The organism is Undibacterium sp. GW821-FHT07F11 (assembly GCF_059418665.1).
The window spans coordinates 115,344-173,014 of record NZ_JBWKQH010000004.1 but is presented as its reverse complement, the minus strand read 5'-3'; the positions used below and the strand labels follow the sequence as shown (position 1 = coordinate 173,014).

The window sequence follows — 57,671 nt, the reverse complement described above, 5'->3', positions numbered from 1 at the left end:
GCAGCGCTGCGCGAACTCTTGCATGATGGGGAAGAAGGCTTGCTTGCCTTCGATTGCATTTCACCACTCAAGGCGGTATTGGGTTCACCGTTCAAGGAAGTCAGCGACAGGTTGACAGATGCCATCATCAAACGCTATCAGCTCCCAGCCTGGGATGAGATGGATTACCGCCTGCATAAACTTGCAGATGAACTGATCGCCGCCTCAGAGGCCGTGCATTGTGCAGGCTGGCCACGCAATGAAGTGCTGGATGTGCTGGAAATCAAGCTCCCCATACTGGAAGAAGACCCACTTGCAGAAATCTATGATTGCCAACCATGGGAGCCTTGGCCATCAGATATCGCCTGCCAGCGTTTTCTGGAGAAGATGACCGCACTGGGCACAGCATCGACATAAGTCAGGATTCATCAAAAATTGCCGGATAAACCCGGCACTATCCCATCCCAGATCGCTTACTTAAGCTACGCGTTGTCATGCCATGCATGCATAACGACCCTTGTCGCACGTCCAAAATCATTTTTTCCACACTCATCCCCGTTGGCGGAATGAATTTCTAAAAATTGTGAATCCAGTTCTTTGTTTCCTGCGTATTAAGACTTAAACAAGATAAAAAGCAAGCTGCCTCGATGGGGCATAGCTGAAACAAGCGTATAGGTCTGTTTTTTGCTTGTACAAATATAAAGTATGGCGAATTCAATTTTCATCATACAGATCCAACAAATGAAATCAGCAAACAAGAATATGAATGGAGCAGCAATGCAAAAAACAAAGATGAACCGTGCACTACTTTCCTGCTTTGGCTTTTTGCTGCTGCAAACCTTCCAAATAGCACGGGCTGATGATTTAGAAAAAATCCCTACGGTGCAAGTCCTCGGTAATTACGATAATGCAGTCGGTACCAGCAATGCTGCCAGCCAGGGGTCGGTGACATCCAATCTTGTCAGCAACCGCCCTGCCCTGCGTACTGGCGAATTGCTGGAATTTGTACCCGGCATGATCGTTACCCAGCATAGCGGTGATGGCAAGGCCAACCAGTATTTTTTGCGCGGCTTTAATCTCGACCATGGCACTGACTTTGCCACGTTTGTTGATGGCATGCCGGTCAATATGCGTAGCCATGCGCATGGCCAGGGTTATTCGGATTTGAATTTCCTGATCCCTGAACTGGTACAGCGCATTGATTACAAGAAGGGGACTTATTTTGCCGATGAAGGTGATTTTGCCTCTGCTGGTGCAGCACATCTTCGCCTTACTGACAAACTAGCTGCCGGTATCGCCAGCCTGTCTTTGGGGAACTATGGCTATCAGCGGGCAGTGCTGGCAAATTCGGTGACACTGACGAACGGCAATTTGCTGTATGGCCTGGAGATCAACCGTAATAATGGCCCCTGGGTTAATCCTGAAAATGTGCGCAAGTACAGTGCCGTACTGCGCTATAGCCAGGGCAGCCATGACGATGGTTACAGCGTGACAGCCATAGCTTACAAGAATAACTGGAATTCCACGGACCAGGTACCCTTGCGTGCTGTGCAATCTGGCCAGATCAGCCGCTTTGGTGCGCTTGACCCTACGGATGGAGGACAAAGTTCACGTTACAGCCTGTCTTATGCCATGAAGAAGCGCAGTCAGGATGGCGTGTTCGAAATGGATGCCTATGCCGTGCAATCCAGTCTTGACCTGTTCAGCAACTTTACATATTTCCTGACCAACCCTGATACGGGTGACCAGTTCAGCCAAAGCGAGAAGCGGCAGATGCTGGGGATGAATATGAGCCAGACCTGGCCGCTGACTGTAGCTGATCTTGAAATGCGTAACAAGATAGGTGTACAACTGCGCTACGATAAACTGTCGCCAGCCGGCATTTATAACACCGTCGCACAGCAACGCATATCAACGATACGTGAAGACAGTGTCAAGGAAGCCAGTGCTGGTTTTTATGCAGAAAATTCCATACAGTGGCATCCAAAATTCCGCAGTATTGCCGGGTTGCGTTACGATGCCTATCGCTTTGATGTCAACAGCAGCATAGGCGGCAATTCAGGCAAGGCAAGTGACCATATCGTCTCGCCCAAGTTGTCATTGATCTTTGGCCCATGGAACAAGACAGAATACTTCATCAACTATGGCAGCGGCTTTCACAGCAATGATGCACGCGGCACTACGCAAGCCCGTTTGTCTGATGGCAGTGCCTCCACACCGGTAACACCACTGGTAAAAACCAGGGGAGCAGAACTGGGTATGCGTACAGAAATCATCCCCGGCCTGCAAAGCTCGCTGGCGCTGTGGCGGCTGGATATTGCCTCTGAGTTGCTATTCGTTGGTGATGCCGGTGAAACCGAACCCAGCCGTGCCAGCCGCCGCACCGGCATAGAATGGAACAACCACTATATCGCCAGACCATGGCTGCTGTTTGACCTTGACCTAGCAGCGTCACGGGCGCGTTATACGCAAAATGACGTGACGGGCAATTACATTCCCGGTTCCATCGACAAGGTGGCTTCTTTTGGCGTGACTGTGACTGACATGGGCCGCTGGCATGGTGGCTTTGAACTGCGTTACTTTGGCCCACGTCCTTTAGTTGAGGACAATAGCGTGCACTCTTCATCGACCACGCTGGCCTATGCCCGCTTGGGTTACAGGATCAATGCCAGTACCAAACTGACTATGGATGTGTTCAACCTGTTCAACAGGCAGGCCAGCGACATTGATTATTATTACCAGTCACGCCTGCCGCGTGAAAGCATGGAGGGTGCTAACGGCATTCATTTTCATCCGGTTGAGCCACGCTCTGTGAGGTTGACGCTGACACATAATTTCTGACGTCTGTAAAACTACCTTCCTCATTGCTGTATGACACTTCACCTTGAGAAAGATGTGACATGACTGGAACTCATTTCATAAACAGGGATGCGTTTGCCTCATAACATGGGCTGGCAAGGGTAAAGCAGGGAATTCGTGCAAGAAGCCGCCAGATTGACGCAGGCAATGCTGGCAGGACTCGAACTGCAGTTTTTTTGAAAACCAGCGGTGGTAAAGGCTTGCATGTCGCGGTGTAATCCTACAAGACCTGGTGATATAAACTGACTGCTCATCATCGCTACGCGCCTTATGATGATCACTTGAACGGTATTTCATGATTAAAAAAGATGAGCGTTTACGGTTTCAAACGCCTATATGCATGATTCATGGATGAAAAAGCATATGCTGCCACCAGCAAAAGTGTCGGCGACACTGCCAGACAATGACACAGACAATGATAATAAGGAATCAGTCCTGGCCAAGCTGAGGCCAGGTAGTAGTTAGTACTGTCATGCCGCATATCTCAATGAAAACTGAGTATCTGACGATGATCGTCGCTGTATTTGGCACCACCATCAGCCCTTAGCTTTTCTTCTGGCAAGTCTCACAGGAGGTGGAAGAATTGCGTGCCAGGCCAGAAGAAACCGCATTATTGCAAGCACCATTGCAGGTGAATTTGCCTTTCTGTTATTCAGCCTGGGTATTATTGGTACAAGGCAGCTGGCTGTTCCTGTGCTTGCCGGTTCTTCTGCCTACGCCATTGCAGGCAGTTTCAAATGGAAAAACAGCCTTGAGCACACTGCTATGCAGGCAAGGGAATTTTACGCTGTGATTGCGGTGTCAACCATCATCGGTGTCGTTCTCAGCCTCAGCAATATTGATCCTATCAAGGCGCTGTTCTGGAGTGCCGTCATCAATGGCATTATCTCTGTGCCAGTGATGATCGTCATGATGCTGATGGCAGCCAAACCTGCCGTGATGGGGCAATTTGTTATTTCCCGCAGATTAAAAATCCTGGGGTGGCTGGCAACAGCGATGATGGGGGCTGCAGTTACTGCCATGGCATTCACACTTTGAATACCATGATTTGTCTTGCGCATCCCCCTCAACTACAGCAGGCTCTTATCTTACAAGACCGGGGACCACAGTCCGATGGCGGTAAGGCGGTCAGGCGAGCAGGATGAATCATGCACATGACAATTGGAGGTCAAAGTGATTATTGTTAAAAACGTAGGAAAAGGCATTTTACGAGCTACAGTTCGTATGGAAACGACTGAATACGGAAATGGCTGGACAGTGGGTGTAGAAATCAATGGCATCATGGTGCATCACCCTGACAAGGATTTATATCCTACTGAACAGGATGCACTGACAGCCGGTGGTGAATTTGCTGATGCTGTCATGCCAAGCCTGCATTGACCAGTTGCATGGCGATAATGCATAACAGAACTTGTTCTGAGGATCAGGAACTCCTGATTTTTTCCGCGACCTTAGTGCCCTCATCATGAACTGGCACTGAGAACAGGTAGTAAAAATTTGAAGCAATAGCGTGATTGTCTTTTTCACTACCGGCAGTTATATTCTCATTATTGAATGTCTTTCGATGAACAAGATAGATGAATGGAGAATATCGTGAAACCTTCTGCACTATCATCCTGCATCACGACCAACCTGGTACAGGAATCGCGGGATTTTTACCTTAAATACTTTGGTGCCAAAGTTGCCTTCGATTGCGGCTGGTATGTCAGTGTAGAATTTGGCCAACGGGCAACTTCATTGCAATTCATGGCACCACAACCAGGGCAAAGCCTGTGCAATCCTGCAGGTTTAACCTATAACTTCTGCGTCCCGGATGTCGATGCAGAATACCAGGCTCTGACCGAAGCAGGAATAGAAGTGACTGTCCCGCTTGAAGATCATCCCTGGGGTGATCGCGGTTTCGCCATCAACGACCCCAATGGCATCGTGCTCTACATTTACTCTGATCGTGAACCCAGCGACGAGTTCAGGCAATATCTGAATCCATCAGCATCCGTCTGATTCAAGAAAAGAAAATTCTCGCAAAAAAACAGCATGCCTCTTTAACAGAAGCACGCTGCGAAAACCAGAACTTGTTCTGGGAGGGTGAAAATCTTAGTCGGCTTTTGCCACGATTGTTTTTCCATCTGCGCTGGTCAGAGCACCGGGCAATACTGCGGGTACAGAACCACGTGCCTCCCAGCCACCACCAATGGCACGTATCAGATTAACTGCGGATTTTGCACGTGCGCCGTCGAGTTGTGCAGCGATGCGCTGCTGCTGTAATACCGTGCGGTCAGCATCGATCACATTCAGGTAACTGACCGAGCCTTCGCGGTATTGCACATGCGAGAGTTTCGCTGCCCGCTCTGCCGCCTGCACCGCATTGTCTTGTGCCAGGGTCTGGTCACGCAAGATACGCAAGTCAGCCAGATTGTCTTCGACTTCCCTGAAGGCATTCAGCACGGTCTGGCGGTAGGTGGCCACATCTTCTTCATAGACTGCACCAGCCCTGTCCACACTGGCCTGGCGACGGCCGCCATCAAACAGAGGCATGGACAACAGAGGCCCCAGCAGGAAGGTGCGGCTGCTCCAGTTCAGCAAATCACCCAGGCTGGCTGATGCATAACCGGCAGAACCTGTGATATCCAGCCGTGGAAAGAAGGCTGAGCGGGCTACACCGATGCGGGCATTGGCGGCTGCCATGCTGCGCTCTGCTGCGGCGATATCCGGCCTGCGTTCCAGCAAGGCTGATGGCAAACCCGCCGGAATATTGACAGCAATGCGTGACAAGGGACGCGGCAGGAAATTGAATTCTGCCGGCGTCTTGCCCAGCAAGACGGCCAGTGCATGTTCTGCCACTGCACGGCTGCGTGCCAGGCCCAGCGATTCAGATTGCGCCGTTGCCAGTTCTGCCTTGGCGCGGGCCAGATCGAGTTCGCTGATATCGCCTTCATTAAAACGGGTTTGCACCAGCTTCAGGGTTTTTGAGCGCAACTCTACCGTGGCGGCATATAAAGCCTGTTCTGCATCCAGTTCGCGCAGCAAAAAGTAGGCTTGCGCCACGTCGGCTTGCAAGGCCAGTTGCACAGACTGGAACAGGGCTTCATTTTTTTGCGTATCTGCTGTTGCCGCATCTATGCTGGACGCCACGCGGCCAAACAAATCCAGCTCATACGATGCACCGAGTTGTGCATTGTAGGTCGTGGAAGTTGGCATCCTGGTATTGTCAGGCAAACCCTGGGACGCCGGTGCAGCACGCCCACGGCTGGCACCCAGGCCCGCATTCACTTGTGGGAACAGACCAGCACGCGCATCCTGGCGCAAGGCGCGGGATTGCTTCAGGCGGGCGGCAGCGGCTTTGAGGTTCTGGTTGGCCGCCATGGCCTGGCTTTCCATCTCGTTGAGACTATCGTCCGCAAAGATTTTCCACCAGTCGCCACGGGCGACTTCTTCTGAGGGCTGGGCTTCTTTCCAGTTGCTGTTTGCTTGCACTTCTTTATAGGCAGCGGGAGTTGTCACTTCCGCTTTCTGATAAGTTGGTGCGACTGAACAGCCAGCCAATACCAGCAATAACATCAACAGCGATGAAGCAGACTTCAGGGGTTTGATTGTATTCATCATCATGTTCTCTCAAACTTTAACAGTAGTGTGCTCATGATCGTGACCATGTGCAAGGTCGTGTGCAAGAGCGGGCGCTTCATGCACCACTGCAGAATGCAACTTGCGGCCACCTGCAAGAGTACGCAGCAATACATAAAACACCGGCGTCAGGAACAGGCCAAACAGGGTTACACCCAGCATGCCAAAAAACACCGCTACACCCATGGCATGACGCATCTCGGAACCAGGGCCGCTAGAAATCACCAGTGGCACCACACCCATAATGAAGGCGATGGAAGTCATCAGGATAGGGCGCAAGCGCAAGCGACTGGCATCTATCGCTGCCTGCAAAGGCGTGCTGCCCTGCAGTTCAAGCTCCCGCGCAAATTCCACAATAAGAATCGCATTCTTGGCCGATAGCCCCACCAGCACCATGAGACCGATCTGGGTGAAGATATTGTTATCACCACCTGTGAGCCAGACGCCAGTCAAAGCCGCCAGCAAACTCATGGGCACGATCATGATGACAGCCAGTGGCAAGGTCAGGCTTTCATACTGCGCTGCCAATACCAGGAAGACCAGCAAGACACTGATAGGGAATACCCAGACACCAGCATTGCCCGCCAGGATTTGCTGGTAAGTCAGGTCCGTCCATTCAAACTTGATACCAGCAGGCAGTGTTTTTGCAGCGATACGTTCTGCCGCAGCCTGCGCCTGATTCGATGAGTAACCAGGGGCAGGGCCACCGTTGATATCCGCCGCGGTATAGCCGTTATAACGCACCACCATCTCAGGACCAAAGCTAGGCGTCACCTTGACGAGGGAAGACAGGGGCACCATTTCACCAGCCGTATTGCGGGTTTTCAGTTGCAGGATATCTTCAGGCTTGGCACGGTAAGGCGCATCTGCCTGGGCACGTACCTGGTACACACGGCCAAAGCGGTTGAAGTCATTCACGTACAAGGAACCAAGATAAATCTGCATGGTGTCAAACACATCGGTCACAGGCACACCCAGTTGCTTGGCCTTGACGCGATCAAGGTTGACGTCCAACTGCGGCACATTGATCTGGTAGCTGGAGAACATAGGCCCCAGTTCTGGCGCTGTCTTGGCAGCGGCGATAAAGGCTTGTGCTGCGGCATCCAGTTCTGCATAGCCGAGCGCGCCCTTGTCTTCTATCTGCATCTTGAAACCACCGACAGTACCCAGGCCCATGACAGGTGGCGGTGGGAAAACGGCAATGAAACCATCCTTGATCGCTGAATATTTCTGGTTCAGCTTGCCAGCAATTGCATCGGCTGCCAGCTCTTTGCTGCGGCGTTCTTCAAAAGGCTTCAGCGTCACAAAAACAATACCGGCGCTGGAGCTATTGGTAAAACCATTGATGGACAAGCCAGGAAAGGCAACTGCACTCTCCACACCCGGTTCTTTCAAGGCAATGGCCGACATATCACGGATGACTTTTTCAGTCCTGTCCAGCGTCGCGCCATTAGGCAATTGCGTGAAGCTGATCAGGTATTGCTTGTCTTGCCCAGGCACAAAGCCACCCGGCACGATGTAAGAAATACCCACGGCTGCGGCCAGCAATACGACATACACCACCATGCTGGATGCCTTGCGCGATATGACGCCAGCCACACCCTTGGAATACTTTTCAGAACCACGATTGAACATGCGATTGAAGGCATCGAAGAAGCGGCCAAACAGGCGGTTCATGACTTTGGTCAGCCAGTCCGGTTTTTCATCATGGCCTTTGAGCAGGATGGCTGCCAGTGCTGGTGACAGAGTCAGCGAGTTGAAGGCCGAGATCACAGTCGAAATCGCAATCGTCATCGCAAACTGTTTGTAGAACTGCCCGGTCAGACCTGTCATGAAGGCCAGTGGTACGAATACCGCAACCAGTGTCAAAGCAATCGCGATGATAGGGCCGCTGACTTCGCGCATGGCGCGGTAAGTCGCTTCTTTCGGTGACAGGCCAGCAGATATATTCCTCTCCACATTCTCCACCACCACAATCGCATCATCGACCACGATACCTATGGCCAGCACCATGCCAAACAGTGACAAGGCATTGATGGAATAGCCAAAGCCCAGCATCAGCGAAAAAGTACCAACGATGGAAACCGGCACGGCCAGCAGCGGGATCAGCGAAGCACGCCAGGTTTGCAAAAACACGATGACCACCAGCACCACCAGCGCAATCGCTTCCAGCAAGGTCTCGACGACCGCGTGGATGCTGGAACGCACGAATTGCGTAGGGTCATACACGATCTTGTATTGCACCGAACTTGGGAAGTCTGCCGACAATTCCTTCATCGCCGCACGCACCTGGTCAGACACATCCAGCGCATTCGCGCCAGGTGCCTGGAAGATAGGTATGGCGACGGCCGGCTTATTGTCGAGCAAAGAACGCAAGCCATATTCAGAGGCATCGAGTTCTATACGCGCCACGTCGGCCAGGCGGGTGACTGCACCATCGACAGAGGTCTTGAGGATGATCTCGGCAAATTCTGCTTCTGATTTCAAACGGCCTTGCGCATTCACATTGAACTGCAAAGGCGTACCCGGCACATTTGGCGATGCGCCAATGACACCCGCCGCCACCTGCACGTTTTGTTCGCGTATGGAGTTCACCACGTCAGAGGCAGTCAGGCCACGCTGTGCAACTTTTTGCGGGTCCAGCCAGACGCGCATGGCGTAATTGCCAGAGCCAAACAAGCCCACTTCACCGACACCCTTGATACGCGCCAGACGGTCTTTGACATTCAGCACGGCATAGTTGCGCAGGTAAGTCATGTCATAGCGGTCATCTGGTGAAATCAGATGCACGACCATGGTCAGCGCAGGCGAACTCTTGATCGTCGTCACACCCAGGCGTTGCACATCAGCAGGCAGACGTGGCAAGGCTTGCGAGACACGGTTCTGCACCAGTTGCTGCGCCTTGTCAGGATCAACACCGAGCTTGAAGTTGACTGTCACTGTCAGGTTACCGTCACTATTGGCTTGTGACTGCATGTACAGCATATTCTCTACGCCATTGATGGATTCTTCCAAAGGAGAAGCCACGGTTTCTGCAATCACCTTGGGATTGGCACCGGGGTACTGCGCCCGCACCACGACAGAAGGTGGCACCACCTCGGGATATTCCGAGATAGGCAACTGGAACATGGCCAGCGCACCGGCCAGCAAGATAATTACCGACAGCACCCCGGCGAAGATGGGGCGGTCGATAAAGAATTTTGAGATATTCATGATATTTTTCTATCTGCGTCTATATTTATATATGTGACGATTAAGATTTGTTAGCTGGAGTAGCCTTGTCTTCCGCGCCTGCAACCGGGGTCGCTGATTCAGCAGATGCGGCAGTCGCTTTGCTCATCGCCACCATATTCGGCGTGATGGTGTCACCAGGGCGTGTACGTTGCAGACCATTGACGACGATGCGTTCACCAGCTTTGAGGCCAGATTCCACAATCAGCAAATCTTCCTGCCTGTTACCCAGGCGCACTTCGCGATAGGCTGTGTGGTTGTCTTTGTCGACTGCCAGCACGAAGCGTTTGCTCTGGTCTGTGCCCACGGCTTTTTCATCTATCATCAAGGCTGCATGCGGTGCACCACCACCCAGGCGCACACGGGCATACAGGCCGGGCAGCAGCAAGCCATCCTGGTTTTCAAACACGGCGCGCACGCGTATGGTTCCTGAAGAAGTGTCAACGCGGTTGTCGATGGAAACCACCTTGCCCTGGCGTGAATAACCTTCTTCATTCGCCAGACCCAGGAAGACTGGCACCTGGCTATTCTTGGCCTGTGCCGGGTTCACGTATTTCAAGAAGCTTTGTTCATCCACATCAAAGGATGCATACACCTGCGAGACAGATACCAGCGTACTCAAAGGCGGGGAGCTGGCACCGACTGCAATGACATTGCCGACCGTGACTTCGGCACGCGAGATGCGGCCAGCAACGGGGGCGGTGATCTGGGTATATTCAAGATTGAGTTTTGCCGCCTTCAATGCGGCCTGCGCTGCCATTACGTTGGCGGCTGCTTCACGCGATGCATTTTGTTTTTCTTCAAAGTCACGGCGGGCGATGGCGTTTTCACCCAGCAGTCTTTCACCGCGGGCCACGTCAGAACTGGTATAGGCTGCGCGTGCTTCGGCTGCTGCCAGTTGCGCCTGGAAGCGCGCCACTTCAGCCGCATACGGACGTGGGTCTATGGTGAACAGCAAATCACCTTTCTTGACCAGGCTGCCATCCTTGAAATGCACGGCAGTCAATGTACCGCCAACCAAGGGGCGTATCTCAACTCTATCGACGGCTTCGAGCTTGCCAGAATAATTTTGCCAGTCGACGATATTGCGGCTGACGACTTCTGCCACGTCGACTGTCGTTGCCGGTGGAGCACCTTTAGGTGCAGCATCGCTGGCTTCAACTTTGATGGCACCTATGGTGCCTGCGGCGGCGATCAACAGGACAATGGCAGTGCTGATGGCGATGGATTTGCGGCTTGGTGCTGTGGAGCTAGTAGATTCAGACATGATATTCCTCGTGGATGTAGTATGTAAATTACTGAGTTCTTGAGTGTCTTTTGCGTTGTCAGACATTTTGTTTTTCCTCCAGGGATACGAAAGCAGATGTGTTCAAATCAGATGAAGACGAGGCAGCAAGGCGGCGACGCAAAAAATCCGCCACTTCCACCAGCACAGGCTGATGCTCAGGCAATGAGGCATGCTTGATCCCGGCAAAGCGGGCTACCTGCACAGGCACACCAACCGTGATCAGGGCTGCTGCATATTTTTCTGCTTCCACATGCAGAACATCATGTTCAGCAGTAGCGATAAAGGCGGGCGACAAACCGCCCAGGCGGCTGGATTCCAGCGGTGCGGCATAGGGGTGCAGGCGCTGCAAAGAGCGCGGCAGGTATTGGCCGTAGCAATGCGCGCATTCTTGCGGGGTCAGGTCAGATTCCAGTTTCTTGGCGTCACCCAGACGTGTCATGCTGGGGTCCAGCATCGGGCCTATCAGCGCCTGCGCCAGTATCGGCGGGGCATTGCGGTCACGTGCTATCAGCGTCAGGCAAGTCGCCAGATTGCCACCGGCATCGTCACCCGCTACCGCCAGGCGGCTGGCGTCAGCCTTGATGCTGGCGGCGTTCTTGATGGCCCACAGCATGGCGGTGTAAGCATCTTCCGGTGCAGCAGGAAAAGGCTTGGCAGGTGCCAGTGAATAGCCCACGGACAAGACGATGACATTGCTGTTGCGTGCAATGAAGCGGGCCGGTACATCGGCATCATTCAAGGAACCGCTGATAAAACCACCACCGTGGAAATACAGCACCACCGGCAAAACTGCATTGCCCTGAGGGCGGTACAGGCGCACAGGAATGACCCCAAGTTGGCCAGGGATAAGGAAATTGTCTATCTGCAAAGATGGCTCAGCCGTCTTTGTGGTCTTTTTTCTTTTCTTGACGGCGTTGCCGGGGTTGCCAGAAACGCCAGGGTTGCCAAGAATTATTGCTGTTTCGTCCATCATATTGTCGCCAATCGCGCCAGAGCTTAGTGAATGGACCGAATAGTAGGCACTATGCGCTTGCGGATAAACGCCTATAATCGAACATGACTATTCCGCCAGGCCGACTAATCAGACATCAAATTAGGTTTATACTTCGTTCAGACGAATAGTCCTTGACTATGCCAACCAGTTATTCAGGAGTACCGCGATGGACCGCTTCCAGGCAATGCAAGTCTTTACCCGCGTGGTGGACAGCAATAGTTTTACCCGCGCCGCCGACAACCTCGGCTTGCCGCGTACCACCGTCACGACCATCATCCAGAACCTGGAAAGCCTGTTGCAGGTGCGCCTGCTGAACCGCACCACCCGCCGCCTGAGCCTGACGCCAGACGGCGCGGCCTACTATGAGCGCTGCGTGCGCATCCTGGCGGACGTGGACGAGACCGAAACTTCTTTCCAGAATGTGGCACGTGGCCCCAAAGGCCAGTTGCGCATTGATGTGCCAACCTCGATAGGCAGGCTGATACTGTTGCCGCAAGTCTGTGAGTTTTATTCGCGCTACCCTGACATCAAGCTGGTCATGGGCATGGGTGACCGCATGGTGGATATGGTGCAGGAAGCGGTTGATTGCGTGATACGGGTAGGTGAGTTGCAGGATTCCAGCATGGTCGCCCGCCGCATAGGCACTTTCCAGAGCATCACCTGCGCAGCGCCAGATTATCTCGATACGCATGGTGAGCCACAGACCCTGGAAGACTTGCAGCACCACCAGGCTGTGCACTATTTTTCCAGCCGCACTGGCCGCAACCTGGATTGGGATTTTGTCGTCGATGGCAAGACTGTGGATGTCACGGTCAATGGCAAGATATCCGTCAATGATTCTGAAGCCTACATAGAATGCGCCCTCAAGGGCTTTGGCCTGATACAGGCACCGCGCTTCATGCTGATGCCGCATCTGCAATCCGGCGCATTGCGCGAAGTATTGCCACAATGGACACCCGCCCCCATGCCCATCTCTGTGGTCTACCTGGCGAACCGCCATCTGTCACCGAAGGTGCGCGCCTTTGTTGACTGGGTCGCAGAACTGTTCCCGCGCTGCCCCCTGTTCAGCGGGCGCGATGCAGAATTACTCAATGGTATGAGTGAATGTGCTTTCGCTGGCAAACCTGAGCAACGCCCAGCCCACAATACCTTGCGCTCTGTCATCGAGCAAAAGAATATTGCTGAGAGTGTCTTCTAGCTACGCATCGCGCTTGCGAACCTGCGCAATCACTGCATCTACCAAAGGGTTCGGTCGTTTTGTATTCCATGCTATGGCTGTGGTTACCACATCCAACTTCTCCCTGAGAGGCCGGACCACCACATTCTCTGGTGCAAGCTTCTTCAATATCGTTGGCACCAGAGCTATACCTTGCCCACATCCTACGAAAGCAATCTGGGAAGCGACCGAACTGACTTCATGCACTATGCGTGGTGAAAAACCATGTGCCTGGCAAGAAGCGATCAGATTATCAAAATAGACTGGGCTGACTCTGCGAGCAAACATCACAAAGTCTTCTTCGGCTAGTGTTGCAAGACTGACGCGTGTTTTTTTTGCGTAAGGATGTGTATGTGGGAGCGCAACTGCGAGACGCTCCTGTATCAATGGTAATGTCCGCACGGTCTCGCCAAAGTAGCCTTCCAGCCGTGCAAAAGCCAGGTCAATCTCACCTGCAAGCAATGCCGGAACTGCATCTGCGCTATCAATTTCCCTGACTGAAACCGTGAGCTGTGGATGTGCGGACTTGATTTTTTCTATGATGACGGGAAGCACATCCAGCATTGCAGAAGTGATGGCACCGATAGCCAGCACCCCGGTTTGTCCAGCAACCGCCTCCCTTACTGCGAACTCCAGATGCCCCATCTGTTCAGCCAGTTTTTGTACTGCCGGGAGTATTGCAGCACCGACCGGAGTGAGCTGAGCGCCGCGTCTTGAGCGTTCAAACAAAGTCACCTTCAAAGACTGTTCAAGCACTTGAATTTGCTCGGTCAGAGGTGGCTGTGACATTCCCAGGCGAAGTGCAGCCTTCCTGAACGATTTTTCTTCTGCAACAACGAGAAAAAGCCATAAGTGACGCATCAGGCGAAAATTGATCATGGCAGTGATAGCTTTTATAGAATTAAATGATATTTAATTAGGAATTTACGTATCACATCTTATACCTCAGAGTAAGTCCTGTGCAACCACACAGAGGATATACACCATGACTCAAGAAAACCTGCTGGACCGTCTGGCGGCTCTTGATACCAACACGGTATCGGATGCCCTGGATTTTCTCAATCTCCCAGGCGCAACATTTGGCATTCGTCCTCTATGGGATTGCCAGAAAATCGTTGGCAGAGCCAGTACGATACAGTTGGGGCCAAAGACTGACTCAGCGCCCACAGTCCATTTGATCTCGCCTGTCATCGCAGAAATCACCTGCGATGATCGCATCCTCGTTATTGCAGGCGGTGTCGATGGCATTTCATGCTGGGGCGACATTCTTGCCAATGCTGCCCGGGCAAAGGGTATACGTGGTTCCGTTATCGATGGCAACAGTCGTGATATTGAGGGAAGCGAGTCAATTTCCTATCCCGTCTATGGCCGCGGCATCACGATGATCAGTGCCCGCAACCGTGTCGTACAAATATCATCGGGCCAAACAGTCAATATGGGGGGAGTCGTCGTCAAGGAAAACGACTACGTGATCGCCGACCGCTGCGGCACGGTCTTCATACCGGTTGACCGCATTGCCGAAGTCATTGAGCTTGGCGAGCGTATCGCGCAACGTCAGGATGGCATGGTTCAGGCGGTACGCTCAGGACACTCGGTTGCAGATGTCATGCACGACAAGAAATTTGAAGCCATCAAGTCAGGGAGCGCGAAATGAATCACGAAGACATGGAAATCACTGCCCTGTTCAAAGGCCTGGACACACCAGGTATTTCGGACGCGATGGACAAACTGGGCTTGCCGGGTCAATGCCTTGGTATCGCGCCTTTAGATAATTACAAGAATGTGGTTGTCGGCCCAGCTTTCACGGTCAAATATGTGTCGGCCAGCACGCCACCCGGAACGGTAGGTGATTTCATTGATGACGTTGCCGAGGGTGACGTGGTAGTGATCGACAATAATGGTCGCACTGACTGCACGGTATGGGGTGACATCATGACCCAGTATGCTGGCACCAGAAAAATTGCAGCAACCGTTATCGACGGTGTCTGTCGTGACGTCACTAAAGCACTGGGAGATGCCTACCCGATATTCAGCCGGGGACGCTTCATGCGCACCGGAAAAGACAGGGTACAGGTCGAAGCCACGAATGTAGCTGTGTCGGTTGGTACAGCGCGGGTTTGCCCACGCGACATTGTCATCGCTGATGCCAATGGCGTGGTAGTCGTTCCCCGGGCGTGTGCCAGGGAGGTTGCTGACACAGCGCGCAAAATCGAACAGGTGGAAGCAGATATCCGGGCGCAACTTGCGCAGGGAAAGACACTCAGGGAAGCCCGCGAAGTACTGGGCTATCACACATTACAAAGGAAAGTATCATGATCACCGTCACTGCAGACATTGCCGGGCGCTGCAAGCAACTTGGCAGCTCCACACTATATGAGGCATCCGGACTGGCTTGCTCGGTCGACCCTGATATCCGCAGCATCTGGCCCGGTGCCGCCATTGCTGCACTGGCGTTTCCCCTGATCTGTTCGCCCGGTGATAATCTATCCATACACCTCGCCATGGAGAGTGCTCCGCGTGGCAGCGTACTGGTGGTCGGTACGGGTAATTTCATTGCTGGATACTGGGGTGAGGTACTGACCGTCGCGGCGGAAGCAGCAGGCATAACAGGACTGATTATCGATGGTGGAGTGAGGGATGTGGCTGCTATGACCAAGCGCCAGTTTCCCGTATTTACACGAGGCGTGAGCGTGCGTGGAACAATCAAGGCTAGCAGCCCTTCCGTCGGGCAACCTATCTATTTTGGCGGCGTCCCTGTCCATGCAGGAGATCTGGTGGTTGCGGATGACGATGGTGTAATCATTATCCCCTCTGGCGATATGGAACGCACCATCGCAGCGGCAGAAGCGAGGGCCAGCAAAGAAGAAATCATGATGCAGCAATTAGCGCAAGGTGCAACTACTCTGGACTTGCTGGGCCTTACTGCCTGGAGGACACATTCGTGAATAGACCACTACAAGCTTTGAACATCAACCTGACCCAGGCCCAGCCCTCGGCCACTTACCGCATGATAGACCGCGTGGCGGCACGTCGTGCCTCGGGTGCGAAAATCATCTCCCTGAGCGCAGGCGAGCCGGATTTCGACACGCCTGCGCATGTCCGGGAGGCTGCCATTGCTGCAATTGAAGCCGGGCACACTCGCTATACACCGGTCGCAGGCATGCGGACATTACGTGAGGCTGTCGCGGATAAATTCCGCAATGAAAATGGCATAAACACCAGTTGGGAAGACACCATCATCTGCAGCGGTGGCAAACAGGTGATCCACAATGCACTGGCTGCGACGCTTAACGCTGACGATGAAGTCATCATTCCGGCACCTTACTGGGTCAGTTACCCTGAGATGGTGCAGCTTTGTGGGGCCACTTCCGTCATCATTCCTTGTGACCACACCAGCGGCTTCAAACTTACACCTGCCGCCCTGCAACAGGCAATCGGGCCCAGAACACGCTGGCTGATCCTCAACTCACCTTCCAATCCAACTGGTGCCGTCTACACGCGTAATGAGCTCGTCGCACTGGCCGAAATTTTACTCCAGCATCCCCACGTGCTTGTTCTGTCAGACGATATCTATGAGCACCTGATCTTTGATGGCGTTTCATTTCATACCATGGCTCAGGTTGAGCCGCGCTTGCGAGACAGAACCTTGACCATGAACGGAGTATCCAAGGCCTATGCCATGACGGGCTGGCGAATAGGTTTTGGCGCTGGCCCCCGCTGGTTGATTGATGCAATGGAGAAACTCCAGGGCCAGCAAACATCCGGGGCTTGTTCCATCTCACAATATGCAGCACTCGCCGCCCTTACCGGGCCGCAGGATTTTATTCAGGAATCGAGATCTGTATTTGAAGCGCGGCGCAATATGGTGGTACAAATGCTGAATGATACGCCGGGCTTGCGATGTGAAAACCCTGATGGCGCATTTTACGCATTCACCTCTGTTGCTGCATTGATAGGAAAGACCACGGCGGCAGGAGCCACGCTGTCAAGCGACGAGGATGTTGCCTATGCTTTGCTGGATGAAGCCGGTGTGGCCGCGGTACATGGCAGCGCGTTTGGCTTGGGACCTTACATCCGGATCGCTTATGCCCTGGACAATGCATCCCTGCGCCGGGCTTGCACCGCCATCAAACAGTTTTGTAAAGCACTACGATAGATGCCCAGACCAGGAGCAATACATGAATGCACAAAAAGAATTTCAAAAGACAAATCTGTCTTTTTGCATGGCAGGCACTGAACTCAACATTTCGGCGATCCATCGTCATGGCGAATTCTCCCCTATCGTGTTTCTGCACGGCTTTGGCTCTACCAAAGAAGACTATGCCGATATCCTGCGTCACACCAACTTTGCCGGTCATCCTTTCGTCGCCTATGATGCACCCGGATGCGGCGAAAGCACATGTGCGGATCTTACCCAGGTATCCATTCCTTTTCTGGTGAGTACGGCCTTGGCGGTACTCGAGCGCCTGGCTATCAAACACTTTCATCTGGTTGGTCATTCCATGGGTGGCTTGACTGCCCTGATACTGGCGTACCAAAATCCGGAACGTGTGCTCAGTTTTGTCAATATAGAAGGCAATATCGCGCCCGAAGATTGTTTTCTGAGCAGGCAAATCATTGATTATCCACAGCTTGATCCAGAGAGATTTTTCAAAGACTTCATTGCAAGGACCTTGTATTCTCCCGCCTATGCCAGTGCATTGTACGCAGCCAGCCTGCCTCACAAAGTCCGTGCTGCCGCAGTTCCTGGCATATTCAAGTCCATGGTTGAATTGTCTGACAATGGTGAATTAATGAGTAAGTTCTTAAATCTTGCTTGCCCGAAAATGTTCATGTATGGCGACCAAAACCGCTCACTCTCTTATTTACCTCACATCGCCAATCATGGTGTCCAGTTGGCTGAAATCCCACAATGCGGCCACTTTCCCATGTATTCCAATCCTGCGGTGATGTGGGAAGAGATTAGCAATTTTCAGATGGCAGCGGAGAAACTGCTTATCCTCAGTTAAGCCACCCTGATTCTTTACCATCAAGAAACGCAAGCGATATGGACGGCCGGGGTTTTAAGCACAAGCGTATTTTTCACAAGTTGGTTTACAGCAATAACAATTTAACAAAATTAAATTTACAACAAATAGTGTATTTCAATTAAATCATTTTCCGTTTGCCCGCTAAAGTCGTTAATAATTCATTACTAGCGAGCGTGCAAGATGATAAGCAACATTAAAGCTGATAATTATTCCCTCCGAAGCTTTGAGAAGCATGAGCCTGCTGCATCGCCCACCTCGTCGTCCACTGACACGGTGAATATGAATGTCTCACGCTCAAGCAGCAGGGACACAGCGGGCGGCACGACCTACTCGCAACGCAATCATTACCTGCATATGAAGTTGCAAAACGATTTGAAAAAATCGGGCGCACCAGCATTGCAACTGAACTTGCCCAAAGGTTCTTTGATCGCATCCTGGAATGGCTATCTGAAAGAGCAGGCTGCGGGAAATCCTGTCAAGGCAACTGGCACAGCAACATCTTCTCAGCGCAGCTCAGAGTCGCTGAATGACATATTCAAGCAAGGCATGCAGGAAGGACGCAGTCACTCTCCTGCCGATTCATTCACCAACTCGCAACACAAAGCAGATACAGACAAGCTGACACCCAATCCTGAGCAAAAAAACAGTTCTGAAAGCAAGCGACCTGCCAGCAGCAATTCCATGCAACAGCAATTGCTCTCCCAGCTCAAGAACAAGGAGCATGCCCCTACATCAAGCACACAAAAAGCCCAGGCTGTTCCGGGACCTGTAATTGATCCTGTGACAGGTGCAATCAACAGAGAAAACCTGGCAAAAACAGTGCGCACCCTGATACAGGAATTACCGCCAGTACCGGCCAGCCCGCTGGATTTACGCGAAAAAAGAAGAGCAAAGATAGTTGAGCAGCTTCATAGTGTCCTGGCTTTGGCCACCAGCAAAAATGGCTTGCCCGAAGATGAGCTGGGTTTAAAAATTCGCGAGAGCTTTTCACAAGCGTCAAGCGATTCAAGAAAGCTGGCGCGCAATCTGGCAGGCTCAACCATACAGCGCCCCCTGTTCAAGCCTGAGCCTGAACTGGCATTGACTTATAGCTGCATGGGTGCCCTGCTCACTGAATTGAAGCGCATACATCTGACTGCAGCAGCCCCGGCTATTTTGGACAAATACGCGGCGGCAGAAGCTAAAAACATGGAAAACGCCGCACCGACAATAGATAAAGGTATTCCTGGTGCCAGTCTGGTGGTATCAAAAAGCATAGGTGCCAAGCATTCCTTCTTTGGCCTTGGTAATCTCGGTGGCAACCTGCAAAAAACCAATGTCCTGAGCATTGATGAAGATGGTGATGCCAATTACTGGGAAATGCTGGGCGGACAAATCAAAGGTGGTTACGGCAATAAAATAAATGGCTGGGGTTACGATGCCAGCGGCAAGGTGAAAGCAGAATTTGGCACAAAATTCTTTGAAACAGCAAGCGCCGCCGAGATGGCAAAGCTGATCGCAAACATGCATGCGAACCAGTTACTGAGCCAGGGTTCGGCTGGACAAAGCGCTGAAGCACTGACCAAGGTCAAAGAAACTTACAATAAAATTGCCAAATTCGTGGTTGGCAGGCGCTATGAGAGTGACGCCACAGAACCAACTTATCTGAATGATGCCAAGCTCGGCAAAGGCTACAACACGGCAAAGCTGATGCATATCGCCGACGCGGCAGACGCCATGCTGGGACAAAAAAGGATAGCTGCATTGTTTGCAGCAGCCTACCCCAGTGCGGCGCAACTGGTGAATAAAAACCAGAGTGCCGGGGCTGCCGGGACTACTGATAAATTACGCTCACCCATCAATGCGTCTATCCCTGATTCAGTGGGGTATGCCAACAATAAAACCATGAGACCGGCGATCAATAGTGTGACTGCCACCCTGGCTGCTGATATTGGAAAAAAGCATAATGAGGGCCTATGGTCTGCAGCTAGTGGCAAGTTCGGAGGCGAGCTGACTGTCAAAAATCTGGCGATGCATATCAAAACAGCAGAGCCTGCACATCGCTTGCTGGATCCGGCACATCTGCATGACATGGCACAAACCATGGAAGTCCATCAGCGGCTTGAGAAACTGAATAATCCACGATTGCATTTGTACCACTCCCTGCGCGAAATCATGGAACAGGTTACACCTGGTGCTACGAATAAATTACCGTCAGAAGCCCAGCATTTTTATGGCAACACTGGTCAGGTTCCCAAACAATTCAGAACCACCATTACTACTCCAGATGTTGAGAAATTGGCCGGATTGACATCTGCACTTGAAGAAGTGCACAAGATGTATGGCAACTATCTTGAAAATGCCAATCTTGTGTTAGCCAAGCCGGACCGTTTCCTGCCACCTGCATTAAGAGATGAATTCCAGGCGAAAAGAGAAAAAGCTTACGATGCAATCAATACTGAAATCTGGCAAGGTAAAAATCCGCAAGGCGTGCAAAATGCATTGAAAGATCCAGAGAAATTTGTCGCTGAAAGCTATGATGGAATTTCCCTGGTACTGGCATCTGCCGGTACGCACCTGAGCTTGCTCAAGAGAGAAATCGCCAGGGAAGAGGCAAGTAATCCAATCACAGATCCAGCTGTGAGAGAACAAAAAATTGCAGTGATTAAAACGGCTGATCATGAGTACGCAAAATTACGTGAACTCATGGATAGCACCATGCTGCCTATTAAGCATGAGACCTTGTCAGAGCATATGCTGCTGAAAGAACGTGCGCTTTGGCAAAGACAGGACTACTCGGCAAAGCTGACGGGGTCTGGTGGTTCAAATTTCAATGTCTTAGATACCCTGCCTGCACAAACCGGCCAGACAAAAGAAGATGGCGCACATAATCCCAGCTTCACGACACAGGTCGGGAATATGTCCATCTCGGTTGAAGCGAGGGTACAAAATGCTTCTTCGCAAATCAATTCCGGGCGGTTGGGACAATTCATCGTCCTGACGATCAGCGCAAATGCAGGCCAGCCGATCACAGGCAAGCTGGCAGAAAAGGGGCTGATGCTGGCATTGGAGAAAATGTATCCCGGCACATCATCCCAGGATTTAAGGTCCATGACAGACGAAGCCTGCCAGCAATTGCGTAGTGTGCAAGGGGTAGTCGCAGATCAGGGAGCCGGTGCATCCATAGAATTGAAGCTGCACAGAATGCCGGAGGTAGGATCCAGAACGCGCTTTGAAATGCAGCGTATCCGTGGTCTGGCAAATACCGATAGCGGCATGAGCATTTCCGTCCCATTGATTGTGACCAAGGCAGGTGTGACTTCTTTAAGCCTGAGCAACAAAGATTCGACCACCTCGGTAGTGAATGAAATTATTGGCCCGGACCTGAGTTATCTGATGTTGCGTTTCTCTGACCTGAAACAAATGCTGGACCTTGGGAAGAAAGATGATGCATCGCTGTCAGAGATGTTTGGCGCGAATCCCCGGATAAAGAACCAGTATTTCAGCAACCCGGATTTATTCATCAAACTGATCGAAAAGCATCAGGAATATCAGTCAATCAGCAAGGCTGGATATGATATTTCCACCATGACCATGCCCAATGAATTCTTTTGGTATTTTGAGCAGGAGCCTTATAAACGTGCGGCGACGATGGCAAACGAAGTGGCGCATTTTGCACCGGGGTCAAGCAAGGACAATAGCGACCCTTTTGCCAGGCCACCTGAAAATCTGCTGACCCAGATACGCAGCATGCAACTGCCTGACGGCGTCGATTGGGAAAAGGAAAAAGCGGCAATCAGTCAATTGTCTTCTGTAGAACAACGTCTGGCTTATTTTGAGAGCCCCAATGGACGTCATATATTCAATCATTTCGTCAACATCATTGATGTCACCAAGCAGGTAAATAGTGCGGCTATGGTACATGCAGAACACCGCAGGGATGGCTTCAGCATCAAGACACCTCACGCTGAAATAGCAAAAGAGGTGACTGACACGATCACGCGCATGGATGCAAGGCGCTCAAGCGAGAAAGGTCTGTTTGGCGCGTTAAAGTCAGCTGTCGCAGATATCAAACGGCCTGAGAGAAAGACCCTGCGCGAACTTAAGCCCGTCGAGCTTGAGATCATTTCAAAGAATATGACAGTCTCTGACCGCATCAGGGTTGAGGCATTCAAGGAACTGGCTAAGCGCTCTGCCCTGATCAAGGCTACTCCATTGGAAAAAAAATCGGATGTGCAGGGCTCATTTAAGACTGGTGAAAAAACCAGCGAAGCCAGCAAGAGCATTTCCAGTTTACAGAAAAGCTTTATTAATGGCACCCAGCAGGTAAAAACTGAAAAGAATGCCAGCACTAGCGAATCTTTGAAATCCCCATTTGATGCAAAAGGGGCGACGATAGCAGCGAAGAAAATCACTGAGATGCAGGGAACTGCGTTCGACAATCCGGGTAATGATACCGACAAACTGGTCGCTGGCAGTATTTTACCGACACCCAGGTCACAGGCAGGTACAGCATCAGACAACAGAGCCACGCAGGCAATCGCTGAAGAACGCGAGCGCATGGCAAAACTGATGCCCAAAGTCGAAGGCTGGATGAAGGCCAGGAATATAGCGATAGTACCAAATAACGGGGATAGCCTGAATTGCCTGATCATTTCTTTACTGCAGCATGCCACCAAGGACTACACCTCACAACATACAGAGATGGCGACAAAATTACGCACTGCGTTACAGCAAAAATTTCCTGAAGTAGGTAGCCAGATGCTGTATTCAGACGACGTGCCTTTCCGGGCACTGGTGAACCATATTAATAAAAAATTTGATGTCAGTATGAATGTATTGATTGTCCAACCGCATGAAAGTGGCACACCGGTTGTATTACCCACCAATCAGACAGGGAAAAACGATGTCGTTATCATTCAAAAAGCTGCGCATTATGAAGCTGTCACCATGGCATCTGGCGCAAACCTGCAAAGCAAATCTGATCTTTTGAATATCCCCAGTGTGCCCAGCTCCAGATTAAGCCAGATATCTGACAGATTGACGGCAAAGACTGATCCGACACGAAAACTTTAATCTACAAGGAACGCATTTCATTGCAAAAAATGCGTTCCCATCAATGAGCTGAGTCAAAAAAGCCGGATTTATTTTTTTGGCTCGGCAATAACATTCCCTTCAAGCCCGGCTTTTTTGCCGGGCCCACCTTCTACCAGCACTGTCACTTGCGCTGGCCCTTCGACGGCGGGCAAGTCCACGCTTAGATCACCTGTGCCTACAGAAGTTTTAGCTCCCAGCAATTTGCCATTCAACCATACCTCGGCCTTGCCGTTGATGCGTGAGAAAAGCAGGCGAGCTTTACCGCTAGCCAGTTTTTTATCCAGTGTGAAATTACTGCGGAACAGGTGAAAGTGATTCGCCTTGCTATTAATCTCACTGGCATCAACTTCCAGCATGGGTGGCTGCCCCCAGCTCCAGGTATTCATGTCATTATCTGCCAATACCTGGTTCGGATCAGGTCGCGTAGCATATGCTGGTGAGATACGCCAGTTTTGCAGATACAGCGTGGGAGCATCGCTGACTGCGACAAAAGGAATGCCCGCAGTTTTATGTACAGGTATGCGCACACTGGCTGCTGTCAGACCAGGTGCGGTAGCGGTAACCAGCAGCTCGCCACTGCTGTCAAAATGACTTTGCACGATGAGTTGTGCCAGGCCGTTAAACAATTTGCGTGTCTTGCCTTTTTCATCTTCATGCGAATTCGGGTCACCATTACCATGACCTATGGATTGCCCCGCGCCGGAGACTTCAAAACTGACCTCGCTGTTATCGACAGGGAGGGCACGACCCTGTGCATCCAGCGCGCGCACGGTAATGGGCATGGCGTCACGACCATCACCTGCCAGTGATGCACGGTCAGGTAAAAGTTCCAATGCAACGGCCTTGCCCGTGGTTTCTACGTTGATGCGTACTACTTCCCTGCCGCCCTTGTAGCCCAGTGCTTCCAGCTTGCCGGGTTCATACGCGACCTGGAAAGTATTCATGCGGTAAGGATCGACTTGCTGCTCACCCAGCTCGCGGCCATTCAGCATGAGTTTGACGCGCTCTACATTGGCCATGACCATGACGCGAATTTCCTTGCCTTCCTTTCCTTGCCAGTTCCAGTGGGGTGCAATGTGGATCAGCGGTCTGTCCTTGATCCACTGTACCTGATGCATGTAGTAAGCTGTCTTGGGAAAACCATTCATATCCATGATGCCGAATACTGAACTCACTGAGGGCCACTCATGCGGCGTTGGCTCACCACGGTAATCAAAGCCAGTCCAGACAAAACCACCTGCCACATAGGGGCGGCTGTCTATGGCCTGCCAGGCATCACGGTGGCTATTACCCCATTTGGCAAAGTCATCATCATAACTGGCGACGATATTCCTGCTTTTATCGGTCGTAAATTCACCGCGTGTCATGAAGGCAGAGGTATCTTCTGCGCTGGTGAATGGCTTGTCGGGATTGGCCTTGTGATAGCGGTCATAGTCAGGCACCTGGTAATTGGCACCCAGTACGTCGACGGCATGTGAGACATTCAATGCAGTAAAAAAGCCACCATTCATCGCTGCAGTGACCGGGCGTGTATCATCCAGCGACTTGACTGCCGCTGTCATGCGGCGTGCCATTTCATAACCGACTTCTGTGCCCTGCACCGGTTCTTCATTAAACACTGACCACAGGATCACGCCAGGGTGGTGGCGATCACGCCGCACCATCCATTCAAGTTGCTTCATATACTCTGGAGAGGGATTGAAATTGCGGTTTTCATCCATCACCAGAAAGCCCATGCGGTCTACCATGTCCAGCACTTCAGGTGCCGGAGCATTGTGGGAAAAGCGTATGGCATTCACACCCAGTTCTTTCAGGCGACGCAGGCGGTATTCCCAGATGGAATCTGGCACGGCCACGCCGACACCGGCATGATCCTGATGCAGGCATACCCCCTGCAATTTCACATGCTGATCATTGAGGAAAAAACCTTGCCGGGCATCAAAGCGTATGCTGCGAAAGCCGGTTTTGAGGTTCACCTCATCGATTGCCTTGTCATCTTGTAGCACCACTGTTTTAACACGATACAGTGCTGGTTTATCCAGCGTCCAGCGCTGTGGCTGATTGATGGTTACTGGCAATTTGGCGATAGCCTGGCCAAGCACAGGCACACTGACAGACTGTATCTTGCTGGCGACCACCTTATCATCGGAACTAAGCACCGTGACTTCGACCTTGACATTGGCCACCTGCTTGCCGCTGTTGTCCAGCGTCACTGCTACCGGGATTTGCCATTGCCTGTCATTGATTTTTTTTGGTGTAGCATGCACACCGTCAGTCATGATGTGGACAGGATCAGATTTGAGTAACCATGCGTGGCGGTAAATGCCTGCGCCTTCATACCACCAGCCTTCCATTTGCTCTGCATCGACACGAATGGCGATGGTATTGCTGGCATCGCCATAGCGCAGATAGGGAGTGATATCGATATTGCTAGCATTGTAGCCAGACCAGTTGCGGTGCACGATATTGCCATTCACCCAGATGCTGGCATGGGTGGCAATGCCGTCAAACTGCAGTTCAAAATAGCGGCCACGCTCACTTTCATCCACCCGCAGATAACGGCGATACCAGGAAATGCCACGTGGCCTGTAGCCTTGCGAGATATTCGCTTTGGGATCGAAAGGACCTTCTACCGCCCAGTCATGCGGCAAGTCCAGCTTGCGCCAGCCACTGTCATTGTATTTTGTACCTGCCGCCCCCTGGGCGTTACCTGCCTTGGCATTACCATAGGTAGCACTATGGCCGACAATCTCCGGCATGGGGATATCACCCTGATGGAATAACCAGCCTCTGTCCAGCGACAGACGTTCACGCCCTGGTTCAGCAAAGGCTGGAGTCGCCGATAAAAGTGAGATCAGCATCAGGGAGCTGATGACACACAGCCGCCATCCCTGCCTGAGTGATTTGATGATAGTTAGCATATACCCGCACCCTTGATTAGTGCCGGATATTTTATGAGAGTATGCTTACCGCCGACGCCAGTCTGAGAAAGAATCAAGACATTGACTGATCTTCCATCAAAGTTCAGTTCTGATAAGCTTACAAATCACCACCACGCTGTGCAGCCGCTGGCAAGGTGAACCAGAACACGGTACGCACGCCGGGCTCAGATTCAAAGCCTATGCTGCCACCCATGGTTTCCACCAGATTCTTGGTGATATTCAAGCCCAGGCCAGCACCACCCAGATTCTTTTCGCCATGCTCTTCTGCCTGGGCGAATTTGCCAAAAATACGGGGGCGGAATTCTACCGGGATGCCAGCACCATGGTCTTCAACTTCTATCTTGAAAATATCATCGTGGTACTTGAGACGGATTTCTATTTGCTCATGTGCAGGAGAATACTTTGCGGCATTCGACAAAAGGTTGGCAAACACTTGCATGATGCGGTCCGTGTCACCCATGACCCAGGCGGACTTGGGATACTCAGTCAAAGAAAAGGAAGTCTGACGTTCTTGCGCATAGCTAGTATTTGCCTCGATAGCCTGCAGTGCCAGGGCAGTCAGGTCAACACGCTGGATTTCAAAACGCATGTTGCCAGAAGTAATTTTCTCCATATCGAGAATATCATTGACGAGGCCAGTCAGGCGCTTGCTGTTATTGTGGGCTATGCGCACCAGTTGGAGGGCTTTGGGTGAGAGTTCTGTCAACGTGCCGGATTCCAGCAAACCCAAGGCACCGCGTATGGATGTAATCGGAGTGCGCAATTCATGGCTGACGGTGGAAATGAAGGCAGCCTTCATATTGTCCATCTGCTTGCGCTGGGTGATGTCGCGCGCAATCGTTGACGCACCAATGACACTTTGTCCGCCATCATGTACTGGCGACATGGCGACGGAGAGCTGGATTTTTTCACCATTCTTGCGCAAGCCGGTGACTTCGAAGTGGCTGATGCGTTCGCCTTTGATGATGCTGTCCAGGCGTGCAGAACTGGCGATGACATCACCATCTGCATAGAGCAGTCTGGAAGACCGGTCCAGCACTTCGTCGGCACGATAGCCAAACAGCTTTTCTGCACCGGCATTCCAGCTGCTAATGATGCCGTCCAGCGATTCACCCATAATGGCATCTTCAGAGCTGTCGATGATCGCCGATAGCTGCGACAGCTTGGCTGCCGCTTGCAATTGCTTTTCAAATTGCCTGACGATGACCCGACCAAAAATGATCAAAATGATGATCAGGACGCCATTACCGATTACTTGCACGATGGCACTGGAACGCCAGCCCTGCAGCACTTCTTCCCTGGACAGAGCAGCAACGGCAATCAGCGGAAATTGTTCGAGACGGCTATAACCAACAATACGCTCTATACGATCAAGCTTGGAAGTGGAAGAGAATGTACCAGAATTGTTGGCAGCAATTTGTTCGCGAAAGATGGGGCTGTTAATGTATTTCTTGCCCAGGGCTCCGACAATCAGCGGCCTGCGCAATACCAGGGTGCCATCATCTGCCAGCATGGCAATGGAACCTTTTTTACCCAGATTGATGCTGTTGAAATATTTAAGCAGAAAATCAACATCGATGTGCGCCAGCACCATGCCGGTGTAATCACCATTTTTTTGATTCAGGCGGCGTGACATCAAAAAAACCCAACTGCCGTCCTGTATCACTTTGGCTGACTTGCTGATATACCAGCCAGTTTCTGTGTGAGTTTGATGATAGGTGAGATTATCGCGCTCCAGTTCGCTGATCTGGGTAAAGCCTGCGCTGCTTGATGCCATGACTTTGCCATCAGCACCTATCATAGTCATGAGTTTTAACTGTGGCAGCTTATCCATCTCACGCTTCAGGGATAGGGTCAGTTTGTCGCGCTGCTGCAGATAGCTGGCATCCTGCTCCAGCCTGTCCATGACAGAAATGATGGCAACATCAACTGCCTTGAGCGTATCACCAGAGTGCTGCGCCATCGCCTGTGCCAGATTCCCTGCGGCCACATCGCCGGCGCGCATCGCCATGTCATGGGTTTTCCACATCTGCCAGATGCTATTCCCTATCAAGACTATGCATACCAGAGCAATGAACATGTACATGGCTAACTTGATGGATGTTCGCTTTACTGGCATTAAGGTATTCATTCAAGATTGATAGAAAAGGAAATCTGGCCTGTGGGCAATATCATGACGCAGGCATATTGTAAGTTGTCTGCCTTGAATAGGCGAATGAATCGCCTGCCATGCTTGCAGCAGGGAAATAAAGTATCAGCTCACGTGCCTGCAATTGCTTCCACATTTAAAAACATTTAAGGAATATGTAAAAACTTCTTTGCCAAGCAACTATAATTCCATTATTATCGAAATATAGAATTAATTATAGGCCGCCAAAGAAAAGACGATGGAAACAAAAAAAGCACTATTAGCCCTGGCTGCCCTGGCACAAGAATCACGTCTGGCCCTGTTCCGCCTGCTGGTACAGGTTGGTCCTGCCGGGCTGGCGGCCAGCAAGATCAGTGAGCAACTGGGCATCCCTCCTTCGTCCCTGTCTTTCCATTTGAAAGAGTTATCACACGCTGATCTGGTGCAATCGCGCCAGGTAGGACGCTTTGTCATTTACTCTGCCAACATGGACACAATGAACCAGATGCTGGGCTTTTTGACTGAGAACTGCTGTGGCGGTAATCCATGCTCGCCAGTAGGCATACAAACATGTGTGGCAACTGAATAACTTATCTGCACTCTGCATCAGAATTTTTATGAACTCAGTACCAAGGCCGGACAAAATGAAACTCGCATGCACATATTTGAAGGTGAACTTGTCATGACAATGGCACGGCGTCTGGTTTCTGAAGGCTTGGGTACGGCGTTCCTTCTGGCCGTGGTGGTAGGTTCCGGCATCATGGCTGAACGGCTGGCAGGCGGCAATGCCGCTATCGCCTTGCTGGCAAATGCAATTGCCACTGGTACGGGCCTGGTCGCCCTGATCCTGATGTTTGGCAGCATATCTGGTGCGCATTTCAATCCTGCCGTCACACTGTCAGAAGCTTTCCAGAAGAATATGCCAGGCAAGGAAGTGCTGCCTTATATTCTGGCGCAAGTGCTGGGCGCTTTTGCCGGTGTCGCTGCTGCACATGGCATGTTTGAGAACCCGCTGTTCTTTGCATCTGAGCATGTGCGTACCGGCATGGCGCAGTGGTGGAGTGAATTTCTGGCGACCTTTGGTTTGATCGCCGTCATCATCAGTTGTACCCGCAGCCGTCCTGCGGTCACACCCTTTGCAGTGGCAGCATATATCACTGCTGCTTACTGGTTCACATCATCAACATCTTTTGCCAACCCGGCAGTAAGCCTGGCGCGCGCTGCCAGCAATACTTTTGCGGGAATACGTCCGGCAGATGCGCCAGGTTTCATTATTGCCCAGTTACTGGGAGCTGCTGTAGCAACGGCTGTATTTTGCTGGCTGTACCCACTGAAACAAAAAGACTCTGCAAGCAATTGATTTTTTTCTGGATAGCGATATGACGATTACCATTTATCACAACCCTGATTGCGGCACATCACGCAACACTCTGGCCCTGATACGCAACAGCGGTATCGAACCGGAAGTGATTGAATACCTGAAGCAACCGCCTGGTAAAACCAAATTGCAAGAATTGATCGCAGCGATGAACATGCCGGTACGCGAACTCTTACGCAAAAAAGGCACTCCTTATGAAGAACTAGGTCTGGATGACAGCAAATGGACCGATGATGAACTCATCAACTTCATGGTCGCACATCCGATACTGATGAACCGTCCTGTGGTAGTCACACCCCTTGGTACCAGGCTATGCCGCCCGTCAGAAGCAGTGCTGGATCTTCTGCCCTCACCACAGCTGGCTGAATTCATCAAGGAAGATGGCGAGCAAGTCATTGATGCGGAGGGCAAGCGTGTTCACAGCAAATGACTTACCCAGCCTGCAACCGGACTTGTTCAGACTACCGGAAGCCGAACAATTATTTGCACCTGAGCGTTCCAGCCATGTGCCGCGCATCCTACTACTGTACGGCTCTTTGCGCGAGCGTTCGTACAGCAAATTGCTGACGCAGGAAGCGGCCCGCCTACTACAGGCCATGGGTGCTGAAACCCGCATCTTTGATCCGCATGGATTGCCATTGCCGGATGAAGTACCTGACAGCCACCCCAAGGTACAGGAATTGCGTGAACTGGCCCAGTGGGCAGAGGGCATGGTCTGGACTTCGCCCGAACGCCACGGCGCAATGACGGGCATCATGAAGGCGCAGATAGACTGGATACCCTTGTCCGTTGGTGCAGTGCGCCCTACTCAGGGCAAGACATTGGCAGTAATGGAGGTATCTGGCGGTTCGCAATCATTTAATGCCGTCAATCAAATGCGGATACTGGGTCGGTGGATGCGCATGATCACGATACCGAATCAATCATCGGTGGCAAAAGCTTTTCTGGAATTTGATGAAGCTGGCCGCATGAAGCCATCTTCTTACTATGATCGCGTAGTTGACGTGATGGAAGAATTGATGAAGTTCACCCTGCTGACACGCGATGTCGCTCCTTATCTGGTGGATAGATATAGCGAACGCAAGGAAACCGCAGAGGAATTGACCAGACGGGTGAACCAAAGAGCCATTTAATCGTTAAGCATCATTTGCATCGATGCGGGAAAAACCAGATTGACGGTGCTACCGTGCGAAGTAAATTCCAGGTCCAGCTTGCCACCCAATTGCCTGGCTCTGGCTTGCATGGAAAGCACACCATTGCCAGCCCCTTTCCTGTCCGCAGGCAAGCACATGTCATCCACTTTGCCATTGTCGATAATGCGCAATTGCATTTGTTTTTCAGTATGGTCGTAGGCACTCCAGAATACGACTTCTGTTGCACGGCTATGCTTCATGATGTTGGTCATGGCTTCCTGCAATATCCGGTACAAATGCGATACCGCAGGTGCATCCAGAAGGATTTGGCCTTGATACATTTCTATATTCCAGAATATCGATATACCTGTACGTTTTTAAAAGGGTTCTAACCTTTCCCGGAAATTTTCAAGAGGTGTAGCGACATTCCAGAAGAAGTGCTGGCACATCCCATGCCTCGTCCAATTTCAGACTCCGCTTCTTTTGAATTTCATGATAGCCGATACGAGCCTGCACCATACCAATATTTTCCAGATCCTGGCAATTGCCCCCTGATGATAATGAGCGACTCACAATTTCCACCTCAGAGATTAATACGCGATATTTAATGTTTATTTTTATAATATTTCACTTAAGAAATATCAAGTCTCATACCTGCTATCACTCATTATTTTGACAGTGTGGTCATCAAGGGCGAGTTGTCCTGATGTTAGCGTTAAATCAGGGCTCAGGTGAAAGCATAAATAGAATCAGCCTATATGGAAAAGCGAGGGGATGAAAAAGCTTTTTCATGCTCAGCCCGTCTAAGTATTAAGTTTCCATCAAAATAAGATAGTAATAAATTGTTACGCATTTCACCCTTGACAAATATTAATAATAAATTAACCTTGAACTATTGACATGCAAATAAAGTAATAAGTATATGCAATAAATTCTCTCGCCTGCAAATCCCCTTCCTGAAGCATTCTTTTGAGTTATTGAGCCAGTGTCCAGCAAGCTCAAGGTGGGTTGTTGTCGCCGTTTTTTTGCACACTTATTTTTGCACGATAGTTCAGGTTTGCTTTAACACCCTGGTTTTGTTTTATCTGCGTCATCTTGCTGTAACAGAGGCGCATGTTGTGGCTGCATGGCAGGGGTCTGGCTTCTGTCTGCTGAGTTTTTATTGTTATCCAAAATTTTCTGAATCCGCAATCAGGCATCTGAAAAGCCCGATGCCTGGCCTGCGTTTCAGTTTCAACCAAATGGAGAACTGTGATGGCGAAAGACAAGTATTTTGTAGAAGTATTGGCTGCCGATCCGGCGAATATTCCCGAGGTGGTGTTACTCAATGGCTTTGTGGGTAATTCTGCACTTGAAGGCTATACGCGCCTGTATCTGAACGCGGTACTGAATGAATATTATGAAATCCCCAGCGAGGCAATTTTGCACACGGCCACAGCATCCGCCAACAGCAATAATCCACTGGAAACAGCCTATGTCTGGGTCAAGGCCGACGCCGAGCTGATTCGCAAAGGCAAGAGCGTGGCAGACACCAAGATGAGCTTTTTCAGCGGCCCCATACAAAGCGGGCAAGCAGCTACCGCTGCAGCCAATGCAGCCCAGGCTGCGGTTGCCAGTGGGCCTACAGGTGTCCTGAACTGCACGCAAGCCCCGGCTGTTTGCGGCAATACCGCATGGCAGGGTTGCCCGGATAAACCCAATTGAAATATTCGTGATGTGAAGGGTCGCTGATTTAACGGGCCTTTTTCTCATGCGAATGTGTGAAGAATGGCGCTAGCATTGCCTCGTCCTGAGGCAGGAAATGTTGCCATTAGTTTGTTCCCTTGTTGTCCCTATCGTTCATGAAATGTAGTGCCACTCTTAGGAGAGTTTGCTATGTCCACTCAATTACCGATTTGCCATATACAGACATTACCACCGCAATGCCTGCCTCATACTTTACCGGTCATTTGTCATCCAACACAACCGCCACAATGCCTGCCACATACTTTGCCGGTCATCTGCCATGTGACGCAACCACCGCAATGTTTCCCTCAAACATTGCCAGCCGTTTGTCACCTGACACAACCACAGCAGTGCTTCCCGCATACCAGCCCTGTGATATGCCATATCGTCACCCACAATAACCCGCTGTGCGGCATACAATGCCAGGCTGGTACGCATATTCCAGTGACCACAACCATCAACACGACCATAGTGCAAACCCAACCACCAGTATTTAATGGTGGCGTGGCTGCACCAGCACAAGCACAAAACTTTGCTGGCGCTGCTGCGCCTGCTCAGCAATTTGCGGCGCAGGCCAATGTGGGCCCGACTGGTGTACAACATTGCACAGCGGCTCCCCAATTTTGCGGTAACACTGCGTGGCAGCCTTGCCCACCTCTTGGTCCAACCGGCGTCCAGCATTGCACTGCCGCTCCACAATTTTGCGGTAACACTGCATGGCAGGGTTGCGCGCCACCACAAGCACAGCAGGCACAACAGGCTTTCTATCCAACTACAAATCCTACTGCCAGCACCCATTGCTTCATTTGCCCACCATTCACCATTGAGGCGCAGCAAGCGGCACCTCAACAAGCACAGGCAATGAATCCAACGAATGCTACACATTGCTTCGTTTGCCCTCCTCCTACACTGGAGGCACAACAACAGCAACAAGTCGGCCAGACTGGCGTTCACTTTTGCACGGCCGCGCCGCAATTTTGTGGTCATACCGCGTGGCATGGTTGCCAGCCACCGCTGTCGGCACCACCACATTGCCCAACCGTTGCTGCCGCTGTTTGCCACACTGCTGCCACGGTTTGCACACAAACGATAGCACCAACTCATCTGCTTGGTTGCACTTGCCTGCCTATGACAGTTGGCCCTGTTATTCCAACTCATAACATGCCGATTTGTGGTCACACTTGCCTGCCTATGACGGTGGGGCCTGTTATTCCTACGCATAACATGCCAATTTGCGGCAATGTCACTGCGCCCGGATTTTGCTAACAGGGAGCAAGTGAACCAAAGCAGCACAAAGTAGTTTGATCAGCCCTGGTAAAAAACGGTCGGGATATATTTCCGGCCGCGGGCTGACTCATTCTTCGCAAACCCCAAGTGCAATTATTTGCACCTGGGGTTTCGGCATGAAAGTGGACTGTAAGTCATTTTTCTTGCTTTAATCTAAGGAGTATCAGGGATGTTTTTAACCGCTTCCAATATGGCCCACTATCTGCTGGCGCGTGGCACGATCCCACCGGCAGTGGTCGTTGATGGTGATTTTATGGTGGTAGAGGCTGGCAGGCGCAATCGCAATTACAAGATCATACGGCGCGATGGTTCTGGCCTGTTCGTCAAGCAGATCAAGGAAATCGAACCGATGGCGATGTCGACCATGCAGCGCGAAGCTGCCTGCTACCGCATGTCGAAAAAAAATGGTTATGAAGCATTGGCAGGACTCATGCCCAGCTTTGTTGATCATGATGCAGCACGCCATTGCCTGACTATCAGTCTCTTGCCTGGCGGTGAAAACCTGACGGAATTTCATGCGCGCAAAAAAACATTCCCGGCCGAGATAGGCAAGTTGCTGGGAGCTGCGTTGGGCAGCTATCACCAGACCCTGCGTGGCAAAACTTTGCAGACAGAAGACTTGAGCAGCTTCCCGCGCATGGTGCCATGGATTTTAAGTTTTCATCAAAACAGCATGCAGGCAGGTAATACCCTGAGTGGTGGTGTGCAGCAGCTTGGAGCCCTGATCAGGCAATACCCTGATCTGCAACAAAACCTGGCGCGGCTGGCACAAGGCTGGCGCTACGACAGCATTATCCATGGTGATATGAAATGGGATAACTGCGTGGTGTATCCGGGTCCTGGTGGTGAAATAGCGATTCGCATCATAGATTGGGAACTGGTTGACTACGGCGATGCCAGCTGGGATACAGGTGCAGTGCTGCAAGCCTATCTGACCTCATGGATTTATTCCATGCCGCTATATCATGATTTCAATCCTACCAGCTTTGTTGACAAAGCCATTTACCCGCTGGAAGGGATGTATCCATCCATCCATGCCTTCTGGCGCAGCTATGTACAAACGGCGGGTATCGACAAATCCCAGGCGTATGCCTACCTGCTGCGCTGCATAGAATATGGTGCTGCCCGCATGGTGCAGACTGTTTTTGAATCACTCTACTACTCGCCCGTCATGACCAATCATGCGGCGACCTTATTGCAAGTCAGTCAGAATATTTTACGCAATCCACGCCAGGCTGCATCTGCCCTGTACGGATTTAGCGGGGAGCTGCCATCATGAGTGATGAATGCATGAACAATACAGCCATGATCGAAGAATTGAAAGGCATCTACGCAGCCTTGCAGATCCACAACCAGAATAGCTATGCATTTGGCAGTAGCGCAGCAATTCCTGTCGTCACGGCCACTGGTCAGACTAATCCTGCGCAAGACCTGATCGCCGCCATCAATAGCAGCCTGTATGGCATGTATTATGTACGTGATACTGTGGGTGAACCGATACAAGCTTCACAAAGCCTGGTACCCAACCTGAGCCAGGCCAACCAGACGCCAGACCGCTGGGATCCTGGCTGGAAAATTTATCAGCAAAGCCCCGACGGCCGCGTCATGATACAAAAAGGTGAACGCAGCCGTACTGCAGTCGTGGGTGAATATGCCGCCAACAAATGGCCGGGTATGGCACCTGTAGCGGGCGAGCTGGTTAACTTACGCGTCTATCCGGGTACTGCCGATATGCAGCAAGGGTTTTACTATGCCTTTGGCAGCAATCTGTCTGACCAGTTTGACGACTATGAACTCATCCGTTTTTACTTCAATGTACCAGCCAGTGCAGCGGCAGAATTGCTATATGGCCTGACGACGCAACTCAACCGCTATGCACTGCCCTTCCGCTATAAAACACTGGTTGACGCCAGCGCCTACCGGCGTGCAGATGCAGCCGTGCTGTATATCGCCAAACGCCATTACCCCATGGTGGCAGCACTGGTACAGGATTTGCATGCAAGCCTGGGCAGCAAACTACGCCCCCTCACGCCCATGTTCTGCAAAACCCTGATTGATGGCATAGGCGTGGCAGAAGAGCCAGGCACAGGTGAGAGCTTCGGCATGCATAGGTGCAGGCTGGTAGCCGAAGGTATGGTCGATGCGTGGCTGGCTGGCTCACAAAGCGTGGATGCGCGCGCAGATGCTGTACAAAAACGCTTCGCCGCGAATGGCATCGATATGCGTACCCCCTACCTGAATCGCAATTCAGTCAATTTATTTGAAACACCGGTATTTAACGGAGGCTTGCAACTATGAATGCACCTATAGACGGACCTATAAGCGCAGCAATAAATTCGTACAAGGAAGTCTATCTTGAGGTGGCTGACCGTATAGGCCGCAGCTTATGCCGTGATGCCGTCTGGGATGGCGCACGTTGCAACTGGCTGGGCTGGTCGATGGAAGCCGTGAATCAAGCCTGGGTGCCAGCTTACCGTTCCTTTGCCAGTGACCTGTATGGTGGTACCAGTGGCATCGCATTGTTCCTCGCGGAGTTGTACCAGTTCAGTGGAGACAAACAGCAAAAGCGGGTGCTGGAAGGTGCATTGAACCAGGCCCTGTCGCTGTCTGACAAAATGCAGGGCGCAGCACGTAGTGGTTTTTATGCAGGCAGCAGCGGCTTTGCCTATGTGCTGGTACGGATAGGCACATTGTTGAAGAACGAAGCCCTGGTAGCACGTGGCCTGCGCGAAATGGCCAGCCTCACAGAACAGGCACCCGATGCGATGTTCATTGACGTCATAGGCGGCAGTGCTGGTGCCATACCTGCCATGCTGAAACTGGGGCTGGAACACCAGCGCCCTGACTTCATCGCGCTGGCGCAAACTCATGGTGATTATTTGCTGGCACATGCGAGCAAAAGCGACGCAGGCTGGTCATGGGAAACCATGCACGTACCAGGACAAAAACATCTGACCGGGCACTCGCATGGCGTGGCGGGCATCGTCACTGCCTTGCTGGAACTGTATCGCGCCACGGGTGAAAAGCGTTACCTGGACGGGGCGAATGAAGGCTTGCGGTATGAGCGTGGCCTGTTCAGCGCCCAGCATAATAACTGGCCAGACTTACGCATCATGGATGCCAGCCAGGCTGATGCTCCGCCAGTCTATAACATGGCATGGTGTCATGGCGCACCCGGCATAGGTTTGTCACGCCTGCGCAATGTGGCCTTGATGCCGGATGATGCCATGCTCATGCAGGAATTGAATGCCGCCATACAAACCACCGCCAGTTCGCTGATGCCTGCCTGGGTACATGGCGTCGGTAATTTTTCACTATGCCATGGCGCATGCGGCAATGCTGAATTGATGATCATGGCGGGACAATATCTGAAACGCCCTGACCTGACCCAGGTCGCAGAAAAAATAGGGCAGGAAGGCTGGCAGCATTACGGCCAGTCCGACATGCCCTGGCCTTGCGGGGTGGCTGGTACGGGTGAAACGCCTAACCTGATGCTGGGGACGGCAGGGATAGGGCACTTTTATTTGCGCCTATATAATCCAGAGGCTGTGCCTTCGGTGTTGATTGTGACGCCGCCGGAGAAGGTGGTGAGTTGAGGTGTCACAATGATTGAGTTCGTAGGTTGGGCTGCGGTTTACCAACCCAACACTCGGCGTTTAAATAACGTATACGTTTGTTTAAGCCAAGTGTTGGGCTGATGAAGCGTAGCCCAACCTACGAGATAAACTGCCGTTTGTCTTTTTAGACCTTAAAACAAGCGACTGTAATAAGCCACTTGTGCTTTCAAACGCGCAATTTCAGCCTGGTCACCGCGTGTCACTGCATCTTGTATGGATACGCCATACAAAGCCTGTGGCGGCAAGCCCTTGGCTTTCATCGCAGCTTCCAGTGATGGCAAGAGACGCTCTATTTCTGATGCTGCAGCCAGGTAATCGAGTGCCTGATCGCGGATGGCAACGATCTTGCCGAGATCACCACTTGCAATAGCTTCATGGATGGGTACGCCGTACAAGGCGGCCATGGGTGCGGCGTGAGTTGGGGAAACCATATCTACTCCTTCAAGAAATGCAGACAGTTAATCGACAATGAGCGGGCCATGAGTAAGCAATGAATGCGATCAGTTAACTGCCTTGCGGATTAAGTAAAATATACTTCGACACCAAAACTATCCCGGCAAAAAAACAATGCCGGGCTTTGATCATCAGGCTGTGCTGGTCAGCACATGCAAACGATCAAGTACGCTCTTGAGTTCTGTCATGACGGCTTGCCGTCTGGCTTCTTCAATAGCATATTTTTGTGCTGCTGCGGCGACATCGGCATGACAGTGCGGGCACTCGGTTTCATCTGGCCAGATATATTCATTGCAGCCGCGGCACAGGTCCAGTTCAGGTAAAGGATTACTGCTGGTGCGTTCTGCTACCCTTGGTGCTGGCGCAGGTTCTTCTGGCAGCACTTGCCTTCCTGGAATCGCTTCTTCATACAATTCAAACCTGCCTATGGCAAAAGGCTTGTCAGGCGCTGGTGCCACTTTGCGGATTTTTTCATGTATACCGCGTTTCTCCAGCTTCAGTGCGCGGTAGTGGCAATAGGGATTATTGCCTGGCTTGCCGAACAGGGAATCTGAAGTCCAGGTGCAGCCACCACGGCAAACATCGGCGTAGTAGCAGGTCCGGCAATGGCCCCACAGCGAATCGATATTGCGCATGCGGCCAAAGTGCAGGGCTTCAGACGTGTTCCACAATTCTGCCACGGCAGTGTCACGGACATTGCCGCCACCATAGGTTTCCGTCGCCAGTGATGGGCAGCCCTTGATGGTGCCATCGGCTTCCAGGCCGATGACATTCTGGCCTGCAGCACAACCTGTCCAGTGCAGGGTTTCATCCCCCAGGCCACGCCAGTGATGCTCGAAGGGGCCGAAGTAACCGAGGTTGTTGCCAAAGGTCAGCAGCAAGCCGCGCTGCTGGCCTTCATGGTAAAGACGGTTCAACAAGGGCATGAGTTCCAGCACACGGTGTGGTTGCAACAAGAGGTGATCATTTTCTACCGCATTGCCCATGGCGACTGTGATTTGCAGTTGCCAGTGAGTGGCGCCGGCTTCGATGATGCGGTTGAACAGAGGCTCCAGTTGATCTATGGTCTCTGCCCCTATCTGGGTATTACAACTGACACCCAGGCCCAGGGACTTGGCGGTTTCCATGGCACGCAGGGCATCATTCCAGGAACCGACCACACCACGCACCCTGTCGTGATAATCTTTCATGCCATCGATGGACACGCCTATGCCAAACAAACCAGCCTGCTTGCCTGCTTCCAGCCTGGCAGTATTGAGGTTGCGGGCACCAGTTTGCATGCCTACCCGTATGCCGTGACCAGCGATACGCTCCACCATTTGCAGCCAGTCCTTGCGCAAGAAGGCTTCGCCACCTATCAAAGTGATTTCACGCGTGCCCAGAGCGGCTAGTTGATCAATCACGGAGAAGGCTTCTTCGGTGGAGAGTTCGCCCACTCTGCGCTTGCCTGCACGTGAACCGCAGTGGCTGCATTTCAAATTGCAGGCGAGAGTGATTTCCCACACGACGTGCACAGGGGTATGACCGTTGAGGTCTGACAAGGTGCGCGCCCTGGCAGGTTGGGAAGCTTGAGAAGCTTGAGATAAGAGAGGAGTTTGTTCCATACTTGGCTCCGGTGGCAAACGCCAGCAAGCTGGCATTTGCGATAAAGAGGTGACTGCTTATTTACCGGCGTTGAGTTGTGCCAGCAAACTTTGCGCGAGTTCTTTCAGGCGATCCACTTCGGCCTGATCACCGCGCGCCTGCGCGTCCTGAATTGCGACGCCGTAAGGTGTGACAGGATGAAATGCGGCGGCAGTATTGCTGACCCCTCCGAGCAGATTGCTGTAGGAAGCCAGTTCGGATTTAATGCGGGCAATTTCAACCTGATCGCCACGGGCGACGGCATCTTGTATCGTGACGGCATACAAAGGGCGGATAATACCGCCCTTGCTTTTGATCGCGCTTTCCAGCTCAGGCAAAAGACGGGCAACATCAGCCGCGGCTGCCAGGTGGCTAAACGCGGCATCACGTGCAGCGCTCATTTTTGCTGCATCGCCACTAGCAATTGCATCGCTCATTGCCACTGCATACAGAGGGATAAAACCGCCATAAGATTCTTTACTGGTAGTCATAAAATTACTCCTTGAGGTGAGTACGGGTTATGAAACTGGGGTGGGTATCTATGAAATTCTGGAAACCTGCCTGCTATCAATATGGCAAGCTTACTTAGTATATTTTCAATTATCGAAAAGTCAATGTCATTATTCTTTTTTTAAGTAAAGATATTCGAAGCAGTGATTTACAATCTTCATTTCCGGTAAAACACGATAGTCAGAACATGCATGTGAATAAAATCAGTGGCACCGAAGGCTATGCCGAGATGGCTGTTTGTCTGGTGCAGCAGTGGCAGGAAATTTCCTTTCAAGAACACCACGCCATGGTCTTGCACTTGTTACCAGCAGCGCCCTGTCATGTACTGGATATAGGTTCAGGCATAGGCAAGGATGCGGCGGTGTTTGCTGCCATGGGACATAGCGTAGTCGCGGTAGAGCCAACGCGGGAGTTGCGCTTGCCGGGCATAGCGCTGCATGATTCACCCCGCATTACGTGGCTGGATGACAGCCTGCCAGACTTGTCGAGGCTGTGCGCCATGAATCAGACTTTCGACCTCATCATGCTGAGTGCTGTGTGGATGCATCTTGATGCAGCACAACGCCAGCAGGCCATGCCCAGACTGGCAGCTTTGATGAATGCATCTGCGACCCTGATACTGTCGCTGCGTCACGGCCCTGTCCCTGCCGGGCGACGCTTGTTTGATGTCAGCGCAGCAGAGACCATAGAACTGGCTGCTCTGCAAAGCCTGGAACCCATCTTGAATGTACAGACGGCATCAATACAAAAACTGAACCAGCAAAACGGGGTGACCTGGACGCGACTGGCTTTTCGCCAGGCCTTGTCATAGTAGGAAAAATACATATCACATTGACCATATTTATCTTTTGTGAAACACTGTCCTGCATTGACAAGCCCCATTCAGATTCACTCCATGGCAAACCCGCCCCCCATCGTTCTACCGCAACTCATGATCCAGCAACGCTGCGCTTCCCGCATCATCTTGCGCGGGCTGAATAATCCACGCGGCATCAAGCTCAAGCAGGATGGCAGCCTGCTGCTGGTAGAAGCAGGCAGCGGCGATGCTGAACAAGTTTTTTCTGGCCGTCTATTGCAGTTCAAACAGGATGCAGAAGCTGAGTATGTGAAACGGGAAGTACTCGCTGATGGCTTTCGCTCCATGAATATGCAGTCACGCATGTGCAGGGATGAAATATTTGGCCTGGCGGATATCGCTTATGGTGGTGGTCGCTGGCTGCTGAGCCAGACAGACTATGTAGCCGGTTCACGCATCCTGGATTTGACTACCCTGCCACCGCAAGCTGTATTCCACAGTAGCGGCAACCTGAATGCGCTGTGCTATCACCCGCAAAGACAAAGTTGGCTGACCGTGAAGCCTGATACCAATCAGGCCATAGAGTTTGTAGATGACCAAGCAGAAGCTGTAGTTGGTGTGCTGCCAGATTTGTCTGGTGGTCAGCATGCTGTGCCGGTGACGGTGATTCTTGATCAAAGCTGGCGACCATCGAGTGGCAGCCAGCCAGTACTGATCTCCCTGTTCTCAGGCGAATTGCAGGACGATGCTGGCAAGACGGGTATTAACTTTGAGAAGGGTGTCAGTAAAATCGTCAGGCTCGATCTTGATACAGGTGAAGTCAGCACCGTAATCACAGGCCTGACACTGGCCACAGGTATGGCTTTTACTGAACAAGGGCAATTGCTGGTGCTGGAATTATGCGATGATTTTTTAGAGCCCATGCCAGTAGATGAAATACCGCAAACCGCCTGGCATGGTGGCTTCAAACGTTATTCTGGCCGCCTGCTTTGCTTTGATCTGGACAAGCGCACAGTGACTTGTCTTGCAAGGCACCTGGATACTCCATCGAATTTATGCGTGGCAGGCAATACAGTATTCATCAGCGAAGGCATGGGTCTACCCGGCCGCCCCATCACCAATGCGGATGGAGAAACCGTGGCACTGGAAGGCTATGTGCGTAAATTGATCCTGCCCGAAAACTAAATCAAGCCGCTTGCAGGCGCGCAGTCAGTTCAGCCAGCTTATCCGGGAAAGGTGCTTGTGCCACCCACTCTGCAGGGTCACCTTCTTTTTGCCAGGCAAAGCCGACCACCGCCATGACATCGCCTGCCTTGCTGAGCAAGGGAATAGCGATCGCCGCCTGGGCACCAACAGCCTTGGCACCGGGACGGATATTGCCGCTTTTATCGTCTTGCAGATTGCAGGTCTGCACAGGGGCTTTACTCAGCTGCGCCGCACCCGCCATGCCCTTGCCATGGCTGACATGGGCGACGATGGCGAGTACGGGTTCTGGTATGCGCAAGGCGGCACTCAGGTATAAATCTTCTCCGCGCTGTATATGGATAGTACCGGCGGCAGCGTCCAGATTGGCGATGCTGGCTTCCAGCCATTGCTGGTGTTCATTATTTTTTTCAAACATATTGAATCTCCTTTGTGTATTAATGTTGCACTTGCTGCGGCTCTTGCAACAGTTCTTGCCAGTTCAAGTCTTTCGCTGCCGTTATCAGATTCTGTTGCTGGCATAAATTGCGAATTTTGCTGTCATGTGCAGGCAGGCTCTTGGCGATAGCCAACCGCTCTGCCATGCTGCCTTGCTCCAGCGCGCGCAACAATTCAGCCTCACCTACAGCATCAAGTTGTGGTGCTACGCAACGCCATAGCTCGGGGCTGATGGCGCGCCCTGCAGCCCAGCGTTCATGCGCCAGGTCGATCAGGATGCGTGCCAGGGCTGGATTATTTCTTTGTTCCAGTCCTTGCACTGGCCACAAGGGACTATCGAGAAAAAAGCATTTGACGACCATCTGGTTCCAGGCTGCCTCATCAAATGCCTGCATGGGATAAGGATTACGATGCGCCATCGCTTCAAAGATAGGGCGCATGCTGGAGCGTATGGCTTCACGGGCCCGGTGTTCTATCGCACTGGCTGCGGGATACAAGGGAAAGCCGGAATACAGGGCAATCAATTCATTGATTTCAGCACTGTCAGCGATGCTGTCAAGCTGGCTGGCAAATTGCGCCTCATCACCGGCATAGCTGGCGAGTATGAAAGCAACCCTGGCAGCGATATCGGTACTCCAGCCTGAAGGATCGAAACCGGGACGCAGTAAATTCGCCGCCGCCAGTTCATCGTTGCTTAAATTCAAATCTAGTTTGCCCAGCTTGCGCGAAGCCATGCCCATGGCACGGTAGACATCACGCTCCTGCTTTGCCGTACTGATTTGCTGGCATTGCAGGCGAAACCACAGCAAGGCTTCGGGTGAGCTGCGCGCGGCGATCCAGATATCGAGTTGCGACAGGGCTGAGGCGGTTGGGGTAAGTGCCTGCATTTCTTCTAAGGATGGATGTCTCATGATGGCAGCCTTCAAATGATGGATCAGGTTCCGGGAATGACACGTTGCAAAACCCTGGTCATGACAAAGGCACACAGGCAAAACGTTACGGCAGCAACACCACCACCGGCGATGGCTATCACCAGCGCATCCAGCAAGGAAGTTGCCGCAATCAATTGCGCCACAGCCTTGGGTACCGCACCCGCGATATGACGGGTGATCAGCAAGCGCACAGCAATAATGTCAGCCATGATCAGGGCCAGCAACATCAATAAAGCCAGGCCACCATCAGCCCAACTGGTGACAGAGCGGCTGCCATACAAAAGTACGGGCAGGGCCAGTATCAGCAAGGGCCACAGACTGCCCAGGCGATTCAGGCTCTCTTGTTTTGCTGCATAAGTCAGCCCGACCACATGCGCCCAGATAGCGAGTGCCGCCAGCACCACGGTGGTATTCACCAGCACGGTATTTGTCAAAGGCAGGCTGCTGCCAGCATTAAGCAAATTATCATCGGCCACGTTACCGGTGATAACCATGGCACTGGCCGCGGCTGCAAAATACACGAGAGCGCGGCACAGACCCATGATCAGCGGACTAAGCGGATTCCCCTTGTGCCAGACGTTGTACAGCAAGATGGTGGCTGCCAGTGCGCAACCGCAAACGATGGCCCAGGTGCCGTAGTAACTGAGTATGGCAATGCCCGCAACCTGCAAGACAAAGCCGATGGCAAACACTGCCCTGGCGCTGATCTGGCCTGAAGGAATGGGTCGCCCTGGTCTTTCACGAGCATCGATTTCGCGGTCAAAGGCATCATTCAGATACATGCCCGCGCAGTAAAAAAAAGAAATCGCCAGCATGACCAATAAGGTATGCATAAGGGACAAGGAGCGGCCAGTAATGCTGCCAGCAACGATGGCACCCGCCAGCACATTGGTCCATACCGTAGGCAGGTTGGACACCCGGCCCAGCCGCAAATAAATACCCATGCGGCTGTTGTTCATCACTAAAGTATTCATGTCAGCAGTTCTTTCATGATAAAGCTCAGCTCACGCGCAATCGCGTGGGCTTTGGATTCAGTTTTTAAATGTGCGGGCAAGACATCCCAGGTATAGGTTTCGACTTCAAGATGACCGGAAAGATCTTGCCTGCGCAAAGCTTGCAGAGTCGCCAGCAAATCAGTCCTGGTTGAACCCAGTGTTGAACTCAATTGCTCTTCACTGTCCCAGAATATCGGTACATGGCAGTGCACACGCCATTCACCATCAGCCTGACCAGCCTGATAAGCAGCCAGCGCAGCAGGCAGGTCGGTATAGCGCTGCAAGCTATCCTGATTCTGGACCACGACCTGGTGCAAATACACGCCATCATCAAAACGCCGCAGTTCATTCACCATGTCAGCATGCATGACAGGGATGCGCAAGGCGCAGGACAACTGTATCTTGGGTATGCGTATGCCCAGATCGGTCAAAGTTTGCATTGCACTGACAGGATCTTCAAATTCGACAGCCGCATGGCAAACGTCATAGCAGACACCCAGATGACGGCGCATCAGACGGGCGGCTTGCGCTTCTGTACAGGTGCATAATTCTGCCAGCTTGCTTATACTGTCCTGTGCCCACAACTGGCCACAAAAAAAGGCCGTGGTCTCAGCCATGGTTTCAAGAAAGCAGCAAGGTTCTGGTTCCAATGCCAGGGCTATGCATTTTTCACTTTGTTGTTCCAACTGGGCCAGCATGGCAACCGCCTCTATGAGCTGATCGACAATTTGCTGCTGCGCATACTCTGTTTGCGTTTCAGATTTGAATGCACCGGGGACAGTGGAAATACTGCCCTCCATACCGTCAGGCAAGAGCTGGCTCAAAATCAATGCGCATTGCCTGGTATAGCGCAAGCGCTCTTCATCGCGCCAGTCAGGCAGATAGACTTGTTCTTTCACTCTGACCGTATGAAATGGTCCATAAGGAAAGGCGTTGATGGTGAATACATAGGCATCCAGCCTTTGCAGTTGCGCCTTGAATTCTTGCAAGACTACAGGCCTGGCCAGACTATCGGCAGCGATGGCTGACAGGCGCAAACCTATGCCAAAAGCTTGGCCATCAACAAGCTCCAATTTCTTCCTGAGTACTGGAATAGTTTCATCCAGGCTGACCACTACTTCATCCCAGCTTTCGCCCGCATGTATATTCGTGCAGTAAGTCAAATGCACGTTTTGCGGTGGCAGGGATAATTGCATGTCAGCCTCTTCTTCAACTCAACATGCCAGCCATGGCAGGCTGTAAATCTGCAGTCGAATTTACATGCAGATTTTGCAGCCAGTCTATCGCTGAGCGCACCCGTTCTGCATCCATTTCATGCACTTCAACACCACTGCCTATGGCCGCCAGCAGGGTGATGGTTAACTCCCCCCCAAGATGTTCACGGAATTCTTTGAGGCCCTGTAGAACCAGTAATTCACTTTGCGCATCTTGCGCCAGTAATTGTGGATGCCACAAATCAAAACCCAGTTGCGTCAGCAAATGATGGATGCGCGCGTCTTCACCGGCGGGCAACAAACCCGCCAGGCAGGAATAACGCGCATCCAGCGCCAGACCTATGGCAACCGCCTCGCCATGCGATAAAGCATGTGCAGTCAGACGCTCAAGCTTGTGAGCAACCCAGTGTCCATAATCCAGTGGCCGCGCCGAGCCGCTTTCAAAAGGGTCACCGCCATGCGCAATCTGGTGCATGTGCAGACTCGCGGATCGGGCAATGACGGCATTCAACACTACGCTGTCAAATGCCGCAAGCGCGGACAACTGCTTTTCCATCATCAGGAAAAATGCATGGTCACGTATCAGGGCAACCTTGACGGCCTCTGCCAGCCCCGCACGCTTTTCACGGGCGGGCAAGATATCAATAAAGCGCGCATCATTGACGACAGCCCAGGGCGGCGCAAAGGTGCCGATGAGATTTTTTTGTCCCTGCCAGTTAACCGCATTTTTGACACCCACACCACTATCATCCTGCGCCAGCACGGTAGTCGGGAAGCGTATATGCCGCACGCCGCGATGAAAGATCGCCGAGGCATAGCCCACCGCATCCAGCACGGCCCCACCGCCGATGGCAATGGAATAGGAATGCCGGTCTATCGCGCGTTCAGATAGCGCCTGCAATAGCCTTTCCACCAGGGCAGGATCATTCTTGCAGGCCTCGCCACCGGGCATCATGAAGATGTCACCGATCAATTCCATGGCTTCATGATGGAAGCGCATATAAGTCCTGATTTGCTCGGCAAGGCCGGGCATGGCCCTGGCTACACCTTCATCCAGGAAAATGGCAATGCGATGGCAGCGTTGCGGTTCACGCAACGTGATCACTGCACGAAAATCGGGATTGGCAATATCAAAGGCATCGCGGGTCGATACCACAGGGAAGGAATAATCGACGCGTACATGTTGCTGTTGCCAGGTACCACGCAAGGCTGCTGGTGCTGTCACCTCCAGATCGGGCAAGCTGTTCAGTTCAGCCAATTTCACGATAAATCCTCTCCATGGGTATCCATTTCCAGTTTGCTGTCGTGCCTGAATGCGCCTTGCTGAAAATGATTATAAAACTGATATGCATTTATTTGCAAATTTACAAATCCGCCAAACAACAAACTTGATTCCCCAATAGCAGATGTCACAGACTTAATTGCAATATACGAACGCAAATATTGAAACATTATTGCAAATTAATCAATGCTTATTTTGAAACAAATGCTTAAATACTCACCCTCAGTGAAATTAATTAAAAAGAAACATTTATTCATTAAACTGTGGTTGCAATTAACTGCAGGTTAAGATGATAATCAGGCAACAAGCTAATCTGGATCCCGCGGCTTCCACGTATGCGCCTTTGCACAAATCATGTTTTTCACTTTAGCGAATGACAAAAGACAGCCCCATGCAAGCCTTGCTGATATTGAATATAGTTGGACTGACACCGCGCCTGCTGGGGGCATATACTCCCAGGCTCAAAGCCTTTGTTGAGCAAGGCAAACTGCTGCCTTTACAAACGGTGACGCCCGCCGTCACCTGTACTGTGCAGGCAACACTGATGACGGGACTGGCACCACAGCAACATGGCATAGTCGGCAATGGCTGGCTGTTCCGCGACCTGGCAGAAATCTGGTTCTGGCGACAATCCAATAAGCTCGTGGCGGGAGAAAAAATCTGGGAAGCGGGCAAGGCGCGTGACCCCAAGTTCACTTGCGCGAATTTGTGCTGGTGGTACAACATGGCATCCAGCCATGATTACGGCATTACCCCTCGCCCTATCTACAAGGCGGATGGCCGCAAGCTGCCGGACTGCTATACGACTCCGCCAGACTGGCGCGCAGAACTGACAAAAAAACTGGGGGCTTTCCCCTTGTTCCAATTCTGGGGACCGGCTACTACGATCAAATCCAGCCGCTGGATAGCCGATGCCGCCAAACTGGCGATCAGCGATAAAGACCCAACCCTGACCATGGTGTACCTGCCGCATCTGGACTATGACTTGCAAAGGCACGGGCCAGACCTGACTAATACCGCAGTACAACAGTCGCTGCGTGAAATTGATGAAGTGGCTGGTGATCTCATTGCCCATGCGCAACAGGCTGGCCGTCGCGTCATGGTCTTGTCTGAATATGGCATTACTGCCGTTGACCAACCTGTGCACCTGAACCGCATCTTGCGCGAAGCAGGCTACCTGGTCGTGCGTGAAGAAGATGGTGCTGAATTGCTGGACCCTATCGCCTCCAGTGCTTATGCCGTGGCAGATCATCAGTTTGCCCATGTGTATATTTCCAGGCCGGAACTGATCGCCCCCGTGCGCAGGTTGCTCAGCAATGTCGCTGGCGTGGAAACAATCTGGGCTGGTAGCGATCGGGCAGAGATAGGACTGGATCATCCGCGTTCTGGTGAACTGGTGGTGATGGCAGACAAGCGCTCGTGGTTCACTTACTATTACTGGCAAGACGATGCACTCGCGCCCGATTTTGCACGCACGGTAGAAATACACCGCAAACCCGGCTATGACCCGGCTGAGCTGTTTGTCGATAAGAATATCCGCTTCCCCAAACTGGCAGTGGCATGGCGGCTGGGCAAGCGCATGCTGGGCTTCCGCAGCCTGATGAACGTCATTGGCCTCGATGCCAGCCTGGTCAAAGGCTCGCATGGCAGGCCGGTGGATGATGTGGCCGATGGTCCTTTGCTGATACTGGATAAGGTTGTGGCAGATGACAGGAATGATGTCCATGCAGCAGATATCAAGGACATCGCTTTAAAAATCATGTTTGAAGATCATGTTTGAAAATACGACTCAGGAGCAGGCAAATGAACGAGAATGGAACGAACCCAGGTAATTACCCAGGCAACTTCGTCGCCGACAGCACGATAGTCGATGAAATGTTTTCTGACCGTGCAGTGACCTGCCCCTGCTGCAATGGCACGATCACGCCCCAGATGCTGCAAAACCTGCTTGCCCAGGCCGGGCAACTGCAACAGGGGCAGGCAGCATTCCGTCAATTGCCCAGCGGTGGCAATGGCATGATGATAGACCCGCATGCACACATGATCGCCCGCACTACCGATGATTATGAAGCCATGGCCAGGGCCGGTATTGTCGCTGTCATAGAACCGGCTTTCTGGCTGGGGCAATTGCGTACCAATGTAGGCAGTTTCATCGATTATTTTTCTACCATCACCGGCTTTGAGCGTTTTCGCGCCGGGCAGTTTGGCATACGCCATTATTGCGCAATCGGCCTCAACCCCAAAGAAGCGAATAACCCGGCACTGGCAGAAGCGGTGCTCGACATCATGCCACGCTATCTCGGCAAGGAAGGTGTGGTGGCACTCGGTGAAATTGGCTACGACGAGCAGACCGAACTTGAAGACAAAGCCCTGCGTACACAAATCGCCATGGCGCTGGAATTTGAACTGCCCATCATGATACACACGCCACACCGTGACAAGAAACGCGGCACCACCCGAACCATGGATGTGCTAGAGGAATGTGGCTTTGATCCGGCCCGTTGCGTCATCGATCATAACAATGAAGAAACCGTGCAAGAGGTACTGGACCGCGGCTATTGGTGCGCCTTCACGATTTACCCATCCACCAAGATGGGTAATGAAAGGCTGTCTGACATCGTCAAGCAGTATGGCCCTGAACGCATCATCGTCAACTCTGCCTGTGACTGGGGCGTGTCTGACCCACTGGCTGTACCCAAATCAGCCCGCCTGATGGCCAGCCGTGGCATCTCTGCCGAAGTCATCCACAAAGTGGTGTATGCCAATGCCTTGTCCGTCTACGGTCTGAACCAGGAAATGCAGGAAGCCCACTGGTGCCAGCCAGCCAGGATAGACCAGCGCACCCTGTATAGTGGCAATTCAGTCTTGCGCGGACAAACACCGAGGGTAGATGAAGAGGTGTTGAATCCGGATATTATTCGCTGAGCAATCCGGGAGCTCGCCGTCTGCTTAATTCGATTTGCCGCCAGTAACGCTGATTACTGGTTAAAATACTTGAACTTGAGACCAACCAGACGACCAGCTCCCATGTTGAAATGGCTTAAAAACACTTTTTCAAAGTCAACAGAATCTTCCCAACAACAGCCTGTAGAAGCCGTTACTGAGCAACGTGCGCCGGCATCTGCGCCCGCACCCCCAACCGGACAAAACACCCCAGTTGCATCGACGACTACTGTCATGCTGGCAGACGAGCAGAATGCCATTGCTATTGCTTATCAAAAACTGGGACTGGATCCGGCAGAAAACCTGCCCGTCAATATCCTTGCTGACAGACTGTATGAGAGATTGCTCTTGCCAGATGCCGAAGCGCTGTACCGCCTGGTCTTGCAAGCCAGACCAGAGTCGCTGGAAACCTGGATCAATCTGGGCCTGACACTGGATGGCCAGTCACGCTTTGCCGAATCCGTGCAGTGTTACCAGCACGTTATTGCCCAGCAAGCGGACCATACCATTGCCTGCTTCAATCTTGCTGTCAGCCTCTCACTCATGGGCAAAAATTCCGAGGCAGAACAGGCGTACTCGCATGCGCTGGAAATCAACCCGAAATTGACGCATGCGCACTTCAATCTTGGCCTGCTATTGCAACAACGTGACGATCTTGCCGGGGCAGTACGACATTACGAAGAATTACTTAAACTGGACACCCAGCACTACTACGGCTATTGCAACCTGGGCATGATACATGCGAGCCAGGGACGCATGACAGAGGCAGAATCCTGTTTCCAAAAAGCGATTGCCGCGCAACCTGAATTGGTGAATGCCGATTTTTTCCTGATCAACCTGTATCAGCAGCTGGGCAGGCAGGCCGATGCTGAAACCTTGCTGCAAAATCTCTGCCAACGCCAACCGGATAATGCCAGTGCCCGTGACAGTCTGCTGAACCTGTATATGCAACAACGGCGTTTTGCTGATGCGGCAAACATCTACAGGCAGATGATCAGCCAGGCACCGGCTGAACCGCTTCATCACTATAACCTTGCGGTTGTACTCAAGGAACAGGGCCTGGTTGAGGATGCCATACAACATTATCAGCAGGCAATACAACTCAAACCAGATTTCACAGAAGCACATGGCAATCTTGGCGTGATTTTGCAGGCGCAGGGCAAATTAAAAGAGGCGCAAGCCAGCTATCAGCGCAGTCTCGAATGCAATCCTTGCTTCAGTATCGCCCTGAACAATCTTGCCCATATTTACAGCGGTACCGGACAGGTCGCCCAGGCAGAAGCAAATTACCGCAAAGCGCTCGCGCTTGAACCTGGCAATGCAGATCATCATGGCAATCTGGGGCGTTTGCTATCCGAACAAAAACGCTATGCGGAAGCTGAGGCCTGTTATCAGCAGGCACTCAAACTCAATCCCGATTCCTTCACTGTCCTGCATGACTATGGCAAGTTGCATATGTTGTTTAGCCGGTTTACCGCGGCACACAAGTGCTTTCAACAGGCGATCAAGCTCAAGCCAGATTTTGCCGATGTATATAACAGCCTGGGTGCCCTGTTTGATGACCAGGGCATGATCGCCGAAGCGGTGGATGCTTATCGCCTTGCGCTGGAATACCGCCCGAATTTTTCTGAAGCCTATGGCAATCTGCTATTCGCCCTGAACTATCACCCTGACCTGAGTGCAGAAGAAATTTTTGCTGCTTACCGTGAATATGAACAGCGCTTTGCGGCGCCGCTATATCAATTGCAGCGCCCTCATACAAATAGCAAGACAGCTGATCGTCGCCTGAAAATAGGCTATGTCTCACCTGATTTGCGCCAGCATCCGGTACAGTATTTTCTTGAGCCACTGCTCGCTCATCACGACAAGAGCAAATTCGAGATTTATGCCTATTCTGAACTCCAGACTGAAGATGCTGTATCCGCACGCTATCGCGGCTATGCCGATCATTGGGTACCGACTTCACATTTAAGTGATGACGTACTGGCAGACCAAATCCGTGCTGATGGCATAGACATACTGATAGACCTGGCCGGGCACACTGGCAATAACCGTCTGCGGGTGTTCGCCCGCAAACCGGCACCGGTATCCCTGTCCTGGCTCGGTTATGGCTACACGACCGGTTTGCAGGCCATCGATTATTTTCTGGCAGACTCATGCACGGCCCCGCACCGGACAGAAGCCCTGTTTGCAGAAAAAATCTGGCGTGTCGATAGCCCCGTATTTGCCTACCGGCCCAAGGATGGCATGGGTCCAGTCTCTACCCTGCCAGCTCTGAAAAATGGCTATATCACGCTAGGCACACTAAGCCGTGCAGTACGCATCAATCACAAAGTCATGCATGCCTGGGCAAAAATATTGCAACGACTGCCAAATGCCAGGCTGGTGATAGACAGCAGCAACTTCAGTGATGCTGCCATGCGCACCGCCTTTGAAGATAAATTTGCGGCGCTGGGCATAAGCAAAAATCGCCTGCAGATAGGCGTCCATAGCCCGCCATGGGATGTACTAAGGGGGATAGACATAGGCCTGGATTGCTTCCCGCATAATTCTGGCACAACCCTGTTTGAAACCCTGTATATGGGTGTGCCCTTTGTGACCCTGCTGGGTCGCCCCGGCGTTGGTGGTATAGGCAGCAGCATACTGGAAGGCCTGGGACGACCAGAATGGATAGCCCGTACAGAAGATGAGTATGTAGAAAAAGTCGTCAGCCTGGCATCCAATCCAGACTATCTGAACACCTTGCGTTTGAGCCAGCGCAGCCAGATGCAAAACAGCAAGCTCATGGATGAACCCGGTTTTTGCCGCAAGCTGGAAGCAGCTTACCGCGCCATGTGGCAAACCTGGTGTGAAAAATAAGGCCTGTCTTAATTTAAGAGGCTGTTGCGAAATTAAGGTGGCCAGGCGTCGCCGACGCAGACAGTACTTCAGTACGGCAAGGAGGCGCAACAACGCCAGGTTAATTTCGCAACAGCCTCTAAGCCTTAATGATGAAATCCATCGCAATATCATGCGGCTCTGAGGCAAATTCAGCCTCAGTGCAGGCGTAGGCGATACCTATCGCCGTAGGACGTGGGCTGGCTGCCAGAGTACGGTCATAAAAACCACCGCCATAGCCCAGCCTATAGCCTGCTTTATTCCAGCCCAGGCAGGGAATAATCAGGACCGGCGGTTGGCTGACCAGTCTGCCATGCGCGGGGATGGCGATACCGTAGCTATCGACCGTCATGCTATCTCCTGCTTGCCAGTCAAGAAAACTCAAAGCCATGTCCTTGCCTGTCACCAGTGGCAAGGCCAGGTGCAAGCCGCTATCCAGCAATTGCTGGTAACAGGGGCGCAAATCCGGTTCAGCCTGTATAGGCCAATATACCCCCAGGCTGGCTGGCTTGTTTTGCCTGTACCATGCAAGTAATTGTCTTCCGATCTCAGTATCCAGCGCCAGTTTTTGATCTGCCGTCATATCCTGGCGCTTTTTGCGTAAAAGCTTGCGCAATTCAGAGCGACTTTGCGCTGTTTCAACGATGACTTTGTGTTCGCTATTCTTGGGCTGTGTCATACTGTCAGAAATGTAATCTCAAACTGTTAAAAGATGTCTGTGAAAAAAAGTTTAGCTGGTCTTAGCCTGATGATCTTAGCAGGTTTCGCAACAAGTCCTTTCGCCTACGCAGCACCGGCGAAGAGGAGCCTGATTGCCAATGATGATGACCGCTTCATGGCCTTGCGCGATGCGGCTTTCCATGATGATGCCGCCAGTGCCGAGCAATATGCTGCGACATTGAAGAATTATGACATCCCTTCCTATGTCGATTATTACCGCATACGGGCGCGCCTGGTAAAAACCAGCAATAACGAATTCCGTGAATTTATTAGCAAGTATGAAGGTAGCGCGATTGCTGACCGGCTGCGTAATGACTGGTTGTTATTGCTGGGCAGACGCGGTGAGTGGGACTTGTTCGATCAGCAATACCCGCAATTTGTCGTTGCTGATGACAATCAGTTGCGCTGCTATTCCCTGCTATCGAAAGCCATGAAGCAACAGAAAGTGGCGACCGAAGCACGCAACTTGCTCAATAGCCCACGCGATTATGGCGAAGGCTGTCATGCCCTGGTAACTTATCTGGCCACAACTGGACAATTCAACCAGTATGATTTGTGGGCGCAAATGCGCATGGCAGCAGAAAACGGTGCCACACCATTGGCGCAACGTATGGGCAAACTGCTCAATGTGCCAGAAAAACAAGTCGCAGAAGTCATCGACAAACCCGCTGGCCTGTTGAAAAAAGCACCCGATGCCGGACATGCTGCGCATGAGCTCTACCTGATTGCCCTTGGTCGCCTGGCAAAAACTGATCATGAACAGGCTGCGGCTACACTAAGTCGTCATGCAGCCCTGTTCACTGATAATGAACGCGCCTTGGGCTGGGCCCAGATCGCAATGCAGGCTGCCTTGAAACTGGAGCCAGAAGCATTAGGCTATTGGCAAAAAAGCGAAGCTGCCCCCTTAACGGTGGAGGCTTACCAATGGCGTACCCGCACGGCCTTGCGTGAACTTGACTGGAAGCTGGTGAAATCCAGTATCACCGCCATGCCTGCCAGCCTGAAAAGCGATCCAACCTGGGTTTATTGGTATGGCCGTGCCCTGAAGGCAGAAGGCAAGAACGAAGAAGCGCGCGCGCAGTTTGCCAGCATCGCCGATCAGTTGCATTTCTATGGCCAGCTCGCGCTCGAAGAGCAGGGTCAAAAAATAGGTTTGCCAGCGACCGTCAAGCCATTGACGCCAGAAGAACTGGCACCAATGGAAAGAAACCCCAACCTACAAAGGGCGTTGAGGTTTTACACCATGAATTTGCGCTTTGAAGGTACGCGTGAATGGAATTGGGAATTACGCAAGATGAGCGAGCGCCAGCATCTGGCGGCAGCTGAACTGGCAAGACAAAACAATTTGCTCGACCGCATGGTCAATACTTCTGACCGCACCAAGGGTGAACTGGATTTCAGCCAGCGCTATCCTACCCCGTTCAACGACAGTATGTACAAGACTACCCAGGCACTTGGTATGGACATGGCCTGGGTGTATGGCTTGATACGCCAGGAATCACGCTTCATCATGAATGCCAAATCGCATGTGGGGGCCTCTGGTCTCATGCAATTGATGCCGGCAACAGCACGTTATGTAGCCAAGAAAATTGGCCTGGGTAATTTTGTGCCCAACCAGGTCAATGATGTAGAAACCAATATTGCCCTGGGCACAAATTATCTGAACATGGTCTTGACTGACCTGGGTGGCTCGCAAGCATTGGCATCAGCTGCCTATAATGCTGGCCCTGGCCGTCCGCGCGCCTGGCGTTCCAAGCTCAGCAAGCCGGTGGAGGGAGCTATTTTTGCCGAGACGATTCCTTTCAACGAAACCCGAGGATATGTCAAAAACGTCTTGTCGAATGCGACTTACTACGCCGCCCTGTTCGAGAAAAAACCGCAATCACTGAAGACACGCCTGGGCGTCGTCGTGCCCAAGGGCATGACTGCTGGCGACCCTGATCTTCCTTAATTTTCAAGTGTAGACATCATGCAAGATACAGAAATGCAACCTGCCCTGGCCGCCATGCTGGATCAGCACCGTGCTGGTTTGCGCCTGGTGATAGGGAATAAAAATTACTCGTCCTGGTCCATGCGCCCCTGGGTGCTGATGAAGGCATTTGGCATCCCCTTTGAAGAAATACGCATACTGCTGAACCAGCCAGACACCACCAACCGCATTGCCGAATATTCTGCCGCTGGTCGCGTGCCTGTCTTGCTGGCGGGTGAAATCACGATATGGGATTCATTGGCGATTTGCGAATACCTGGCCGAACAATTTTCCATACTCAACCTATGGCCGGAAGATGTGGCAGCAAGAGCGACTGCACGCAGCATTTGTGCCGAAATGCATTCCGGTTTTTCTTCGCTGCGCTTTGACATGCCCATGAATATCCGCGCCGACCTGTTTGGCAAGGGACGTACCATAGGTTCACAGGCAGACATAGGGCGCATCAGTGAAATCTGGGAAGATTGCCTGGCCCTGTATGGAGCGCATGAATTCCTGTTTGGTGCATTCTCTATCGCCGATGCATTCTATGCTCCAGTCGTGATGCGCTTCCGCACCTATGGTGTATCGCTGGCACCGGCCCTGCAAGCCTATGCTGACCGCGTCATCGCCCACCCTGCAGTAGCCCTGTGGGTCAGGGAAGCCTTAATGGAAACTGAAAACATGCCCGGCCATGACAGCCGCCATGGTGATTGAGCGCTAGCTCTGCAAAGACATAGATGAAGACATACATCGTAGGCGGTGCCGTGCGCGATGCCTTGCTGGGCTTCCCTGTACAAGACCGTGATTTTGTCGTGGTTGGTGCCACACCTGAAGACATGCTGGCAAAAGGATTCCTGCCGGTTGGCAAGGACTTCCCGGTATTTCTGCACCCCAAAACCCATGAAGAATATGCCCTGGCCCGCACCGAACGCAAGACCGCTGCCGGTTACAAGGGTTTTGTATTTCATACCGATGCGGAAGTCACGCTGGAACAGGATCTGATACGGCGCGACCTCAGCATCAATGCCGTGGCCCAGGATGATGATGGCAATATCATCGACCCTTACGGCGGCTTGCAGGATCTGAAGAACCGCGTATTCCGTCATGTATCAATGGCGTTTTGCGAAGACCCGGTACGCATCTTGCGCCTGGCCCGCTTCGCTGCCCGTTTTGCCACGCCACCAAATGATTTCAGCGTAGCACAAGAAACTACCGCGCTGATGCAAACCATGGTAACTGCCGGTGAAGTCGATGCCCTCGTGGCAGAACGCGTATGGCAAGAAATTTCACGTGGCTTGATGGAAGCACGTCCTTCACGCATGTTTGAAGTCTTGCGCAGTTGCGGTGCGCTGCAAAGGCTGTTGCCTGAGCTTGATGTCTTATGGACTATCCCCGCAGCAAATCACTCCAGCAAGGCTGAACAATTGATGAGCTTGCTGGATGCCACGGCACAAACAGGCCAACCCTTGACGACACGCTATGCCGTGTTATTGCATGACCTGCTTGCTGTTCAAACGGACGGACAAGTTATCATTGCACAGGAAAAACAGCGCATGGCACTGGCCGATGCCATCAGCCAGCGACTGAAAGTGCCGGCAGAATGCCGCGACCTCGCTGTCATGCTGGCGCGTGAGCATTTGCGTATTAAAGATGCCGCATCACTGTCCGCTGCTGACGTCATAGATTTGCTGGGACGCTGCGATGCTTACCGCAAGCCCCAGCGCTTCCATGAATTATTAAGTGCCGTAGCTTGCCTGTATGCTCAGGCAGACACTGCATATGTGCCACAAATCCAACTCAGCAAAGCGCTGGAAGTGGCACAGCAAGTCAATGGGGGTGAGATAGCCAACCTGCATGTCAATAATCCAGCACAGATTCCCGTGGAGATACGGGCAGCCAGGATTGCAGCGCTAGGGGCCAAAAACAGTTAAATTCAGTTAAATTTAGTTAAAATGAAGAGAATAGAAGTTTTATTCTCAAAACTTGGGCTTTTCTGGAATAATCCGCATAGATCAACTACAATGCATTGTGCACTGCACAAAAAGGCTACCCATAAGGAGCTGCTATGAATGCGTCAGATATTTTTCCAGAAGATCCCAATCACTTGTTAGATTCAGCAAAAAAATCATCCAAATCCACAGTTTTCGTCAAAGAACTGTCAGAAAAGGACAGGCATCGCATCATGAAACACTTTCTTGGCCTTGAAGAAAGT

Annotated in this window: 47 protein-coding genes (2 of these 47 cut by a window edge); 30 read left to right on the top strand and 17 right to left on the bottom strand. The window is 51.9% G+C overall.

The features are described from left to right. The 5 genes from AC07OI_RS11320 to AC07OI_RS11300 form a co-directional block, all read left to right on the top strand. Nucleotides 1-396, top strand: the 3' portion of a protein-coding gene (locus tag AC07OI_RS11320; protein ID WP_492702232.1) for a phosphohydrolase. It extends 222 nt beyond the left edge of the window; only the last 396 of its 618 coding nucleotides appear in the window; the start codon falls outside the window, past its left edge; its stop codon occupies nt 394-396. A 360-nt stretch (nt 397-756) separates the two neighbouring features. Beyond that, the gene (locus AC07OI_RS11315) at nt 757-2,820 is read left to right on the top strand and encodes a TonB-dependent receptor (protein WP_495257282.1); all 2,064 of its coding nucleotides are present in this window, start codon (nt 757-759) and stop codon (nt 2,818-2,820) included. Between the two features lie 540 nt (nt 2,821-3,360). Beyond that, the gene (locus AC07OI_RS11310; protein WP_495257579.1) at nt 3,361-3,876 is read left to right on the top strand and encodes a divalent metal cation transporter; all 516 of its coding nucleotides are present in this window, start codon (nt 3,361-3,363) and stop codon (nt 3,874-3,876) included. A gap of 186 nt (nt 3,877-4,062) precedes the next feature. Next, entirely contained in the window at nt 4,063-4,218 is a 156-nt protein-coding gene (locus tag AC07OI_RS11305; protein WP_492702238.1) for a hypothetical protein, read from the top strand. A 213-nt stretch (nt 4,219-4,431) separates the two neighbouring features. Next, entirely contained in the window at nt 4,432-4,839 is a 408-nt protein-coding gene (locus AC07OI_RS11300) for a VOC family protein (protein WP_492702240.1), read from the top strand. A gap of 93 nt (nt 4,840-4,932) precedes the next feature. Here AC07OI_RS11300 and AC07OI_RS11295 read toward each other — a convergent pair whose 3' ends face one another. The 4 genes from AC07OI_RS11295 to AC07OI_RS11280 are packed head-to-tail and all read right to left on the bottom strand — an operon-like array spanning nt 4,933 to nt 11,951. Next, on the bottom strand, nt 4,933-6,438 hold the full coding sequence (locus tag AC07OI_RS11295) for an efflux transporter outer membrane subunit (RefSeq protein ID WP_495257578.1): 1,506 nt from the start codon (nt 6,436-6,438) through the stop codon (nt 4,933-4,935). Nucleotides 6,439-6,450: 12 nt separating this feature from the next. After that, complete coding sequence (locus tag AC07OI_RS11290; RefSeq protein WP_495257281.1) at nt 6,451-9,672, bottom strand: efflux RND transporter permease subunit; 3,222 nt, start codon at nt 9,670-9,672, stop codon at nt 6,451-6,453. A gap of 40 nt (nt 9,673-9,712) precedes the next feature. Continuing rightward, nucleotides 9,713-10,957: an efflux RND transporter periplasmic adaptor subunit gene (locus AC07OI_RS11285; RefSeq protein WP_495257280.1), complete on the bottom strand. Its 1,245-nt coding sequence runs from the start codon at nt 10,955-10,957 to the stop codon at nt 9,713-9,715. Nucleotides 10,958-11,015: 58 nt separating this feature from the next. After that, complete coding sequence (locus tag AC07OI_RS11280; RefSeq protein ID WP_492702246.1) at nt 11,016-11,951, bottom strand: alpha/beta hydrolase; 936 nt, start codon at nt 11,949-11,951, stop codon at nt 11,016-11,018. A 187-nt stretch (nt 11,952-12,138) separates the two neighbouring features. On the opposite strand from AC07OI_RS11280, the gene AC07OI_RS11275 reads away from it, so the two are divergent. Further along, nucleotides 12,139-13,170: a LysR family transcriptional regulator gene (locus AC07OI_RS11275; protein WP_492702248.1), complete on the top strand. Its 1,032-nt coding sequence runs from the start codon at nt 12,139-12,141 to the stop codon at nt 13,168-13,170. Here AC07OI_RS11275 and AC07OI_RS11270 read toward each other — a convergent pair whose 3' ends face one another. Continuing rightward, nucleotides 13,171-14,067: a LysR family transcriptional regulator gene (locus AC07OI_RS11270; protein ID WP_495257279.1), complete on the bottom strand. Its 897-nt coding sequence runs from the start codon at nt 14,065-14,067 to the stop codon at nt 13,171-13,173. A gap of 106 nt (nt 14,068-14,173) precedes the next feature. Between AC07OI_RS11270 and AC07OI_RS11265 the strand changes: the two genes are divergently transcribed. From AC07OI_RS11265 to AC07OI_RS11240, 6 genes are all read left to right on the top strand, one after another. Then, the gene (locus AC07OI_RS11265) at nt 14,174-14,842 is read left to right on the top strand and encodes an RraA family protein (RefSeq protein WP_495257278.1); all 669 of its coding nucleotides are present in this window, start codon (nt 14,174-14,176) and stop codon (nt 14,840-14,842) included. Then, complete coding sequence (locus tag AC07OI_RS11260) at nt 14,839-15,504, top strand: RraA family protein (protein WP_495257277.1); 666 nt, start codon at nt 14,839-14,841, stop codon at nt 15,502-15,504. Before AC07OI_RS11265 ends, AC07OI_RS11260 begins: the two co-directional genes overlap by 4 nt. Then, nucleotides 15,501-16,133 carry an RraA family protein gene (locus AC07OI_RS11255; RefSeq protein ID WP_495257276.1) on the top strand — a complete coding sequence of 211 codons (633 nt, stop codon included), beginning with the start codon at nt 15,501-15,503 and terminating at the stop codon, nt 16,131-16,133. The genes AC07OI_RS11260 and AC07OI_RS11255 overlap by 4 nt, the downstream gene beginning before the upstream one ends. 62 nt (nt 16,134-16,195) lie before the next feature. Next, the gene (locus tag AC07OI_RS11250) at nt 16,196-17,344 is read left to right on the top strand and encodes a pyridoxal phosphate-dependent aminotransferase (protein ID WP_495257577.1); all 1,149 of its coding nucleotides are present in this window, start codon (nt 16,196-16,198) and stop codon (nt 17,342-17,344) included. Between the two features lie 22 nt (nt 17,345-17,366). Further along, nucleotides 17,367-18,197: an alpha/beta fold hydrolase gene (locus AC07OI_RS11245; protein WP_495257275.1), complete on the top strand. Its 831-nt coding sequence runs from the start codon at nt 17,367-17,369 to the stop codon at nt 18,195-18,197. A 201-nt stretch (nt 18,198-18,398) separates the two neighbouring features. Beyond that, on the top strand, nt 18,399-23,273 hold the full coding sequence (locus AC07OI_RS11240) for a hypothetical protein (protein ID WP_495257274.1): 4,875 nt from the start codon (nt 18,399-18,401) through the stop codon (nt 23,271-23,273). Between the two features lie 68 nt (nt 23,274-23,341). Here the strand turns inward: AC07OI_RS11240 and galA are convergent, their stop codons facing one another. Both galA and AC07OI_RS11230 read right to left on the bottom strand, forming a co-directional pair. Next, nucleotides 23,342-26,215, bottom strand: a complete 2,874-nt coding sequence (gene galA / locus AC07OI_RS11235) for a beta-galactosidase GalA (protein WP_495257273.1) — start codon at nt 26,213-26,215, stop codon at nt 23,342-23,344. A gap of 118 nt (nt 26,216-26,333) precedes the next feature. Continuing rightward, nucleotides 26,334-28,355, bottom strand: a complete 2,022-nt coding sequence (locus tag AC07OI_RS11230) for an ATP-binding protein (protein WP_495257272.1) — start codon at nt 28,353-28,355, stop codon at nt 26,334-26,336. A 268-nt stretch (nt 28,356-28,623) separates the two neighbouring features. Between AC07OI_RS11230 and AC07OI_RS11225 the strand changes: the two genes are divergently transcribed. The 4 genes from AC07OI_RS11225 (at nt 28,624) to arsH (ending at nt 30,875) form a co-directional block, all read left to right on the top strand. Next, nucleotides 28,624-28,953 (top strand): ArsR/SmtB family transcription factor, encoded by a 330-nt coding sequence (locus tag AC07OI_RS11225; protein ID WP_492702265.1) that lies wholly within the window; start codon nt 28,624-28,626, stop codon nt 28,951-28,953. A gap of 66 nt (nt 28,954-29,019) precedes the next feature. Next, nucleotides 29,020-29,724 (top strand): MIP/aquaporin family protein, encoded by a 705-nt coding sequence (locus tag AC07OI_RS11220; RefSeq protein WP_495257271.1) that lies wholly within the window; start codon nt 29,020-29,022, stop codon nt 29,722-29,724. 19 nt (nt 29,725-29,743) lie between these two features. Further along, nucleotides 29,744-30,172 (top strand): arsenate reductase (glutaredoxin), encoded by a 429-nt coding sequence (gene arsC / locus AC07OI_RS11215; protein ID WP_495257270.1) that lies wholly within the window; start codon nt 29,744-29,746, stop codon nt 30,170-30,172. Then, complete coding sequence (arsH, locus tag AC07OI_RS11210) at nt 30,141-30,875, top strand: arsenical resistance protein ArsH (RefSeq protein WP_495257269.1); 735 nt, start codon at nt 30,141-30,143, stop codon at nt 30,873-30,875. The genes arsC and arsH overlap by 32 nt, the downstream gene beginning before the upstream one ends. On the opposite strand, the gene AC07OI_RS11205 is transcribed toward arsH, so the two are convergent. Next, the gene (locus AC07OI_RS11205) at nt 30,872-31,216 is read right to left on the bottom strand and encodes a sensor histidine kinase (protein WP_492702273.1); all 345 of its coding nucleotides are present in this window, start codon (nt 31,214-31,216) and stop codon (nt 30,872-30,874) included. The genes arsH and AC07OI_RS11205 overlap by 4 nt on opposite strands. 913 nt (nt 31,217-32,129) lie before the next feature. Between AC07OI_RS11205 and AC07OI_RS11200 the strand changes: the two genes are divergently transcribed. The 5 genes from AC07OI_RS11200 to AC07OI_RS11180 all read left to right on the top strand — a co-directional run bounded on the left by AC07OI_RS11200 (nt 32,130) and on the right by AC07OI_RS11180 (nt 37,483). Then, nucleotides 32,130-32,579, top strand: coding sequence for a hypothetical protein (locus tag AC07OI_RS11200; protein ID WP_492702275.1), 450 nt, complete (start codon nt 32,130-32,132; stop codon nt 32,577-32,579). 171 nt (nt 32,580-32,750) lie between these two features. Beyond that, nucleotides 32,751-33,866: a hypothetical protein gene (locus AC07OI_RS11195; RefSeq protein WP_492702277.1), complete on the top strand. Its 1,116-nt coding sequence runs from the start codon at nt 32,751-32,753 to the stop codon at nt 33,864-33,866. Between the two features lie 190 nt (nt 33,867-34,056). Then, a complete protein-coding gene (locus AC07OI_RS11190) occupies nt 34,057-35,166 on the top strand; it encodes a phosphotransferase family protein (RefSeq protein WP_495257268.1) in 1,110 nt (369 codons plus the stop codon). Beyond that, nucleotides 35,163-36,185, top strand: coding sequence for a T3SS effector HopA1 family protein (locus AC07OI_RS11185; protein WP_495257267.1), 1,023 nt, complete (start codon nt 35,163-35,165; stop codon nt 36,183-36,185). The genes AC07OI_RS11190 and AC07OI_RS11185 overlap by 4 nt, the downstream gene beginning before the upstream one ends. After that, nucleotides 36,182-37,483, top strand: a complete 1,302-nt coding sequence (locus AC07OI_RS11180; RefSeq protein ID WP_495257266.1) for a lanthionine synthetase LanC family protein — start codon at nt 36,182-36,184, stop codon at nt 37,481-37,483. The genes AC07OI_RS11185 and AC07OI_RS11180 overlap by 4 nt, the downstream gene beginning before the upstream one ends. A 152-nt stretch (nt 37,484-37,635) precedes the next feature. On the opposite strand, the gene AC07OI_RS11175 is transcribed toward AC07OI_RS11180, so the two are convergent. The 3 genes from AC07OI_RS11175 to AC07OI_RS11165 all read right to left on the bottom strand — a co-directional run bounded on the left by AC07OI_RS11175 (nt 37,636) and on the right by AC07OI_RS11165 (nt 40,071). Beyond that, nucleotides 37,636-37,935, bottom strand: a complete 300-nt coding sequence (locus tag AC07OI_RS11175; protein ID WP_492702285.1) for a DUF1843 domain-containing protein — start codon at nt 37,933-37,935, stop codon at nt 37,636-37,638. A 153-nt stretch (nt 37,936-38,088) separates the two neighbouring features. Continuing rightward, entirely contained in the window at nt 38,089-39,561 is a 1,473-nt protein-coding gene (locus AC07OI_RS11170) for a GDL motif peptide-associated radical SAM/SPASM maturase (protein WP_492702287.1), read from the bottom strand. 57 nt (nt 39,562-39,618) lie between these two features. Continuing rightward, complete coding sequence (locus AC07OI_RS11165; RefSeq protein ID WP_492702289.1) at nt 39,619-40,071, bottom strand: DUF1843 domain-containing protein; 453 nt, start codon at nt 40,069-40,071, stop codon at nt 39,619-39,621. 212 nt (nt 40,072-40,283) lie between these two features. Here AC07OI_RS11165 and AC07OI_RS11160 point away from each other — a divergent pair, with 212 nt between their 5' ends. Beyond that, on the top strand, nt 40,284-40,901 hold the full coding sequence (locus AC07OI_RS11160; RefSeq protein WP_495257265.1) for a class I SAM-dependent methyltransferase: 618 nt from the start codon (nt 40,284-40,286) through the stop codon (nt 40,899-40,901). 84 nt (nt 40,902-40,985) lie between these two features. Further along, nucleotides 40,986-42,071, top strand: coding sequence for a hypothetical protein (locus AC07OI_RS11155; RefSeq protein ID WP_495257264.1), 1,086 nt, complete (start codon nt 40,986-40,988; stop codon nt 42,069-42,071). Nucleotide 42,072: 1 nt separating this feature from the next. On the opposite strand, the gene AC07OI_RS11150 is transcribed toward AC07OI_RS11155, so the two are convergent. From AC07OI_RS11150 to AC07OI_RS11130, 5 genes are read right to left on the bottom strand one after another with little or no spacing between them, the layout of a single operon-like run. Continuing rightward, entirely contained in the window at nt 42,073-42,507 is a 435-nt protein-coding gene (locus tag AC07OI_RS11150) for a GAF domain-containing protein (protein ID WP_495257263.1), read from the bottom strand. A 19-nt stretch (nt 42,508-42,526) separates the two neighbouring features. Further along, on the bottom strand, nt 42,527-43,438 hold the full coding sequence (locus AC07OI_RS11145) for an EboA domain-containing protein (RefSeq protein ID WP_495257262.1): 912 nt from the start codon (nt 43,436-43,438) through the stop codon (nt 42,527-42,529). Between the two features lie 23 nt (nt 43,439-43,461). After that, nucleotides 43,462-44,433 (bottom strand): UbiA family prenyltransferase, encoded by a 972-nt coding sequence (locus AC07OI_RS11140; protein ID WP_495257261.1) that lies wholly within the window; start codon nt 44,431-44,433, stop codon nt 43,462-43,464. After that, complete coding sequence (eboE, locus tag AC07OI_RS11135) at nt 44,430-45,650, bottom strand: metabolite traffic protein EboE (RefSeq protein ID WP_492702301.1); 1,221 nt, start codon at nt 45,648-45,650, stop codon at nt 44,430-44,432. The genes AC07OI_RS11140 and eboE overlap by 4 nt, the downstream gene beginning before the upstream one ends. Before the next feature lie 13 nt (nt 45,651-45,663). Beyond that, nucleotides 45,664-46,932, bottom strand: a complete 1,269-nt coding sequence (locus tag AC07OI_RS11130) for a 3-dehydroquinate synthase (protein WP_495257260.1) — start codon at nt 46,930-46,932, stop codon at nt 45,664-45,666. 391 nt (nt 46,933-47,323) lie between these two features. Between AC07OI_RS11130 and AC07OI_RS11125 the strand changes: the two genes are divergently transcribed. The 3 genes from AC07OI_RS11125 (at nt 47,324) to AC07OI_RS11115 (ending at nt 52,752) form a co-directional block, all read left to right on the top strand. Beyond that, nucleotides 47,324-48,730 (top strand): alkaline phosphatase family protein, encoded by a 1,407-nt coding sequence (locus AC07OI_RS11125; RefSeq protein WP_495257259.1) that lies wholly within the window; start codon nt 47,324-47,326, stop codon nt 48,728-48,730. A gap of 23 nt (nt 48,731-48,753) precedes the next feature. Then, entirely contained in the window at nt 48,754-49,875 is a 1,122-nt protein-coding gene (locus AC07OI_RS11120) for a TatD family hydrolase (RefSeq protein WP_495257258.1), read from the top strand. A 102-nt stretch (nt 49,876-49,977) separates the two neighbouring features. Continuing rightward, nucleotides 49,978-52,752, top strand: coding sequence for a tetratricopeptide repeat protein (locus AC07OI_RS11115; protein ID WP_495257257.1), 2,775 nt, complete (start codon nt 49,978-49,980; stop codon nt 52,750-52,752). Nucleotides 52,753-52,870: 118 nt separating this feature from the next. Here AC07OI_RS11115 and AC07OI_RS11110 read toward each other — a convergent pair whose 3' ends face one another. Continuing rightward, the gene (locus AC07OI_RS11110) at nt 52,871-53,449 is read right to left on the bottom strand and encodes a 5-formyltetrahydrofolate cyclo-ligase (RefSeq protein ID WP_495257256.1); all 579 of its coding nucleotides are present in this window, start codon (nt 53,447-53,449) and stop codon (nt 52,871-52,873) included. A gap of 33 nt (nt 53,450-53,482) precedes the next feature. On the opposite strand from AC07OI_RS11110, the gene AC07OI_RS11105 reads away from it, so the two are divergent. From AC07OI_RS11105 to AC07OI_RS11090, 4 genes are all read left to right on the top strand, one after another. Continuing rightward, the gene (locus tag AC07OI_RS11105) at nt 53,483-55,441 is read left to right on the top strand and encodes a lytic transglycosylase domain-containing protein (RefSeq protein ID WP_495257255.1); all 1,959 of its coding nucleotides are present in this window, start codon (nt 53,483-53,485) and stop codon (nt 55,439-55,441) included. Between the two features lie 18 nt (nt 55,442-55,459). Then, nucleotides 55,460-56,173, top strand: coding sequence for a glutathione S-transferase family protein (locus AC07OI_RS11100; RefSeq protein ID WP_492702315.1), 714 nt, complete (start codon nt 55,460-55,462; stop codon nt 56,171-56,173). Nucleotides 56,174-56,196: 23 nt separating this feature from the next. Next, complete coding sequence (locus AC07OI_RS11095) at nt 56,197-57,390, top strand: multifunctional CCA addition/repair protein (protein WP_495257254.1); 1,194 nt, start codon at nt 56,197-56,199, stop codon at nt 57,388-57,390. A 134-nt stretch (nt 57,391-57,524) separates the two neighbouring features. Next, nucleotides 57,525-57,671 carry the beginning of a GNAT family N-acetyltransferase gene (locus AC07OI_RS11090; protein ID WP_492702319.1) on the top strand. It continues 540 nt past the right edge of the window, so only the first 147 of its 687 coding nucleotides appear in the window; its start codon is at nt 57,525-57,527; its stop codon lies off the right edge, out of view.

Coding starts and splice junctions, on each gene's coding strand:
- AC07OI_RS11290 (WP_495257281.1), bottom strand. CDS start 9,672: ATGAATATCTCAAAATTCTTTATCGACCGCCCCATCTTCGCCGGGGTG.
- AC07OI_RS11120 (WP_495257258.1), top strand. CDS start 48,754: ATGAACGAGAATGGAACGAACCCAGGTAATTACCCAGGCAACTTCGTC.
- AC07OI_RS11110 (WP_495257256.1), bottom strand. CDS start 53,449: ATGACACAGCCCAAGAATAGCGAACACAAAGTCATCGTTGAAACAGCG.
- arsC (WP_495257270.1), top strand. CDS start 29,744: ATGACGATTACCATTTATCACAACCCTGATTGCGGCACATCACGCAAC.
- AC07OI_RS11125 (WP_495257259.1), top strand. CDS start 47,324: ATGACAAAAGACAGCCCCATGCAAGCCTTGCTGATATTGAATATAGTT.
- AC07OI_RS11205 (WP_492702273.1), bottom strand. CDS start 31,216: ATGTATCAAGGCCAAATCCTTCTGGATGCACCTGCGGTATCGCATTTG.
- AC07OI_RS11165 (WP_492702289.1), bottom strand. CDS start 40,071: ATGACTACCAGTAAAGAATCTTATGGCGGTTTTATCCCTCTGTATGCA.
- AC07OI_RS11240 (WP_495257274.1), top strand. CDS start 18,399: ATGATAAGCAACATTAAAGCTGATAATTATTCCCTCCGAAGCTTTGAG.
- AC07OI_RS11280 (WP_492702246.1), bottom strand. CDS start 11,951: ATGATGGACGAAACAGCAATAATTCTTGGCAACCCTGGCGTTTCTGGC.
- AC07OI_RS11150 (WP_495257263.1), bottom strand. CDS start 42,507: ATGTTTGAAAAAAATAATGAACACCAGCAATGGCTGGAAGCCAGCATC.
- AC07OI_RS11105 (WP_495257255.1), top strand. CDS start 53,483: ATGTCTGTGAAAAAAAGTTTAGCTGGTCTTAGCCTGATGATCTTAGCA.
- AC07OI_RS11245 (WP_495257275.1), top strand. CDS start 17,367: ATGAATGCACAAAAAGAATTTCAAAAGACAAATCTGTCTTTTTGCATG.
- AC07OI_RS11315 (WP_495257282.1), top strand. CDS start 757: ATGCAAAAAACAAAGATGAACCGTGCACTACTTTCCTGCTTTGGCTTT.
- arsH (WP_495257269.1), top strand. CDS start 30,141: ATGCGGAGGGCAAGCGTGTTCACAGCAAATGACTTACCCAGCCTGCAA.
- AC07OI_RS11155 (WP_495257264.1), top strand. CDS start 40,986: ATGGCAAACCCGCCCCCCATCGTTCTACCGCAACTCATGATCCAGCAA.
- eboE (WP_492702301.1), bottom strand. CDS start 45,650: ATGCAATTATCCCTGCCACCGCAAAACGTGCATTTGACTTACTGCACG.
- AC07OI_RS11140 (WP_495257261.1), bottom strand. CDS start 44,433: ATGAATACTTTAGTGATGAACAACAGCCGCATGGGTATTTATTTGCGG.
- AC07OI_RS11145 (WP_495257262.1), bottom strand. CDS start 43,438: ATGAGACATCCATCCTTAGAAGAAATGCAGGCACTTACCCCAACCGCC.
- AC07OI_RS11250 (WP_495257577.1), top strand. CDS start 16,196: ATGATAGACCGCGTGGCGGCACGTCGTGCCTCGGGTGCGAAAATCATC.
- AC07OI_RS11225 (WP_492702265.1), top strand. CDS start 28,624: ATGGAAACAAAAAAAGCACTATTAGCCCTGGCTGCCCTGGCACAAGAA.
- AC07OI_RS11100 (WP_492702315.1), top strand. CDS start 55,460: ATGCAAGATACAGAAATGCAACCTGCCCTGGCCGCCATGCTGGATCAG.
- AC07OI_RS11190 (WP_495257268.1), top strand. CDS start 34,057: ATGTTTTTAACCGCTTCCAATATGGCCCACTATCTGCTGGCGCGTGGC.
- AC07OI_RS11275 (WP_492702248.1), top strand. CDS start 12,139: ATGGACCGCTTCCAGGCAATGCAAGTCTTTACCCGCGTGGTGGACAGC.
- AC07OI_RS11255 (WP_495257276.1), top strand. CDS start 15,501: ATGATCACCGTCACTGCAGACATTGCCGGGCGCTGCAAGCAACTTGGC.
- AC07OI_RS11195 (WP_492702277.1), top strand. CDS start 32,751: ATGTCCACTCAATTACCGATTTGCCATATACAGACATTACCACCGCAA.
- AC07OI_RS11095 (WP_495257254.1), top strand. CDS start 56,197: ATGAAGACATACATCGTAGGCGGTGCCGTGCGCGATGCCTTGCTGGGC.
- AC07OI_RS11200 (WP_492702275.1), top strand. CDS start 32,130: ATGGCGAAAGACAAGTATTTTGTAGAAGTATTGGCTGCCGATCCGGCG.
- AC07OI_RS11265 (WP_495257278.1), top strand. CDS start 14,174: ATGACTCAAGAAAACCTGCTGGACCGTCTGGCGGCTCTTGATACCAAC.
- AC07OI_RS11185 (WP_495257267.1), top strand. CDS start 35,163: ATGAGTGATGAATGCATGAACAATACAGCCATGATCGAAGAATTGAAA.
- AC07OI_RS11230 (WP_495257272.1), bottom strand. CDS start 28,355: ATGCCAGTAAAGCGAACATCCATCAAGTTAGCCATGTACATGTTCATT.
- AC07OI_RS11180 (WP_495257266.1), top strand. CDS start 36,182: ATGAATGCACCTATAGACGGACCTATAAGCGCAGCAATAAATTCGTAC.
- AC07OI_RS11260 (WP_495257277.1), top strand. CDS start 14,839: ATGAATCACGAAGACATGGAAATCACTGCCCTGTTCAAAGGCCTGGAC.
- AC07OI_RS11305 (WP_492702238.1), top strand. CDS start 4,063: ATGGAAACGACTGAATACGGAAATGGCTGGACAGTGGGTGTAGAAATC.
- AC07OI_RS11115 (WP_495257257.1), top strand. CDS start 49,978: ATGTTGAAATGGCTTAAAAACACTTTTTCAAAGTCAACAGAATCTTCC.
- AC07OI_RS11175 (WP_492702285.1), bottom strand. CDS start 37,935: ATGGTTTCCCCAACTCACGCCGCACCCATGGCCGCCTTGTACGGCGTA.
- galA (WP_495257273.1), bottom strand. CDS start 26,215: ATGCTAACTATCATCAAATCACTCAGGCAGGGATGGCGGCTGTGTGTC.
- AC07OI_RS11170 (WP_492702287.1), bottom strand. CDS start 39,561: ATGGAACAAACTCCTCTCTTATCTCAAGCTTCTCAAGCTTCCCAACCT.
- AC07OI_RS11220 (WP_495257271.1), top strand. CDS start 29,020: ATGCACATATTTGAAGGTGAACTTGTCATGACAATGGCACGGCGTCTG.
- AC07OI_RS11270 (WP_495257279.1), bottom strand. CDS start 14,067: ATGATCAATTTTCGCCTGATGCGTCACTTATGGCTTTTTCTCGTTGTT.
- AC07OI_RS11295 (WP_495257578.1), bottom strand. CDS start 6,438: ATGAATACAATCAAACCCCTGAAGTCTGCTTCATCGCTGTTGATGTTA.
- AC07OI_RS11285 (WP_495257280.1), bottom strand. CDS start 10,957: ATGTCTGAATCTACTAGCTCCACAGCACCAAGCCGCAAATCCATCGCC.